Origin of the sequence: Bacteroides sp. OF04-15BH (assembly GCF_003477995.1) — a bacterium.
In the GTDB taxonomy this organism is placed as follows: domain Bacteria; phylum Bacteroidota; class Bacteroidia; order Bacteroidales; family Bacteroidaceae; genus Paraprevotella.
The window spans coordinates 115,343-164,583 of sequence record NZ_QUEM01000004.1; the positions used below are offsets into that span (position 1 = coordinate 115,343).

Annotated in this window: 40 protein-coding genes, 1 tRNA gene and 1 pseudogene (1 of these 42 cut by a window edge); 24 read left to right on the forward strand and 18 right to left on the reverse strand. The window is 46.9% G+C overall.

The window, feature by feature from the left end; translation table 11 throughout:
* On the forward strand, positions 1-1,168 hold the 3' end of the coding sequence (locus DXA74_RS03085; RefSeq protein ID WP_118525359.1) for a discoidin domain-containing protein. 2,210 nt of this gene lie to the left of the window's left edge; only the last 1,168 of its 3,378 coding nucleotides appear in the window; the start codon falls outside the window, past its left edge; the stop codon is at positions 1,166-1,168.
* A 104-nt stretch (positions 1,169-1,272) separates the two neighbouring features.
* Here the strand turns inward: DXA74_RS03085 and DXA74_RS16530 are convergent, their stop codons facing one another.
* From DXA74_RS16530 to DXA74_RS03095, 3 genes are read right to left on the reverse strand one after another with little or no spacing between them, the layout of a single operon-like run.
* A complete protein-coding gene (locus DXA74_RS16530) occupies positions 1,273-1,461 on the reverse strand; it encodes a hypothetical protein (RefSeq protein ID WP_233550435.1) in 189 nt (62 codons plus the stop codon).
* Positions 1,437-1,976: a DUF3307 domain-containing protein gene (locus DXA74_RS03090; RefSeq protein ID WP_233550436.1), complete on the reverse strand. Its 540-nt coding sequence runs from the start codon at positions 1,974-1,976 to the stop codon at positions 1,437-1,439. Before DXA74_RS03090 ends, DXA74_RS16530 begins: the two co-directional genes overlap by 25 nt.
* Entirely contained in the window at positions 1,969-2,634 is a 666-nt protein-coding gene (locus DXA74_RS03095) for an RNA polymerase subunit sigma-70 (RefSeq protein WP_233550437.1), read from the reverse strand. The genes DXA74_RS03090 and DXA74_RS03095 overlap by 8 nt, the downstream gene beginning before the upstream one ends.
* Positions 2,635-2,853: 219 nt before the next feature.
* On the opposite strand from DXA74_RS03095, the gene DXA74_RS03100 reads away from it, so the two are divergent.
* The 12 genes and pseudogenes from DXA74_RS03100 to DXA74_RS03160 all read left to right on the forward strand — a co-directional run bounded on the left by DXA74_RS03100 (position 2,854) and on the right by DXA74_RS03160 (position 16,349).
* Complete coding sequence (locus DXA74_RS03100; RefSeq protein WP_147401012.1) at positions 2,854-3,234, forward strand: hypothetical protein; 381 nt, start codon at positions 2,854-2,856, stop codon at positions 3,232-3,234.
* 2 nt (positions 3,235-3,236) lie between these two features.
* A pseudogene (gene bioA, locus DXA74_RS16905) lies at positions 3,237-5,578 on the forward strand (adenosylmethionine--8-amino-7-oxononanoate transaminase).
* Positions 5,579-5,758: 180 nt separating this feature from the next.
* The gene (locus tag DXA74_RS03115) at positions 5,759-6,910 is read left to right on the forward strand and encodes an 8-amino-7-oxononanoate synthase (RefSeq protein WP_233550442.1); all 1,152 of its coding nucleotides are present in this window, start codon (positions 5,759-5,761) and stop codon (positions 6,908-6,910) included.
* A 44-nt stretch (positions 6,911-6,954) separates the two neighbouring features.
* Entirely contained in the window at positions 6,955-7,629 is a 675-nt protein-coding gene (locus DXA74_RS03120; protein WP_118525365.1) for a DUF452 family protein, read from the forward strand.
* Positions 7,614-8,372, forward strand: a complete 759-nt coding sequence (gene bioC, locus DXA74_RS03125) for a malonyl-ACP O-methyltransferase BioC (RefSeq protein ID WP_118525366.1) — start codon at positions 7,614-7,616, stop codon at positions 8,370-8,372. Before DXA74_RS03120 ends, bioC begins: the two co-directional genes overlap by 16 nt.
* A gap of 23 nt (positions 8,373-8,395) precedes the next feature.
* Complete coding sequence (bioD, locus tag DXA74_RS03130) at positions 8,396-9,064, forward strand: dethiobiotin synthase (protein ID WP_118525367.1); 669 nt, start codon at positions 8,396-8,398, stop codon at positions 9,062-9,064.
* A gap of 92 nt (positions 9,065-9,156) precedes the next feature.
* Positions 9,157-9,585, forward strand: coding sequence for a hypothetical protein (locus DXA74_RS03135; protein WP_118525368.1), 429 nt, complete (start codon positions 9,157-9,159; stop codon positions 9,583-9,585).
* A gap of 56 nt (positions 9,586-9,641) precedes the next feature.
* Entirely contained in the window at positions 9,642-10,373 is a 732-nt protein-coding gene (locus DXA74_RS03140) for a hypothetical protein (RefSeq protein ID WP_118525369.1), read from the forward strand.
* A gap of 6 nt (positions 10,374-10,379) precedes the next feature.
* A complete protein-coding gene (locus DXA74_RS03145; RefSeq protein ID WP_118525370.1) occupies positions 10,380-11,312 on the forward strand; it encodes a YafY family protein in 933 nt (310 codons plus the stop codon).
* Positions 11,313-11,988: 676 nt separating this feature from the next.
* The gene (locus tag DXA74_RS03150; protein ID WP_118525371.1) at positions 11,989-12,714 is read left to right on the forward strand and encodes a hypothetical protein; all 726 of its coding nucleotides are present in this window, start codon (positions 11,989-11,991) and stop codon (positions 12,712-12,714) included.
* A gap of 71 nt (positions 12,715-12,785) precedes the next feature.
* A complete protein-coding gene (locus tag DXA74_RS03155; protein WP_118525372.1) occupies positions 12,786-15,683 on the forward strand; it encodes an RNA-directed DNA polymerase in 2,898 nt (965 codons plus the stop codon).
* A 27-nt stretch (positions 15,684-15,710) separates the two neighbouring features.
* On the forward strand, positions 15,711-16,349 hold the full coding sequence (locus DXA74_RS03160) for a hypothetical protein (protein WP_118525373.1): 639 nt from the start codon (positions 15,711-15,713) through the stop codon (positions 16,347-16,349).
* Positions 16,350-16,589: 240 nt separating this feature from the next.
* On the opposite strand, the gene DXA74_RS03165 is transcribed toward DXA74_RS03160, so the two are convergent.
* The 4 genes from DXA74_RS03165 to DXA74_RS03180 form a co-directional block, all read right to left on the reverse strand.
* Positions 16,590-17,453, reverse strand: coding sequence for an HIT family protein (locus tag DXA74_RS03165; protein WP_118525374.1), 864 nt, complete (start codon positions 17,451-17,453; stop codon positions 16,590-16,592).
* 4 nt (positions 17,454-17,457) lie between these two features.
* On the reverse strand, positions 17,458-18,528 hold the full coding sequence (locus DXA74_RS03170) for an HNH endonuclease domain-containing protein (protein ID WP_118525375.1): 1,071 nt from the start codon (positions 18,526-18,528) through the stop codon (positions 17,458-17,460).
* 2 nt (positions 18,529-18,530) lie between these two features.
* Complete coding sequence (locus DXA74_RS03175) at positions 18,531-20,498, reverse strand: hypothetical protein (RefSeq protein WP_118525376.1); 1,968 nt, start codon at positions 20,496-20,498, stop codon at positions 18,531-18,533.
* A gap of 141 nt (positions 20,499-20,639) precedes the next feature.
* Entirely contained in the window at positions 20,640-21,941 is a 1,302-nt protein-coding gene (locus tag DXA74_RS03180) for an ammonium transporter (RefSeq protein ID WP_118525377.1), read from the reverse strand.
* 322 nt (positions 21,942-22,263) lie between these two features.
* On the opposite strand from DXA74_RS03180, the gene DXA74_RS03185 reads away from it, so the two are divergent.
* Positions 22,264-23,076: an alpha/beta hydrolase gene (locus tag DXA74_RS03185; protein ID WP_370448481.1), complete on the forward strand. Its 813-nt coding sequence runs from the start codon at positions 22,264-22,266 to the stop codon at positions 23,074-23,076.
* Here the strand turns inward: DXA74_RS03185 and bla are convergent.
* A complete protein-coding gene (gene bla, locus DXA74_RS03190; RefSeq protein WP_118525408.1) occupies positions 23,049-23,936 on the reverse strand; it encodes a class A beta-lactamase, subclass A2 in 888 nt (295 codons plus the stop codon). The two genes, DXA74_RS03185 and bla, sit on opposite strands and share 28 nt — an antisense overlap.
* 137 nt (positions 23,937-24,073) lie before the next feature.
* Between bla and DXA74_RS03195 the strand changes: the two genes are divergently transcribed.
* The 4 genes from DXA74_RS03195 to DXA74_RS03210 all read left to right on the forward strand — a co-directional run bounded on the left by DXA74_RS03195 (position 24,074) and on the right by DXA74_RS03210 (position 32,169).
* A complete protein-coding gene (locus DXA74_RS03195; RefSeq protein ID WP_147401013.1) occupies positions 24,074-26,350 on the forward strand; it encodes an alpha-galactosidase in 2,277 nt (758 codons plus the stop codon).
* A gap of 22 nt (positions 26,351-26,372) precedes the next feature.
* Entirely contained in the window at positions 26,373-28,589 is a 2,217-nt protein-coding gene (locus DXA74_RS03200; RefSeq protein ID WP_118525409.1) for an alpha-L-fucosidase, read from the forward strand.
* A 24-nt stretch (positions 28,590-28,613) separates the two neighbouring features.
* On the forward strand, positions 28,614-29,546 hold the full coding sequence (locus DXA74_RS03205; RefSeq protein WP_233550438.1) for a hypothetical protein: 933 nt from the start codon (positions 28,614-28,616) through the stop codon (positions 29,544-29,546).
* Positions 29,547-29,832: 286 nt separating this feature from the next.
* The gene (locus tag DXA74_RS03210; protein WP_118525380.1) at positions 29,833-32,169 is read left to right on the forward strand and encodes a TonB-dependent receptor; all 2,337 of its coding nucleotides are present in this window, start codon (positions 29,833-29,835) and stop codon (positions 32,167-32,169) included.
* 439 nt (positions 32,170-32,608) lie between these two features.
* Here DXA74_RS03210 and DXA74_RS03220 read toward each other — a convergent pair whose 3' ends face one another.
* Genes DXA74_RS03220 through DXA74_RS03230 form a run of 3 tightly spaced genes read right to left on the reverse strand, consistent with a single transcriptional unit; the run spans position 32,609 to position 35,682 of the window.
* Entirely contained in the window at positions 32,609-33,985 is a 1,377-nt protein-coding gene (locus DXA74_RS03220; protein WP_118525382.1) for a cytochrome c peroxidase, read from the reverse strand.
* A gap of 31 nt (positions 33,986-34,016) precedes the next feature.
* The gene (gene ccsA / locus DXA74_RS03225; protein ID WP_118525383.1) at positions 34,017-34,799 is read right to left on the reverse strand and encodes a cytochrome c biogenesis protein CcsA; all 783 of its coding nucleotides are present in this window, start codon (positions 34,797-34,799) and stop codon (positions 34,017-34,019) included.
* The gene (locus tag DXA74_RS03230) at positions 34,783-35,682 is read right to left on the reverse strand and encodes a cytochrome c biogenesis protein ResB (protein ID WP_118525384.1); all 900 of its coding nucleotides are present in this window, start codon (positions 35,680-35,682) and stop codon (positions 34,783-34,785) included. Before DXA74_RS03230 ends, ccsA begins: the two co-directional genes overlap by 17 nt.
* Before the next feature lie 251 nt (positions 35,683-35,933).
* Here DXA74_RS03230 and DXA74_RS16545 point away from each other — a divergent pair, with 251 nt between their 5' ends.
* From DXA74_RS16545 to DXA74_RS03245, 3 genes are all read left to right on the forward strand, one after another.
* The gene (locus DXA74_RS16545; protein ID WP_233550439.1) at positions 35,934-36,320 is read left to right on the forward strand and encodes a type II toxin-antitoxin system HicB family antitoxin; all 387 of its coding nucleotides are present in this window, start codon (positions 35,934-35,936) and stop codon (positions 36,318-36,320) included.
* A gap of 119 nt (positions 36,321-36,439) precedes the next feature.
* A complete protein-coding gene (locus DXA74_RS03240) occupies positions 36,440-36,652 on the forward strand; it encodes a hypothetical protein (protein WP_118525385.1) in 213 nt (70 codons plus the stop codon).
* Between the two features lie 227 nt (positions 36,653-36,879).
* The gene (locus tag DXA74_RS03245; protein ID WP_118525386.1) at positions 36,880-38,367 is read left to right on the forward strand and encodes a TlpA disulfide reductase family protein; all 1,488 of its coding nucleotides are present in this window, start codon (positions 36,880-36,882) and stop codon (positions 38,365-38,367) included.
* Positions 38,368-38,529: 162 nt separating this feature from the next.
* On the opposite strand, the gene DXA74_RS03250 is transcribed toward DXA74_RS03245, so the two are convergent.
* Complete coding sequence (locus DXA74_RS03250) at positions 38,530-39,204, reverse strand: phage integrase SAM-like domain-containing protein (RefSeq protein ID WP_158576008.1); 675 nt, start codon at positions 39,202-39,204, stop codon at positions 38,530-38,532.
* A gap of 149 nt (positions 39,205-39,353) precedes the next feature.
* Positions 39,354-39,429, reverse strand: a tRNA-Thr gene (locus DXA74_RS03255).
* A gap of 392 nt (positions 39,430-39,821) precedes the next feature.
* On the opposite strand from DXA74_RS03255, the gene DXA74_RS16910 reads away from it, so the two are divergent.
* Both DXA74_RS16910 and DXA74_RS03265 read left to right on the forward strand, forming a co-directional pair.
* Positions 39,822-40,874 carry a DNA translocase FtsK gene (locus DXA74_RS16910; protein WP_118525388.1) on the forward strand — a complete coding sequence of 351 codons (1,053 nt, stop codon included), beginning with the start codon at positions 39,822-39,824 and terminating at the stop codon, positions 40,872-40,874.
* A 97-nt stretch (positions 40,875-40,971) separates the two neighbouring features.
* On the forward strand, positions 40,972-41,850 hold the full coding sequence (locus tag DXA74_RS03265) for an alpha/beta hydrolase (protein ID WP_118525389.1): 879 nt from the start codon (positions 40,972-40,974) through the stop codon (positions 41,848-41,850).
* Positions 41,851-41,967: 117 nt separating this feature from the next.
* On the opposite strand, the gene DXA74_RS03270 is transcribed toward DXA74_RS03265, so the two are convergent.
* The 4 genes from DXA74_RS03270 to dnaB all read right to left on the reverse strand — a co-directional run bounded on the left by DXA74_RS03270 (position 41,968) and on the right by dnaB (position 47,182).
* Positions 41,968-42,210 carry a TIGR03905 family TSCPD domain-containing protein gene (locus DXA74_RS03270; RefSeq protein WP_118525390.1) on the reverse strand — a complete coding sequence of 81 codons (243 nt, stop codon included), beginning with the start codon at positions 42,208-42,210 and terminating at the stop codon, positions 41,968-41,970.
* Between the two features lie 12 nt (positions 42,211-42,222).
* Positions 42,223-42,954, reverse strand: coding sequence for a YebC/PmpR family DNA-binding transcriptional regulator (locus DXA74_RS03275; protein WP_118525391.1), 732 nt, complete (start codon positions 42,952-42,954; stop codon positions 42,223-42,225).
* An 81-nt stretch (positions 42,955-43,035) separates the two neighbouring features.
* Positions 43,036-45,543: a phenylalanine--tRNA ligase subunit beta gene (gene pheT, locus DXA74_RS03280; RefSeq protein WP_118525392.1), complete on the reverse strand. Its 2,508-nt coding sequence runs from the start codon at positions 45,541-45,543 to the stop codon at positions 43,036-43,038.
* Between the two features lie 103 nt (positions 45,544-45,646).
* On the reverse strand, positions 45,647-47,182 hold the full coding sequence (dnaB, locus tag DXA74_RS03285) for a replicative DNA helicase (protein ID WP_118525411.1): 1,536 nt from the start codon (positions 47,180-47,182) through the stop codon (positions 45,647-45,649).
* Positions 47,183-47,265: 83 nt separating this feature from the next.
* Between dnaB and ispE the strand changes: the two genes are divergently transcribed.
* Positions 47,266-48,102, forward strand: coding sequence for a 4-(cytidine 5'-diphospho)-2-C-methyl-D-erythritol kinase (gene ispE, locus DXA74_RS03290; protein WP_118525412.1), 837 nt, complete (start codon positions 47,266-47,268; stop codon positions 48,100-48,102).
* A gap of 432 nt (positions 48,103-48,534) precedes the next feature.
* On the opposite strand, the gene DXA74_RS03295 is transcribed toward ispE, so the two are convergent.
* A complete protein-coding gene (locus DXA74_RS03295; protein ID WP_118525393.1) occupies positions 48,535-49,074 on the reverse strand; it encodes a carbonic anhydrase in 540 nt (179 codons plus the stop codon).
* Positions 49,075-49,241: the final 167 nt, after the last annotated feature.

Here is a 49,241-nt window from a genome sequence, read left to right on the forward strand (position 1 = left end):
CACCTATCTGTATATGATGGCCACCCGTGGTGCTGCCTTCTGGGAACTGCTCTACAGCTACAACATGATGGACGAGGGCAACAAGTGGATGATCAATGCCGAAGCCCTGCGCTTCCTGGAGAACAACTACGACATCCTGCGCCATGCCAAACTGATCGGCGAGACTCCGGCCAACGGAAACTGCTACGGTTACTCTTGCTGGAACAACAAGGAAGGTATCATCTCCGTGCGCAACCCGAAGAGCGAACCGCAGACCTTCACCATCAAGCTGAACCGTACCATCGGTGTGCCGGAGCAGGCCAAAGACCTGTGGCGCACGCTGGTTATCAACCATAACAGCAAGAGCGAGGACGACAACAGCAAGCCATTCCAGTATAACGACGAGATCAGCGTCACCCTGCAGGGCGGCGAGGTACGCATCTGGAAATTCTCACCGGACAAGGATACCACTCCTGCCGAACTGGTTTGCCTCAAGGCCAGCGACGACACCATCCGCGCCGAGTTCAACGAACCGGTCAAGGTTACTGCTGCCAACTTCAGTCTCTCCGACGGCACACAGGCTGTCAGCGCCGAGACGTTGCCGGACAACCGCACCGTGCTGCTCACCTTCGGTAAGGAGCTGAAAGAAGGAAAGGCCTACAAGCTCAATCTGAACAACATTGCCGACTGGAACGGCAACAACACTCTGGGCGAGTCACCGGAATTCTACGCCTACGACGACCAGAGCATTCTGGAGTTGGACGATGAGCGCCAGCTGAAGAGCAAGAAAACCGTCAAGGCCAAGATGAGCGTGAGCGGTACTGCCGACTTCAACGTAAGCTGTGCCGTAAACACCACGACCATTGAAGGAAACCTCATCAGTCAGGAAGGTGCCTTCAGTGTGGCTCTCGAAGACGGTAAGGTGAAATTCACCGTAGGTCAGCTGTCCGTCACTTCCAACACCGATGTTGCCGACGGCAAGTGGAACACCATCTCCTGCTGCCGCGAGAAGAACGGTATGCTGAAAATCTACATCAACGGTGTGCTCGACAAGTCTGTCTACAATGCCGACATTCTGAACGAGAACCTGTCTTTCGCCCCGATAACCATCGGTCAGAAAGGACTTACAGGAAGCATCAAGGATGTAGAACTGGAGAACAAGGCCCGCACCTTTGCTGAAGTAGACTAATCCCCGAATCCCTTTCGGGACCTAATATTAAATGGTTTTTAAAACGCCTCGAAAAGCGTTTTAAAAACCATTTAATCATTTATACGACCATTAACCCAAAAGGATCAGGACATCACAAAATATTTAACGGCCAGTCCACAAGCAACCGCTATACCAAAGCTCAAGAAGGTACCTGCCAACACATATTCTGTTTTTGCCGTATCTGTATCTTTAAAACGAAGCAAAGATTTTGCAGCCACAATAAAACCGATAGCTTCAAACTGTCCGATCAGAACAAACAACAAAGTAAGCATACGTTCTGATTCCCGATTAAGCCTCCTGCATTCTTTATATCCTGACAGGAACTGGCTTCACCTATTTGATAACGCTCCAGAATAAGCTTAATCATAATATTGGTCGGTTTCATACAGAATAAGACGGCCAGAAGTAATCCGGGTAAGAAAATGTCAGGCAATATGTCCAAATACTGTAACGGCATAGCCTTCTGAGGAAGAAAGTTTGCCGCAACCAAAAACAAAATCACAAAATGAAGAAGCTGATCCAAAAGAAAAGTCCACAGTTTTGGACTCAGATATGCCTTTCCGACATCAATCAGCCAGTGGCTTCCTACAATCAACAACGCATATTTCCAAAAATCAAGTTCGGGAATCGCCACCCAGGATACAGCACCAATAACAAGGGCGTGCAAATACATAAAAGGACTTTTTACCTTCCGTTCCGCTTTTTCCCGACAAAATTTGTCTTCTTGAAAATAAAAGTCAGCAATGATATGCGCCAGACACAAGCTCAATAACACCCAACTATTCATGACCGGAAAAATTTAATTGTTCCCAAAAGTTCAAAGTTTCCTCAATACAATACCACTTGGCAGAGGTCGAATGCTGATTCACTCCAGACTGGTTAATCCCCAGTATATTCGCAATTTCCTGTTCACTTTTTGCCAGCAGTTTATAATACAGCACCTCACACTGACGGCTGGTCGCATTGTTTAGAAGCGCATCTATCAATATCCCCACTGTGCGCAAGGCAGATTCCTGCTGCTTGTTTGTCGCACCAATCAATAAGGTAATCTGCTTATTCGAAACCGGCATTGCATTCAGTGTCCGTCCCGACAGATAAATGGCTTCTCCATCCATAATCCCCTGTTCCCGATCTACAAGGCGCATCTCCCCCAATCCCAGGGCCATACGCACCCCATAAGTCAGAAACAGTTTTTTTCCTTTTGTATCATGCACCGGAAAAGATTTGATACGGGTTTTAAGAAGCAAACCAACCCGCAAAGCATCCTTTGCCGACGGCAACAGGCACTCAATATAATCCCCTTTAATCAAACGCCCCCAAAAACCGGGATACCTTCCTTCAAGAAACAGAAACAAATCTTCTATTCTTTGCTTGAGAACTATTGTCTCGTCAATGCTCAATGTCGTAGAAGAAACAATATCGGCAGAAATAGCAGCATACATCATTCACATTTTTATTAAACATTCCCTTGCAAAGATATTAAAAAAACTTTCCCACGCAAGCATTATTAGCCAAATAACTTATAATCGCTAAATATAAGCGATAAAGCTTATAATTTGATAGAATCAGCAATAAAACTGATTAACTTCAGGGTCAGAAGCAAAACCCCTCCTCAAAAGACAGATAATTCCCCTGAATTTTGTATCTTTGCTCCGATGAACCGAATGACACGACATATCCGCCCCGTAATCCGTTTCCGCCAGTGGAGCCGGAAAGCCTATGCTGCCTTTGCCAGCCTGGGCCGTGAGGTCGTCATCAGTCGTGTGGGAAAGAGTATTACCGAAGCTTCGCTCTGCAAGGTAGCCAAATACACCGTGCGCGAAATGCGTCACTATATTCCCGGCTACGAGGCAACCGAGGCCGAGCCCGCTCCCCCCGACATCGGAACTCCCGAACTGGAACTGATGCTGCTTGTTGAACCGACGATCCCGGCGGTTCCGGCTGCTTCGTACCTTATTAATAATAACATCGCAGTGCGTCCTGCGCTTCAGCCCTTAACAGGCCGGAGCGCAGGACGCATTGTTTTTATCTATAAAACCAATTGACTATGGAATTACCAGAAGTATTAGAGAAACTGAAAGAGAGTATATTGCAAGGCGGAGAAGCCAGTCAGGAAGAAATCCTGGCTTTGGCCGCCGAACTAAGTGACGCCCAGGGCACCGAAGCCCTGTGTCAGGCCGCACATGAGATCACCGTGGCCTGTGCCAGCCGCCACTTTGATATGTGTTCCATCATCAACGCCAAGTCCGGCCGCTGCAGCGAGAACTGCAAGTGGTGCGCCCAGTCGGCCCATTACGGCACGAACGCCGAAATCTACGGACTGGTATCCGAGGATACCATCATCGAGCACGGACTGCACAACGAGTCTAAGGGCGTGGAACGCTTCTCGCTCGTCACCAGCGGTAAGAAACCTTCCAACCGTGAGGTGGATGAAATCTGCAGCCGGGTACGTGCCCTGAAAGCCAAGAGCCGCATCCGGGTGTGCGCTTCGCTCGGTCTGGCCACCGAAGAACAGCTCGTCCGTCTGCGTGAGGCCGGTGTGGAGCGTTACCACTGCAATCTGGAGACCGCTCCCTCCTACTTCGACTCCCTGTGCACCACCCACAGCCAGGCCGACAAGATCGAAACCCTGCACGCCGCTCAGCGCGCCGGCATGGAAATCTGTTGCGGCGGCATCGTGGGTATGGGCGAAAGCGAGGAGCAACGCATCGAGCTGGCCTTCAAGCTGCGCGAGCTCGACACCCGCTCCATCCCCATCAACATCCTGCACCCCATCCCCGGTACTCCACTGGGCAACACTCCGCTGCTCAGCGACGAAGAGATCCTGCGCACCGTGGCCCTCTACCGCCTGATCCATCCCAAGGCCTATCTGCGCCTGGCCGGCGGTCGTGCCCGTCTGAGCGAGGACACCATGCAACGCGTGCTCCACGCCGGAATCAATGCCGCCATTGTGGGCGACCTGCTCACCACCCTCGGCTCCGGCATCGACGAAGACAAGAAGCGTTTCACGGAAGCCGGTTATCAGCTCTAAACAAGCTTCCGACAGTACTTTATTTAAAGAACAATCAAACAAGAAAAAACATGCTTACTCATTCCAATTCTATCCTGTTCGATACCTTCGACCGCGACCACCTGTGGCATCCCTATACCTCCACCACCAACCCGCTGCCCACGTATAAGGTGCGCAGCGCCGAGGGCTGCACCATTACCCTTGAAGACGGCACGCAGCTCATCGAGGGCATGTCCTCCTGGTGGTGCGCCGTGCACGGCTACAATCATCCCGTTCTGAACCATGCCATCGAAGAGCAGCTCCAGAAGATGGCCCATGTGATGTTCGGCGGACTGACCCACGAACCCGCCATCGAACTGGGACGCCTCCTGCTGCGTCTCGTTCCGGACAATATGCAGAAGATTTTCTATGCCGACAGCGGTTCCGTGGCCGTGGAAGTAGCCCTCAAGATGGCCGTACAGTATCAGTATGCCTGCGGTCGTCCGGAGAAGAACAACTTCGTGACCATCCGTTCGGGCTATCACGGCGACACGTGGAATGCCATGTCCGTGTGCGACCCCGTGACCGGCATGCACAGTCTTTTCGGCAGCGCTCTGCCCGTGCGCCACTTTGTGCCCGCTCCGCAGAGCCGTTTCGACGGAGCATGGGACGAGCACGACATCGAGCCGTTGCGCCAGACCATCGAAGCCCATCACCAGCACCTGGCCGCCCTCACTCTGGAGCCGATCGTGCAGGGAGCCGGAGGCATGCGCTTCTATCATCCCAACTATCTGCGTGAGGCCGAGAAGCTCTGCCGCCAATACGGTCTGCTGCTTATTTTCGACGAAATCGCCACGGGATTCGGTCGCACGGGCAAACTCTTTGCCTGGGAACATGCCGGCGTGAAGCCCGACATCATGTGCATCGGCAAGGCACTGACCGGCGGTTACATGACCTTCTCGGCCGTGCTCACCACCGATCAGGTAGCCGATACTATCTCCACCCATGAGCCCCACGCCTTCATGCACGGCCCTACGTTTATGGGCAACCCCATGGCCTGTGCCGTGGCCAAAGCCTCCATCGAACTGCTCCTGTCCTACGGATGGCAAGAGAAGGTGGCCCGCATCGAGGAACAGATGCGCCGCGAACTCGCTCCCGCCCGTGCTCTGCCTCAGGTGGCCGACGTGCGCGTACTGGGCGCCATCGGTGTACTCGAAACCCACCGTCCGGTCAACATGGCCCGCATGCAGCGCCGCTTTGTGGAAGAAGGCATCTGGGTGCGCCCCTTCGGTCGCCTGGTCTACATCATGCCTCCCTTCATTATCCGTCCGGAAGAACTGAGCCATCTGACCAAAGGTCTGCTCAAAATCGTGGCCGAACTCGAGAACTATTCGGAGTAACGCGCCAAAAAGAACAAGAGGCAATATCCGAACGCCCAAAAACAGAATGATTCCAAACAAGAAAAGAAAGACCAAGACCACAAGAACCGCGTCATGAAACCAATTACAGATAAAGAGAAACAACGAAGCGTATGCGAACATGAAACCGATGCGCAAGGCGTACGCAAATTCCAAACAGAGCTGCAACCGGCGAGCGATTACGAAAAAGAACTGCAACGGCTCGCCGACAGTGGCAATCTGCGCGACCTGCCGCATCTGCATCCCGACGGTTGCCGGATGCACACCTCCGAAGGATGCCTATTGAATCTCTCGTCGAACGATTATCTGGGACTGGGCAACCGCACCGACTGGCACACGGAGTTTCTCCAGAGCCTGAAGCCCGAAGAATGCCTGTTCTCCTCCACCTCATCCCGCCTGCTCACGGGCAACTATCCCATCTACGACGAGGTGGAACAGCTGCTGGCCAACCTCTATGAGCGCGAAGCCGCCCTGTTCTTCAGCAGCGGCTATCACATGAACACCGGCATCCTGCCCGCACTGACCGACAGCCGTTCGCTCATTCTGGCCGACAAACTGGTGCATGCCAGCATCATCGACGGCATACGCCTTTCGTCAGCCCGCTGCATCCGTTACCGCCATCAGGACTATCGGCAACTGGAGCAACTGCTCGAAAAGCATCAGCACGACTACGACCGCATCTTCATCGTGACGGAGAGCATCTTCAGCATGGACGGCGACATCGCCCCCCTGCCCCTGCTGGTGGACCTGAAAAAACGCTATCCCAATGTGCTGCTCTATGTGGACGAAGCTCATGCCGTGGGCGCACGCGGTACCCGTGGACTGGGCATTGCCGAGGAACAGGGCTGCCTGGCCGACATCGATCTGCTCTGCGGCACGATGGGCAAGGCACTGGCCTCGATGGGAGCCTTTGTGGTGTGCAGCCACACGCTGCGCCGTTACCTCATCAACAAGATGCGCACCCTGATTTTCACCACCGCCCTGCCCCCCATCCAGATGGCATGGACCCGCTTTGTGCTGCTCCGTCTGGCCGAACTCGACGACCGTCGCCGGCATCTGCTCCGCATGAGCCGCACCGTGCAGCAGGCCCTCACGGCCCGGGGTTATACCTCGCCGTCGGAGAGCCACATCCTGCCCGTGATCATCGGCGACAGCCACGAAGCCATCCTCAAGGCTGAGGATATGCGCCGCAAGGGCTTCTATGTGCTGCCCGTGCGCCCGCCCACCGTGCCCGAAGGCACCTCCCGCCTGCGTCTGTCACTCACCGCCTCGCTCACCGAGGCCGATGTGGAACGGCTCATCCAGGCCCTCTGACCGTTGTTCCCAAAACATAATCCTCTTAAAAAACGAAATCCCGTATGAAGCAGATATTTCTTCACCGCACCGGACAGCCCCGCCTGTTGCTCCTCTTCGCCGGCTGGGGCGCCGACGAACATCTCTTTCCCTATACCCCGCCGGCAGGCTACGACCTCCTGCTTTGCTACGACTATACCGACGAAGCGTTCGACTACAGTCTGCTGGAGCCATACACCGAAATCCGTCTTCTGGCGTGGTCGCTCGGCGTGTGGACAGCCGCCCGCACCCTGTCCGGCCATACCGACCGGCTGACACAGTGCCTGGCGCTGAACGGCACCCAGCATCCCATCGACGACACACGCGGCATCCCGTCCGCCATCTTCGAAGGCACGCTGATCCGCTTCACCAAACAGAATCTGTATAAATTCCGACGACGCATGTGCGGCACGGCCGAGGGGCTGACCACCTTCATGGACCACTGTCCGCAACGCACGCCCGAGAGCCTCCGTGCCGAGCTGGCCGCCCTGCATCATCGCATTCTGTCGCATCCCGAGCCGCTGTCCTTCCCCTGGGACCGTGCCCTGATCGGAGCGCAAGATCTGATCTTTCCCACCGCCAACCAGCAGAACGCCTGGAGCGATGTGCCCCAGCTTGTGCTGCCCGGAGTGGCCCACTACGACGAACGCCTGTTTGCCGGCCTCATCGAAGGAAAGGAGGAGCTATGGACAAATCGCTGATCCGCAGCCGATTTGCCCGTGCCGCCGCCACCTATTCGGACGAAGCCGTGGTGCAGGCCCGCATAGCCCGCCGCATGACCGACATCATGCTCCGCACGGACTTTCCCCGCAGCGGGGCACAAGTGCTGGAGTTCGGTTGCGGTTCCGGCGGCTTCACCGCCCTCTGGACCCCTGCCTTCCGTCCCGCACAGCTGTGGCTCAATGACCTCTGCCCCGAGGTGCGCCCCGCAGCCCTGCAAAGTGTGGCACCCGGAATACCCGTCCGCTTTCTCGAAGGCGACATCGAACAGTTACCGTTGCCCGAAGCGCTCGATGCCGTGGTGTCCTGCTCCGCCCTGCAATGGCTGGAGCATCCCGAAGCCTTTCTCCACCGTTGCGCCGCCAGTCTGCGTCCCGGCGGTTATCTGGCCTTCTCCACCTTCGGCCCGCAGAATGTGCACGAAGTGACGCAACTCACCGGTGCCACGCTGCCCTACCGCTCCGCATCCGCCTGGGCCGCCCTGCTGGAAACGGACTTCGAGGTGGTTCATCAGTCCGAAGAACTGCACCGCCTGACGTTTCCCGATCCCGTGAGCGTGCTGCACCACCTCAAAGCCACCGGAGTGACCGGCATCCGCAAGGAGCGGTGGAACAAGACCACGCTGCGCACCTTTGCCGAGAGCTACCGCAACCGCTTCGCCCCGACACCGGACGGCGTGCAGCTCACCTATCATCCGGTCTATCTTGTAGCCCGAAAAAAATAATCAACGCATAAACATACAGAACAATGAAAAAGAACGTATATTTTGTCAGCGGCATGGACACCGGCATCGGCAAGAGCTATGCCACCGGTTTCTTGGCCCGCGAGTGGAACGCCCGCGGCATCCGCACCATCACCCAGAAGTTTATCCAGACCGGCAACACCGAACTGTCGGAAGACATTGAGCTGCACCGCCGCCTGATGGGCACCGGTCTGCTGCCCGAGGACCACGAACGGCTCACCATGCCCGAAATCTTCACCTATCCCTGTTCGCCGCATCTGGCTGCCGAGATCGACGGCCGTGACATCGACTTCGACAAGATCGAGCGCGCCATGGACACCCTGAGCGAACGCTACGACGCGGTGCTGCTTGAAGGAGCCGGTGGCCTGATGGTGCCGCTCACCCGCCGCTATCTCACCATCGACTATATTGCCGACCGCCAGCTGCCTCTCATCTTTGTAGCATCGGGCCGCCTGGGCAGCATCAACCACATCCTGCTCAGCCTGGAAGCCATCGAGCGCCGCGGCATCCGTCTGCACACCTTTGCCTACAATCTGTATGAGGACCGCGACGGCGACGACCTGATCCGCAAGGACACCCGCGCCTATGTGCAGCAGTATATCAGCGAACACTTCCCCGAAGCGGAGTTTGTGGAAATTCCACGGCTGACGGATGTGCCGCCATTAAGTGAATAGAATCAAAAAATTATTCAACCTGTAACGCGAAATGAGACATCTTGCCCCCAACTTTGCTCCAAACTTTTATGTCTAACTAAAACAATACAACTATGGGTATCAAGAACGTAAAAATCAGCATGCTTAAGTATGGAGCTACTTCTCTTAAAAATCCCAAGAGAAAAGTCATGTATTTACCAGTGGCAGAAATCACCTATCTTGAAAAGAAAAAAGCAAAGAAATCCATCAATTTATCCGGGTTGACAGAAAACAAGCAGTATCATAAAGGACTGATTATCGGAATGAATTATTTCGTCATTCATGTGAATGAGGAATACCATATCTACAATGAAGACGGAACACAAACAAAAATTCTGAAAGCATCCGCAGTCGGCGCTCCGATCTATATCGCAGCAGACTTCTTTATTTGTAGGCAAGAAAACAAATACAGCTATATCAATGCCGAGGGCGAGATTGTGATGGAAAAGGAAATGACCGAAGAAGAGTGGCAGGCCCAGTTTGAAAAACCGGAAGTTTTTTAATCAAACTGAATAAAAAATATTACTTTTGGACTTTACAGAATCAATCATACCAAAACATGAAAACGACACTTGCAGATCTGACCAGACAGCTGGAAACAAAACTGAAACCTTTATACGGCTCTCTTATCCAAAATGTGCAGCATCTCAAAGGTGCCAAGTCCTTCTTCTGTGTGCAATGGGGCAAGAACTTCCCCATCGAAGAACAGAAAGGAATACTCTTTGTCGGAAGGGCAACAAACGGATGGGTCACAGACTCCGAAGAGCTTGAAGAACTTTTCGGCAACAATGAAAAGACGGCAATCTTTAATCGTAAGGACCAGATGCAATGGGCTGAAGAACGCAAAGGCTATAACACCCAAAAGTCAGCCTTCTGGAGAGTCATCAGGCAGGTTGCCGTATCATGCTATTTCGATAATTGGTCTTCTTTCATAGCCTGGAGCAATCTGTATAAAGTGTCCCCTTATCAGGGAGGAAATCCCGACAATTCGCTTAAGGCAGCTCAGGAAAAAGTGTGCTGTGAAATTCTGAAAAAGGAAATAGAAATACTTTCACCCGAATTCGTCATCTTCCTTACCGGAAAATCATGGGCAGAAAATTTTATCCTGTATCTGAATGAGCACCAACCGACAAAAAGCATTGCTCGCGAGGAATGGGACAAATATGTGTGCAAGCTCTACCGGATCAATAATACCTATTATATCCTGTCTGAGCATCCGGAACGGAAAAAAGAGGAAGAACACGTAAAAAGTATTCTATCTCTCCTAAAACAGGCTCATCAACAAAAATAATATCTTATGTCCATAAGCTACAAACATATCTGGGTCACAAAGACTTTATATCAGGCCGGCGAAAGAGGGCTCTCCCTTCAGGAAATCAATCAGAAATGGCTGAAAACGGATTTCAGTGGTGGCGAGCCCATTTCCCGCCAGTCATTCGACAGATGGAAAGGGCAAATCCTTGATCTGCTGGGAGTCATTATTGATTGCCGCAGAAAGGGAGGATACCGATATTATATCAGCAATCCGGAAGTTCTGCAAAGAGGCCACCTTAACCGATGGCTTCTCGACACTTACAGCACCTTAAACACCCTTTCGCAGAATATAGCGCTGAAAGATCGAATTCTTACCGAAGAAATACCTTCAAGCAGATATTTCCTTCAGGACATACTGGAAGCCATGCAGGAATCCAGAATCATAGAAATTACCTACAAGAACTTTCACTACAGGCACAGCTACACATTTCCTGTTGCACCCTATTGCATCAAGATGTTTCAAAAACGCTGGTATATGCTGGCACTCAGCATCAAAGACAATATCCTGCGCATCTACAGTCTGGACAGAATCACCGACCTGGAATTTACAGACCAAAATTTCACTTTGCCGGATGATTTCCACGCACAGTCCTATTTCTCTTCGTATTTTGGTATCGTTCACGATGAAAAAGTCCAGATTCAACGAATTGTCATACGCGCCGACAAGAATCATCAGCACTATCTGCGCACCCTGCCCCTCCATGATTCGCAAAAAGAAATCTTCACCTGTGAGGAATATGCCGATTTTGAATTGTATCTTCGCCCCACTTATGATTTCTGCATGGAACTTTTACGCCCCGGTGCCATGATTCGTGTTCTGGAACCCGAATCCCTACGGCAGAGGATGAAAACTTTGGCTCAGGAAATTTTGGATCTGTATCATGAGAGCCCGAAAAACACGGTAAAGAATCCCTAATCTGAAAGGAAATATTATGGGATGAGGCTTGACGCATTGTCAGCCTCATCCCATTTTCATATTATATGATAGATTTTCTAGAACTGTTTTTTAATGTATTCTGCTTCATCTGGAAAAGTTTTTGCATATATACCGAAAATATACAGCTTCCGGCTATGGTTTCTTAAGCTAAATACCACCGTAAACTTGAAAAGTTATCAGCATATCTCTCAGAAACGGACGGAAACCCTACTTTTTTCACTAGATGGAGTTTCTGCATTTTTAATTATCTTTCTGAATGATAATGGATCATACTATCTTTGCTTGCTGAGATTTCTGTTTTTCGGCCTGTGGGACGAGATAAACGTAATTTGGGGAGTCTTGAGAAGAGATTTTAGAAAAATGACAGAAATCTAATCATAAAGTATAATACAAATTTCTTATTAAATGAATTATTGTAACTTTTCTTTATCAAATGATTCAATTATTTTTGATAAAGATATAAATAAAAATTATTGTTTTACAACAAAATTCTTTATATTTGTAAAATACAAAGAAACACAAAACCGATACTCAATTAATGAACAAAAAATATCAGGTAAAGATAATATAATCTGTAAATTAACAAAACAAGTTTTATATACACAAATTATATATGGAAATACAAAAGGATTGAAACTAAAATCTAATTTAATATATGACTTTTGATTTATATACTATTGATTGGACCGCAATAGGTTCAATAATAACATTTTTTGCCATGATTATAGCTTATTGGACTATTCATTTATCCAACAAGCAAAACAAAAGCAATCAACAATTTCAAATATTGCTGATAAAACGTGAGATAGAACAAAAAAGATTGGATGAGTTAGTTGAAAGTATCATAGCTATCAACGATTCAATACAACCAACTGATATTCTGAACTACTCAGTAAAACTAATTCATGGTTATTATACAAAAGAAGATCAAAGTTTTATTAATCTATTGGCAGCAAAAGATGAATCCAATAATAATAAACTAAGCATCCAGCTAATGAAGTATAATAAAAACCTACCTGCAAGAGAAGTATTAATTACATTAAGCCGGATGCGTCATATATATGGAGAATGTATCAGAAATATATCTATTCTAAACCTATATAAAACAAATTCTATGGTCTCTCCTTCCGAATTAAAGAAGATGATCAAAAACATGGTAAAAATATCAAAAGAAGTTTCTCCTGAATTAGAGAAAAATATTCATGACATACTAAAAACAAAAAGTAATGATTTAGACAAAGCAGTAAATTTATTGAACATATTTTGCTATGCAATTTCTAATGATTTACTCAGAAACAAAAAAATGTTCGAAAAACATTTATGCGCTTTTGTCCAAAAAGAACAAGAAAGAATTGACAAAATAATCTATAAGGATTCATGAAACCTTCTCCAATTATAACAAACAAACGAAAGCTATTTACGAAACACATTAATTAACACATAAACGATATTATGAAACATAAGTTTTGTCTTAAAGACATTCATACAGCCTATAAAAAATTTAAATCATATATCTATTATGATAATTTTAATCTTCATCTTAGATATAAAATTTCTGAATTTGAATCAGCAAATCTTGATGAAAAACTAGAAGATCTATGTAATAATTTAAACAAATTCTGTAAAAACGAAGCTACTGATTTCTTTGATAATTATATAAAAGAAAGTGGATATATAATACTACCGAAAACATTTAAATCAAGTGATGATATTAATAAAAAACAAGGAGAAACAGATGCATATTTATTGACAAACAAAAACAGTTCCTCATTTGATGTTTCTAAAATCACAATATTATATGATGCTCCAATAGAATTGTTTATCATCGCAACGATTTGGACAATTAAAATAAGTAAATATCTAAACATCTCACCCGATAATTATGGATACGTTGTTCCTTCTGCTCAAAATTCAAAGTTACTGTTTGAACCATATTTCAAGAAATACCAAGAATGGAGAGATAAAGGTATCAGCGCAGCAAAACAACAAATTGAAAGAGGGAATAATGTATTAATTATTACATTAGACATCAAAAATTATTTTCATTCTGTTCAGGTTGATTTTAATTCTCTTAGAAACAATATACCTGAGGAAGATACAATCACCACTAGATTAACAAATATAATAGAATCTATTTGTTGGGATCACACCATTAAAATTTACAAAAACAGTAAGACTAAACCTATTTTACCAATAGGATTACCATCATCAGGCATTATTGCAAACTGGATTCTGTCTAAATTTGACAAAGACATTAAGAACTCAACTGCACCTGTCTATTATGGCAGATATGTTGATGACATGTTTCTAGTCTTAGCCAACATAGAACCAGATCCAAATTATACAAGTGTTACAGAATGGCTCTGCGAACGTTTCTTCAACAATAAGAAAGTTTTAGAAAAAAAACAGAATGTTTTAATTTTAAAATCCGAAAGATGCGAAAACTTAGAAATTCAAACGGAAAAACTCCGCTTGTTTTACTTCGACGCACATTGGTCATTAGCGGTACTTAATAAATTTCAGTCAACCATTCAGGAAAACAGCAGTGCCTTTTGGTTTTTACCAAACGAAGAAAACTTAAAGACCAGTCTAGATGATACATACGATCTACAATACGAAGATACTATAAATAAATTCAGGAGCGTATCTTCATGTAAGATTAACAAATACGAAGCTTCAGTATTTCTTGCCAAGAGATTGAAGTTAGCAATCCTTTCTCCTGGTAAATATGATAAGAACTTAAGTGAAGACATTTTCCGTTTTTTCAATGGAACATCTATTGTTTCCATGTATAGTATGTGGGAAAAAGTATTTACTTATTTTTCTATTACTCATGATTTTAAATCTATTTGCCGACTACAGAATCTGATTAATAATGGAATAGAAGAAATCAAAACAGACAAGATTGAAGAGAACACAATAGACAATGTAAATCAAAAACTACAAAAACATCTAAAAGAACATTTGCTTAAATGCCTGATGTTAGCAAAAGTTTTTGTTAAAGATAATATCGGAACAAAAGAAAGCCAACAAGAAATAAGAAAAGGAGCTACAATATTCAAAAAGGCATTAATGACAAGACATTTTTATCTTCCATTACCTATATACGCTTTAACTGAAGAATTTATAAACCAAGATATAAATATTTCCGATTTCAACATTTCATTTATCGAATCAAAAAATGACATTCCAGAATCAATTTTGGAAAAGAGCTGGCTAATTCCCAGAAACATTCCACTTCATGAAATATGTACACTGAAGATTCCTCACTTATTAAGTGGGAAAGATGCTGCTTTTTACACTAAAAGCAATAAGAATAATGTTAAAAATTTATTTATAACTCAATGTCTTTGGATTCTTAACAAACTAAACAATGAGAATCTACATAAATTGATCCGGAATAAAAAACATAAAAGATATATTGAAACAATTAATAATAGCAAAAAGCTAAGAATTTATTCAGAAATTATACATGTAAATACGAATTCGATCAAAAACAAAATTAAAATAGGTGTATCTAATGTAAATACAGATCTGAATGATATTGAAAATGCAATATTACATCGTTCCTCTTTAAATACTGAGAAACGAAAGCGCCATATAGATATATTAAACCAAGCTGAAAAGATCCAAACTGATATTCTTCTATTGCCAGAAGTTTTCGTGCCATTCGATTGGCTTTGTGCTTATGCAGATGAATCAAGAAGAAAGCAAAGAGCCATGATTTTTGGATTAGAACATTTCTCACTAAATAACATATGTTACAATCTTGCAATAACACTATTGCCTTTTGAGTATCATAACAGAAAGGAAGTCCTAATTATACCCAGAAATAAAAATCACTATTCACCCAGTGAAATAATGACAATCGAGGGGAATCGAAAAAGCATTCCTGAAAATAAAATCTCTACATATCATTTATTTCAATGGAATGGAATACAATTCTCTGTTTATAATTGCTTTGAACTAACAGATATAGTTGACAGAAGCATATTCCGCTCTGAACTTGACATTCTATTTGCTATAGAATATAATAAAGATATTAATTATTTCAGCAATATTTCTGAGAGTGTAAGCAGAGATTTACATTGCTACTATATACAAGCCAATACATCAGACTATGGCGACTCTAGAATTGTAGAACCAAAGAAAAGGGATTATCAGAATCCGGTAAGAGTCAAAGGTGGAAATAACGATGTAATATTAAATTATGAACTAGACATTGCTGCATTAAGAAAGTTTCAAAATCAAACCTATACGTTGCAAAACACCCATGAAAAATTTAAAAAGACTCCTCCTAATTTTCAGCATGAAAAAGTGAACAAAAGAGGCAATTTTGATAATCAATAAATTACAGAATTTTAATTGATCAATAAGATGAACTACAGACTACAAGATTTTATCAAGTACATTATACCTGGATTGTATATTGTGTTTTTCGCTTTTATATGGAATATCACATCACCCAAAAGCCATATAAATACGAAAGCATTAAAAGACTATACCAGTATCATCATTCTATTAATTCCATTTGTAGGCTTTGTTATTGGCTACTTTATTGAATGCCTCATGGCATGTATAGAGCATATTTTCTACTTTTCAGGTGGTAGAAGACCATCGTATACAATCCTTAACAAAAGGTGCCATTTGTATATTATTGCAGAAGATGACAGAAATAAAATTTTTCGACAACATAAAATCTCTGATTCTTCTATTGACAATAAATCATCAGGAAAAATTTTACAAATAGCAAAACAAAAGATTAATAGAGAAAATGTAGAAAATTTCAGGATTAATTCAATTTTATCAAGGAACATTTTTGGCAGTCAGACAGTATTAACCATTATATATATACTTATTGATCAGCAATTCTATATAAACAAATTATGGTATGTATCTTTAATATTTTCCGCAATTTTCTTAATATATTGGATTCATCACAATCATGTATATGTAAAATATGTTCTTGCAGAATATGCAAAAAATATAAATACAAATGACTTTATCTTTTACTAATAAGTAATTTTAACTGTGTTTATATTAGACAAACTATGTCAAGAGGTAGTTTTTACACCAATTCAACAGTCGGGGAGTGCCTGTATGCAAGAAGCGGAACTCCCCGACTCGACGAAAGCAAAATACATCAATCAGGATTTCTCTTGACATTATATAGACAAAAAAACACCACAAGATTCGCCTTCAGGCATATCGTCAAAATAAACCATTTTTATATAATAGTTCACTTTTCATAATAAATTAATATTTCTGCTTCCCTGGAATAACCCCGCGAACTCCCCCTTTCGGATTAGGAACATCGCCTTTATAGCGCGGTATCAGGTGCATGTGCACATGAAAGACCGACTGACCGGCAGCTTCGTTCACATTCACACCGATATTGTAACCATCGGGATGAAAGCGTTCATTGAGTATTCTGCGGACAAACTGAAGCATCACATTCATGGCCTCACGCTCGCGGTGCGTCAGATCAAAATATGACGCCACATGCCGTTTGGGAATGATCAGAGCATGACCGGGCGATACTGGGTAACCGTCATAAAAGGCAACACAGGTGGCCGATTCACAAATAATCTCCACACGACGCGACAAACGGCAGAACGGACAGGTCTCACCTTCCTTACGGGGCAAACGGTTGAAATGCTGATACTGATACAGTTCAAAACCGGAATTGCACTCCAGACTTTCGAAAGGCAAACGGACATGACACTGATAGGTGTACTGGCGGTAAATGGCATGCAAGCGGAAACCTTCTTCCTTCAAATCACGACGCACGGCAAAATAGGCTTTCCCACCCGGAGAAAGCAAATGGGTGACTTGCATCAGAGCCTCAGCCTGTGCATACGGTTCGAGCACATTGAGCACATAGATGCACAGAATAGTGTCGAACTTACCTTCGGGCAGTTCGGTGCGATAGTAGTTGTCATAACCGGTGATGTCATAGCCCATACGGCGCAGTTCGTCGGTATCATAGCCAAAACCGCAACCAAAGTCCAGAATGCGCCCTTGCAACAGATGATGCTGCAACAGATAGCGTGCCGGAGCGGAAAGGGCAGTTCGCTTGATGGCGGTCAGATGGGGATGGTTTATTTTTTCAGGTTCCATAGAATCAGTATTTCCAGGTTTCAAAGCCCATATTCAAAGCAATCTGTGTCATCGGGGTAAAGGTCTGAGAAAAACAGTCCAACAGATGTTCCCGATCCATATCGGCAATTTCCTGCGGAGTATGTCCCAAAGAAAGATAGTCTTCCAGAATCTTGTCTTTCCGAGGTTCGCCAAGGCTGACCTTTATGGCTTTCTGATGTGCTTCTGCCAGCCGGGGAAGATACAGATTCAGGTCGGGCAGCTTGTTGCTCTTCGAACTGTTTATGCTGGAATCAGCCGGCATGAGGTTCCAAAGCAGATCATGCGAAACAAAGCTCCAGGGAATGAAGTGGTCCAAATCATAATGGCCGGGCACTAACAACTGGTTGGTATAAAGGCAATGCACCTCTACCCCACGGTTCATGGCCGTGTTCCAGAACTTCCGCTGTGCAGTTAGCGGACTTCTCTCTTCCTGTCGGATCAGCTTACCGGAAATGTTGGGCACATTCGGATTGCGGTTCTGCAAAAAGTTCGTCAGTCCCCAATAGGCAAAGGAAGTCAGAATGTCGTAGTTTTCTTGCAGATAAGTCAACCATACGGGATTCAATTCTACCCACAAGGTACCGTCCACACGCTCCAACCGATACAGGCAACCGTTCTCATAGGTCTGCGAACGGAGTACCGTCTCATGGTTATCAGAAGTTTTAATCCACGGGCGCAAAAAGCGATAAGGAACATACTGTTGCAGAAAATCCAGTTGTTTTCGAATTTTCGGATGCTGAACCAACTGTTCCAACAAAGTGATCAGGTCGGGAATACGCATGTTTATCGGTATCTGATTCTCCCGCTGTAAGGTCAGAATAGCCCGATAGAGCGATTCGGAATTTCCGAAAGAAAGACGGAAATAGTTCACGGGATACCAGGCATGGGCCACCATGTGAATCATGATGTCCCATACATTCATCCGCGATTTTCCTTGTTTCACAAACAGGTCCAGTATGCTCAGAAACCAATAATATTTATAGGTGGCCACCGTATTGTCAAACACGCGGTTCAGGTATCTGGTTGTCAGTTGTTCGGATTGTGGTATTAACATTTTCAAAAACTATGCTCTATATAATCCAGTTCTCTCTGTGCAAACTCCCTGCAATCCGGATCATCCAACAGGCTTCGGAAATACGTTCTGGCCTCATCCAACTCATGGAACTCGATAAGCAGATAACCGAAGCGTCTTTTCAGGAAATTGAGATATTCCTTTTCTTCAGGATTTTCATTTGCCTTCATCTGCTCCAGCTCCTGCGCAACAAAGGAATAGGCTCTGATATCCTTGGAATTGACCAAAGCATTGATATATTCAATCTTCCATCTGGAATCGTTCGTCCGGCTCAATGCCTCCAAATAATGAAGGGCATAGGCATATTGCTCCAGTTCGGTGTAAATGTAGCCGAGCATATAGGAAAGTTCGCCAAACAAATCTCTTTCTGCTTCGTCAAAATCCATCCGGTTCCAGCAATCCGTCAACGAACGGTAGGCCCGGGTCAGAAAAACAAGCGCATCACCAAACACATGATGATTGAAGGCAATGCTTCCCATGATAAAGTCCTTGCGCACTTCGGGGAAACGTCCCATGGAATAATACTCGTAATAAGTGAGTTCCTCTCCTTGATCCTGCTTGCTCTCTGCGGTGGCACGCAACTGATGGAACTGCTCTGTCGGCCACTCGTCATACAAGGAAAACTCCAGAGAAACGGTCTTGGCCACATTACAGAAGTTGTTGTCGAAAAGCGGACCGGGAGGCACTACGGCCGAGAGACGGACAATTTCTTCCTGACGGGTGAGCTGGATCAAGATGCTCATATTGGAGTTGAGAATCGAACGGTCTTCGATAGGTGCTCCCGAAGCCTCATCGGCTGTCTGTTCAAACAGTCGTTTGCCTCTCTGGTTGTAGGACAGATAGAGAGAAGCATGATGGTGCTGCTTCATAAAGGCGATTAAATCGAAATTCCAGATTTCGGACTGCCGGCTGATCAAATCACAATCCAAGGTGTCGTTGTCCACCCAAAGCATATCGGACAGTTCACCGGGAATCACTTGCAGGATGTCGGCAAACAGGCGTTCCAGAAGCAGGGAAGACGAAGGCCGGTTGAGCTGGTTATAACACGCTTCCAAACAGGCTTGTCTTTCAGGATTCTCCACCTGGTCGTATTCCGAGAAATCCAGATAGCTCTTGGCCAGTTCGTACTGTCCCCGGCGGTAATGGCAAAAACCGATCTGACTGGCTACCAGAAACAGACGCTCGGCCAGTTCCTTATGAAAGTCTTCATGCGCCGACTGATTACAGATGTCGTAAACCTGATTCAGCTGCAGCAGAGCGTCGCGCCAACGGTTCCGCTCCATCTTGCTCTTGGCAGAAGCCCAATAATAGTCCATCGAACGGGAAACATTGAGACTGAGTTCTTCCTTTTCGGTAAGTTCCTGCTCGGAACGCAGCTTCTCCAGCGCCGTCTTCTGGCATTGTGCAAATTCCTCGGCAACACGCAGAGAGGTGTCTTCGTCGAACACAAGAAGGCACCGGCTCAACCGCGAATCACTGCCCTCGACCGCCGTATAGACGGACACGTTGGCCATCACGGTGGCGTAGGTATCACGATGCCCCCAGGGCTGGAAATGCACCAGCGTAAAGGCTTGCTGACCATGAAGCTCATAGCCGATATAGAGAATCACGGTGCGCGACTCGCGATTCGTGTCAAACGGCTTACCGGAAACCACGAAAGGAAAATCCTCAAAAATCCGGTAATTCCGGATGTCGGTAATGGCATGCATCTCTTTTTGCCCGGCAGTCTCTACCACGGAATAGCACCGGGTAACCGTAGCCTGCGACAGGTCTGCACCCGTTTTCCGCAACAGCTGGATCAGGGGAAAGTCGGAAATTCCCTGAAGTCTCAAGACCACACTTTGGGTATCATCAGAAGCGGATGATGCTTCGTACTCGAAAATATAGCGTGCTTTCTGCCAGACATCCTTATTCTCAAAAAGGGACATGGCATTTTTTAAAAAGTCTTCCATAACAATTTTCTGGTTTATGTTTCTAGGTTCCTGACTTGAGGTTTGTTTCCTACAAAAATAAGCAAACTTTACAACTAGAAAAAAGAAAAAGACGGTTTTTATCAAACCGCCTTTACATACTCCGCAATAAATCGGGAAATATCATCCGTTTCCATAGCACTCGTCATGCTGGCTCTTGTCCAGACCGGCAGCCTCGCTTTCCGGAGAAACACGCATCGGAATCATCTTGTTGGTAAGCCAATACAGGATGTAGCTCACCACAAAGGTATAACCGCAGACAATCACCACGGCCAGCAGATGAATCAGGAACATGTGTATGTTTCCGTCGAGCAGTCCGTGCACAAACACACCGGTGAGAATGGTTCCGAAAATACCGCCCACACCGTGAGTCGGGAACACATCGAGGGCATCGTCCACATGGGTCTTGTTTTTCCAGTACACGGCAATATTGCACACAAGGGTAGTCAAAAACGCTATCATAATGCTCTCGCCCACCGTGACATATCCGGCCGAAGGGGTAATGGCCACCAGACCGACCACCGCTCCTACCGCTGCTCCCATAGCGGACGGCTTACGGCCACGCAGGCAGTCGAAGAAAAGCCAGGTCATCATGGCCGTGGCCGAGGCGGTGTTGGTGTTCAGAAAGGCCTTCACCGCAATTCCGTCGGCCGCCAGAGAAGAACCGGCATTGAAACCGAACCAGCCTAACCAGAGCATGGCAGCACCTAATACCACAAAAGGTATGTTGGCCGGAACATGGGGCGTGGCGGCATTCTTACGCCGGCCCAAGAACAGCGCTCCGGTCAGGGCTGCCACTCCCGAAGAAGCATGCACCACGATTCCGCCGGCAAAATCGAGTACCCCCATCTGACGCAGAAAACCGTCGGGATGCCAGGTCCAGTGGGCCAAAGGACAGTAAACAAAAATGGAAAAGAGCGCCAGAAACACCAGATAACCCGAGAAATGAACCCGCTCGGCAAAAGAACCGGTAATCAGAGAGGGGGTGATAATGGCAAACTTCATCTGAAACAGGGCATACAGCGCCAAAGGGATGGTCGGAGCCAGAAACAGATCCGTTTTGGCTCCCACATGCGTAAACATGGGAAAAGTCAGCGGATTGCCGATAAAATGGCCCAAATCGTCTCCAAAAGCCAGACTGAATCCGACCGCAACCCAAATCACACTGATCACACCCATGGCGATAAAGCTCTGCAAAATGGTGGAAATGATATTCTTCCGGCCCACCATACCGCCATAGAAAAAGGAAAGGCCGGGAGTCATCATCAAAACAAAGATTGTGGCCGTAATCATCCAGGCAACATTGGCCGCATCGAAATACTGATCGGGCATCCAGAGTTCCGGACTCTCCGGTGTTAGAACACCCCAAATACTGAGGAGCACCATAAGGCTCATCATCACAATCCATCTTTTCTTTCTTTTCATAACATTTCAATTTAAATTCGCCATATATTTTGTCTTTGTGTTTTCTATACAGCAAAATTACTTTCTTTATGAAAGAAAAGACAAGGTTTTAATTCCATTTTGCAGAATTAAAATACAAGAATTACAATATCTCCTGATTTATGGACGGATTAATTTCAAACTAACAGAAATAAACAGAAAATAATAACAGAATAAAACAACAGGAATTATTTATGAAGAACAAAAGTCTGAATTCAGGAATTTCTGTATACTTTTGCACGAGAACCCTTGAAACAGCAACAAAACAGCAAACCCTATAAAAAACCTACCTAAGATGAATACACTGAAAAAACTGTTCTTTACGCTCTGCGCCGGTATCCTTGCCGCAAACAGCATGGAAGCGGCCATAGTAGACACTCTGCTCATCAAAAGCAACAAGATGAACCGGTATATCGAAACGGTGGTCATTATCCCGGATCAGGCCGCCCAAACGCCCTGCCCTACGCTTTATCTGCTGCACGGGCACGGCGGAAATGCGAAAAGCTGGATCACCATCAAACCGGAACTGCCGGAAATGGCCGACCGTGACGGCATGATCGTGGTGTGCCCCGACGGGGAACAGAGCTGGTATTGGGACAGTCCTATACGCAAAGAGAGCCAGTTTGAAACCTTCGTGTCTCAGGAACTGGTGCAGTATATCGACAAGAAATATAATACGGTGAAGTCGCGCCGGGGAAGGGCCATTACCGGACTGAGCATGGGCGGACACGGCGGACTGTGGCTTTCCATACGGCATAAAGATACGTTCGGTGCCGGAGGAAGCACCAGCGGAGGCGTGGATATCCGTCCCTTTCCGAACAACTGGGACATGAAAAAGCAGCTCGGTGAAATGAAGGAGAATCCGAAAGTGTGGGACAGCCATACGGTCATCACCCAGCTGGACAGCCTGAAAAACGGCGATCTGGCTCTGATTGTGGACTGCGGTACGGAGGATTTCTTCTTTGAAGTGAACAGGCAGCTGCACGAGGAGTTATTGAAGCGTGGCATCGCACACGACTATATTGTGCGCCCGGGAGCGCACAATCTGAAGTACTGGAACAACTCCATCGAATATCAGTGGCTCTTCTTTCACCGATTCTTTGAGAAAGAGGAATAGACCAGCCGGGAGATGTCGGCAATGATGCGTGCGGTATTCTCGGCCGACTCGCGGGAGTGTTTCACAAATACGGCAATGGTATAATAACGGCCGTCGGGCAGCAGCACAAAGCCCATGTCGTTGATGGCGGTCCAGCGTCCGGAAGCGTCCTGGTCGCTGGTACCGGTCTTATGCCCGATGCGGGCACCGGTGCCGGCCAACGGAGCCGGAAGACGGTCGGTGCCGATCTCGCACTCCATAAGCGTGGTTTTCAGGAATTCCTGAATCGGCTGGGCGAACAGCGGCTTTTTGAGAAAGATCTCCAGCAGGCGGACGGCCTCAAGCGGTGTGGACCAGTTGTCATAGCAGGTCTGTGTATCGCGGTGCATGTCGTCTTCGGTGACCTGAACGGCAAAATCGGTCAGGCCCAGCGAACGGATATAGCGGTCGGTGGCCTGCGGACCGCCATACAGGCGGAACAGCAGGTCGCAGGCGTTGTTGTCGCTCTGCTGCAGCGTATATTCCAACAGAGTGCGCAAAGGAAGGGTGACATTGCCCTGGGGATAGCGGTCGCGCATCGGGCTATAGGTGTTGGGCTTGAGATCCTCGGGGGTAACCAGCACCTTATGGTCCACGGTTTCGGAAAGCGCCGTAAGGGTATCGGCCACAGCCAGCGCCTGATGGAATTTCACCACACTCATCAGCGGATAGCGGTTGTCGTTATTGACGGTCAGCGTGTCTGTACCGTTAAAGATCACGGCCACACCCACTTCGGCCTGTTTGTCGGTCAGATAGTGCAGAATGGACTGCTTCAGATCCTGCGCACACAGGCCAAGACCTCCTAAAAAATTCAGAAGAAAGAAGAAAAAATATCGTTTCATCAGGTTCATTTGATTGGATTGTTCTTAACTCACGGCAAAATTAGATGTTTTTCGCATAAATCTAACGGCAAGAATAAAAATTATATGTAATTTTGTTTTGCAGTTAGATTTATGTGTCACACCAACCTTAAAATACCATGAATACAAAAACATTCAGCGCCTTGCTGCTTTGCGTTTCGCTCCACACATACGGAGCAGAAATTGCAGCACCACAACAGGCTGCATCAGCCAACACAGAGACAGAAACAGAAATGGATCATACCACCCGGCAACGGCTCTCCCAAAAAATAAATGCGCTGCCGGTGTACCGCCAACTGCATTCGGAAAAACCGGATTACGACTGGCTGATTGCTCCGCAAAAAGTCAAGGCGGGCATATACCGCACAGAGGACGGAAAAGGAATCGTGATTGCCAACGGACTGCTGGCACGGGAGTTCCGCATCTTCCCGAATCTGGCCACAACGGACCTGATCAACCACATGACGGGTGAAAGCATGCTGCGGGCCGTAAGCAGCGAGGGTACCGTCACCATCAACGGAAAGGTATGGAATCTGGGCGGGCTGGACGGACAGTCCGAACGCGGCTATCTGAAAACGGAATGGCTGGAGCAGATGACTCCGCTACCCGCTTCTTTCTGGATAGAGGATTTTGAAACCGCTCCCCTGGAGCCTGCCATGCCCTGGAAAAGAAGCAGGTGGGCGCTCAACACGAAGGATGCCACAGGGCGCGAAATCGTGTTCACCCTGAAAGGATGCGGCGAAACGGAAGGAATACGCATCCGGTTGCATTATACCGTCTATGATGAGATTCCCGCCATCCGAAAATACATGACTCTGGACAACGAGACCGGCAAGACCGTTAACATAGACCGCTTCCAGCTGGAATATCTGGCTTTTGCCGAAGGGGAATCGCCCAGCGGCGGTGACCCGACCACCTTCAGGCTGCCGAACATTCATATTGAAAGCGACATGCACTGCAAGGGAAGCTTCACGGAACTGGAAACGGAAATTACGGAAAAGTGGCTGCCGGACCCGAAATATACTTCACAACGCAACTATCTGCTGCAAACACCGTGCATCCTGGAAGTGGCTCCGCCAATCGGACCGGACCAGAGCATTGACCCGGGAAAGACATTCACCAGCTTCATGGTGTATGAAATGCCTTTCGACAGTGACGACCTCGAGAGAAAAGGGCTGTTTCAGAAACGCCTGCAACGGACCATCGCTCCCTGGACCACGGAAAACCCGATCTTCATGCATCTCACAAGCAGCAACCCGGAGACCGTGCGCACCGCCATCGACCAGTGTGCCGAAACGGGATATGAAATGATTATTCTCAGCTTCGGTTCGGGAGCGGATGCGGAAAACATCAGCGAAGAGAACCTGAAGAAATTCCGCGAACTGGTGGAATATGGAAAGAGCAAGGGCATCGAACTGGGATGCTACTCGTTGCTGGCCAGCCGGTGGATCAGCGACGAGGTGGATGTGATCAACCCGAAAACCGGAAAGCGGGGCGGCATGACCTTCGGCAGCTCGCCCTGTCTGTGCTCCCAGTGGGGCGAAGAATATTTCCGGAAGATAAAGACCTTTATGGAAAAAACGGGAATGCGCTGTCTGGAACACGACGGCTCTTATCCGGGCGATGTGTGTGCCTCTACAGCGCATGCCTATCACAAGGGACTGAACGACTCGCAGTGGAACCAGTTCCGGAGAATCACCGAGCTGTATCGCTGGATACGCAGCGAGGACATTTATCTGAACGTGCCCGACTATTATTTCCTGAAAGGCTCGAACAAGACGAGCATCGGATATCGGGAGGTGAACTGGTCCCTGCCGAGAGAACAGCAGCTGATGCACACCCGACAGCTGAACTACGACTGTACGTGGGAAAGAATCCCTTCGTCACTGTGGAGCTTTGTGCCGCTCGTGGAATATCACGGCGGAGGGGCGGCGGCCACGCTGGAACCGCTGCACGAGCATCTGAAGGAATACAAGACCCTGATGTTCCAGAACTACGGCTGCGGCATCCAGGCCTGCTACCGGGGCCCTCGTCTCTACGACACGGAGGAAACACGCGAGGCCGTGACGGAAATCATCCGATGGTATAAAAAATACAGAACCATCCTGAACAGTGACCTCATACACCTGAGACGCCCCGACGCCAAAGACTGGGACGGACTGATGCACGTGAATCCGCAGGGAAAGGAAAAGGGACTGGCGCTCTTCTTCAACCCGCTGGACCACGAAATAACACGCACCATAAAAATTCCGCTGTACTACACCGGAATCAAGGGAAAGGCCCTTGTCCGGGAGCAGGAAGGCAAGAAACGCCGGTACAGGACAGACGAAAACGACTGTATTACCCTGGAGGTGACCCTACCGGCAAACGGACATACCTGGTATGTCTTTGAGTAAGAACATTCAACCCATTCATTATATGAAAAAAATTCTATTTTCTTGTATCTTGACCGGCATCATGCAAACTGCATATGCGCAAAACTACTCGTTAGACAACACCATCAAGGTGAACGAATCGGACTCCAAGGAGGTGATCATCCAGAAAGCGGCCCACGTGGTTCCGACAGACAACCAGCTGCGTGCCCTGGAAAAGGAGTTTATCGCCTTTATCCACTTCGGACCGAACACATTCACCCGCATGGAATGGGGAACCGGTATGGAGGACCCGTCGATCTTTGACCTGAAAACGCTGGATACCGACCAATGGTGCAAGGCTATCAAGGCTGCCGGCATGAAGTTGGTGATGCTCACCGTGAAGCACCACGACGGTTTCTGTCTGTGGCAGACGCGATATACGAAACATGGCATCATGTCTACCGGATTCCAGGACGGCAAGGGGGATATCCTGAGAGACCTCTCCAAGTCGTGCAAGAAGTATGGCCTGAAGCTGGGTGTCTATCTGTCGCCGGCCGACCTGTACCAGATTGAGAATCCGGAAGGCTTGTACGGAAACGGAAGCAAAAAGACCCTGCGCACCATACCGCGCGAGGTGGAGGGACGCCCTTTTGCCAACAAGACGAAATTCCAGTTCGTGGTGGACGACTATAACGAGTACTTCATGAACCAGCTGTTCGAAATCCTCACCGAATACGGAGAGGTGGATGAAGTATGGTTCGACGGAGCACACCCGAAACAGAAAGGCGGACAGACCTATAACTATAAGGCCTGGCAGCAGGTGATCCGCACACTGGCACCGCATGCGGCCATCTTCGGAAAAGAAGACATCCGCTGGTGCGGTAACGAGGCGGGAAGAACACGCCGTACGGAGTGGAACGTAATCGGCTATCAGGAGAATCCGGACACCATGAACATGTTCCCGGACATGGTGGCCGAGGACTTGGGCAGCCGCGAGGCATTGCAGAAAGCCAAGTATCTGCACTATCAGCAGGCAGAAATCAACACTTCCATCCGCGAGGGCTGGTTCTACCGCGATGATACGGAGCAGAAGGTGCGCAATGCGGACGATGTGTTCGACATCTACGAGCGTGCCGTGGGCGGTAACTCTACCTTCCTGCTGAACATCCCGCCAAACCGTGAGGGCCTGTTGCCACAGAAGGATGTGGAGGTACTGGAAGAAGTGGGACGACGCATCCGCGAAACTTACGGCACGGACCTGCTGAAGAAAGCCAAAGGTCCGAAAGAGGTGCTGGACAAGGACAGAAAAACCTATACGCTGATTGACGAGAAGGATCCGGTGATCACCATCACAACCCGCAAACCGATTACACTGAACCGTCTGACCATTCAGGAGGCTATCGAGCAGACCGGCGAGCGTGTGGAAGAGCATTATGTGGAGGCCTGGATTGACGGCGCATGGAAAAAGATTGCCGAGAGCACGAATATCGGTTACAAGCGCATCCTGCGCTTCCCGCAGATCACGACAGACCGCATCCGCATCCACTTCCCGAAGATGAGAATGCAGGCGGGCATCTGCAAGGTATCGGCGCACTATTATCCGGCAGTGCCGCCACAGCTTACCGCCAAACGCAGTCTGGACGGTCAGGTAACCATCCAGGTGAAGGAAAGTGACTTCGGCTGGAAGCGCCACGGCGAGAACAGTGCAGGCAACCTGAATGCCGGATACAGCATTCACTACACCACAGACGGAACGGCTCCGACCAAGAATTCGGAAAGCTATCAGGGTGCATTCACAGCCGACAATCAGGAAGTGCAGGCCGTATCGGTGCTGAACGGAAAGACCGGACCGGTGCTTCAGGAGCGTTTCGGATATATCAAGAAGGACTGGAAGGCGGAAGCCAGCAGCGAGGCCGAACAGCATGGAGCAGCCCTGGCTGCAGACGAGAACCCGAACACCTTCTGGCTGAGCGGCAACGGAGATCAGGACCGCACGCTGACCATTGACCTGGGCGCAGTGAAGACCATCCGCGGATTTGCCTATACACCGCAGAACCGCAATGCCGAGGGTATGATCGAACGGGGTACCGTCTGGGTGAGCCAGGACAAACAGAACTGGGAGAAGGTGGAGGACTTTATGTTCGGTAACCTGATCAATGACCCGACCAAGCGCTCTTGTACCTTCAAGAAGGCCACTGAGGCACGCTACTTCAAGATTCAGATGACCGAAGGAGCAAACCGAAGCGAGAAGGCAGCGGTGGCCGAAGTGGATATTTTCTAAAAAAATATCATAGTTATAAAGGGTATGTTATTCAAGAATATTCTAATCGCATCTTGTTTTACCCTGTTCGGAGGAATGCCGTCCGGAGTTTCTGCACAGGAAGCTCTGGACAGCATTCCTTTTGAATTAGGGGGCGACAGCAGAGTCTACATCCGCTGCCGGGTGAATGAGAGTGACACGCTGCGCTTTCTGTTCGACAGCGGAGCCACGGACATGGTGGTCAACACGCAATCGGAGAAGGTAGTGCGCCACCTGAACTTCAACGAGAAGGGATTCAACTACGGGGCCAGCGGCGGCAATGCCGTACCCGTGAGCACGGGCAACTCTTTCTGTGCCGGAGGAATCCGGACGGACGACCTGAAATTTATCGGTGTGCCCTACCCGCCCGAATTCTGGGATGGCGTTGTAGGCCTGTCTTTCATGAAGAACTTTACGGTGCGGCTCGACTATGACCGGAGGATGATTTACCTTTATCGCCCGGGTACCTACAAGCCGGACCGGCGAGCCGTGTGTCTGCAAATAGGTTATGAAATGGGAGTACCGGTCGTGCCGGTAAAGGTATGTGTCAACGGTACGTACTACGACTTGAGACTGGAAGTGGATCTGGGTTCCGACCGTGTGCTGGATCTGAACACGCCTTTCGTAAGGAAGCAGAAACTGCTGGGCAGCCAACAGCCTTTTGCCATCTCGCGCATCAGCAGCTCGGATGCCAATACGGGCGAGTTGCAGAATGTGTATTTTGACGAGATCGTGATGGGCAGCCTGCGTCTGCCCCGGATTCCGGGGGCATTCTCCACGGTGACCGAAGGCGTGCAGGCCAGCGACAAGATGGACGGCGTGATGGGCAACAATCTGTTGCAGCGCTTCCACCTGACTTTTGACTTTGCAAACGGTTGCCTTTATCTGGAACCGAACAACCTTCTTTACAAACCGTTCTATTCCTTTTTAATATTTTAAGGAACCGGATAACCGTTTCAGAACCGTCTTGGAAACGGTTTTTCATCTACAGAGTTCCTCTGGCTGCAAGGGCGGGAGGAGCTCTGCCTTTTTTCGGGCTTTCAGGAGCGTTTTTTCCGCCAAACGACTGAAACATTTGTTGCAATCGCACGCACATTTGTTTCATGAAACATTTATAATCGGGTATGAAACAATCGTGATATTCTGATTCTCAGAACTTTCATACATTTACGGCATCAAACAAACTAATAAATTTTTTCTAACTGATATTTAAAATTAGGATGCTATGAAGGCGGAGAAAAAAATGAGACAAAAGTCAGCTCAGTGTCATGCGGCTGTACTATTGCTGGGAATGGCTTGTTCCATTTCGTATGCTCAGGCGCAGGATAAAAAGGAAAGTAATGAAGAAGGCAACAGAAATGTCATGCTGAACGCTGCCAGTGCCAACGGACCGAGAGAGATTCAGATCGGTCTGCCCTCGGCCGATGTCAATGTGCTGGAAAACGGGATTCCGGTTACTTATGCCACCAACCCGCACACCGTGAACTCTCTGTGGCGAGGCGATGTCAGCCTGAGCCACATGGGACTGCTCAAGATTTCCGAGACGGCCGTAACGACCGGAAACATCGGTTATGCGGTAAACTCTTTCACCCAACTGGGACAAAAAGGATTCCACGGAGCCTTGAACTACAAGAGCAACCACTTCGGAATGCAGGAAGTGGCCCTGAACCTGAACGGCAGTCTGGGCAAGGGATGGTTCTATAGCGCCAACATGTATCAGGACTTTGACCCGGGAACCTTCGACATCAAGTCTACCCCATTCCAGGACCGTACGCAGATCTACAAGTTTGCCCTGACCAAAAGATACAACGACAACCGGGGTGAATTTACAGCCTTATATAATTTCAGCAACAGCCATCCGGTATATAACTATGCCACCCAGTCGGCTCCTTTCATCTATGTAGGCGACGGTAGCGTGAAACAATTCGGCGACTTCAAGCTGGGTACCACCTCTTACCTTCCGGTGGACAATGACATGGTGTATCGCGACATGCGTACCGGTGAGGTCAAGAAGACCAACCTTTATGATGCTTCCGAGAACAAGGGGAACATGATCACCCTGATGAACGACTATAAATGGGACAACGGACTGAACTGGAAAGCCATTATGAAATATGACAAGTCCACTGGTTCGCTGGTTTACCAGACTCCGATGTCGCTCGACAAGAACGAGGCGGGCATCAACTATCTGTATGAAAGTGCCGACGGAAGCATGAAACCGTATGCCGGAGAGTATGTGCAGAGCCGTATGACCTGTCTGAACCGCGGTTTCATCAACTCGTTCATGTTTACTTCGGAACTGAGCAGAAACACCGACCACGGTCTGTGGCGACTGGGCCTCAACGAGTGGTACTACGACATTGACTACACTTCTTCGACCACCATGTACGACCAGTCGGTACCTTCTGACGGCAGCTATCCGGTGCGCCTGTATAATGCCGACTATGCCACTTCGCAGAACCGCAAATACAGCAACGGCTATTTCTACGACTTCAACAAGAACGCTTCTGAATATTACAACGGATTCGACAACAAACTGGCACTCTACTTCACACACGACTGGGATGTGACCGACAAGTTCAACGTGTACTATGGTGCCCGCTTGGAGTATCAGGCTCTGAGAGGAGAAAATGCGGCCGTGAAGGATGCCAACGGAAACTATATCGGACGATTTGCGGACTATTATCTGGGAGCGGAAAAGGACGGCGTCAAGATCGAACCGACTCCGATGGAACACGACTGGCTGAACTATGCGCTCACAGCAGCCCTGACCTATAAGATCAACAATCAGTTCGGTCTGACCGGTGACTTCACCTACATCACCCAGCATCCGAAGATCGAGAGCTTTGCTCCGGCCACTTATCCGAACACGGGAACCATCTCCGTACCTCTGGGACGTGCCGGTATCTATTACAACAACAAATGGCTCAGCCTGACTTCGCTGGTGTCATACATCTCAAAGACCAACAACAACGCCACGCTGAACCTGCAGCACAAAACGGCTGACGGACAGAACCAGATTATGGCCGCTCCGCTTACCTTCGACATCCAGACCATCGGATGGACCACCGACGTGGTAGCGCATCCGTGCAAGGGATTTGACCTGCACTTCCTGTTCACATACCAGAAGCCGACCTACAAGAAGTATGAGACTTCCATCACCTTCTCCGACGGTTATGTGGGCAAGATCGACGCTACCGGAAACATTGTAGCCGAGATTCCTCAGGTCATTGTGGAAATCGACCCGAGCTATATGATTACGGATTATCTGAAGATCTGGACCAGCTTCCGTTACTTCAGCAAGACGTATGCCAACATCAATGATGCTTATTACTTCAACGGCAGATGGGAAACCTTCGGCGGCATCAACTGGCAGGTGAACAAGAAACTGTCGCTGGGCTGCACCGTGGTGAACTTCCTGAACCAGACCGGTGCGAAGGGCAGCATCGCCGGTGCGGAACTCGTAGACAAGGATGAAGCAGCCGCCTATGCGGGATATGTGATGGCCGGAAGCTATATCCGTCCGTTCACCGTAGAGTTCAACGCCAACATCAAATTCTAAACGGTCTTCTAACATTATATCATTAACAAAAGGAGCTGTGACCCGGACAACCGGATACAGCTCCTTTTTCCATGCCGGGCTGCCGGTGTTCTCCGTGCAGCACCACAGTGCAAAAAAATGATTGGGATCATTTGATAAAATCATTGAGAAGATTTTGCAAAAACATCAGGAACATTTTTCTACCCTTAAAATATCTCTCCCAAAGAATAAAACAGATTACTTAAGAATCTGCTTTCATAAGGACAAATTTTATTCAAAGCTGAATATTCTAAAGAAAAATAGACTATGTCAGAATTCATTTTTTGAAAAGATAAACTTTATGTCCTTAAAAGACTAAAGAAAGGGCCGCATCATCACTCCATATAGAGTTTGATGCGGCCCTTTAAAAGAGTATCGTTACAATCTCCAACTTTAGAGAATTGTCGTTTCAGTTAAAAATTTATTTCATATTGTCATTAGTCAGAGTCTTTCCCTTATACTCTCCGGTGAGGGTCTTGAGGAAAGAAACCAACTGGGCAGTTTCCTGATCGGTCAGTTCTACACCAACCTCATACTTGGCCATATCGCGTACCGCCTCTTCCAGAGTCTTCTTGGTACCGTCATGGAAATAAGGAGCGGTCAGAGCGATGTTACGCAATCCAGGAACCTTGAAGCGGTGGATATCACGCTCGGTCTTGGTTTCCTTGTTGCGACCGTGGTCTTCGAGAGTGATCTCGGTATTGCGGTCAGCGAAATAGTCGCCCTGCAAGCCCATCAGCTCGTAAGACTGACCTCCGAGGTTCTCACCCACGTGGCAGGTAGCACAGTTGTACTGCTTGAACAGCTCATAACCGGTAATCTCTTCCTGAGTCAAGGCAGCCTTGTCGCCCTTGAGGTATTTGTCGAAGCGGCTGTTCGGAGTGATCAGCGTGCGCTCGAACTCCTGGATGGCATTGGTGATGTTTGCCTGAGTCCAGCCATCAGGATAAACTTCCTTGAAAGCCTTGGTAAAGGCAGCGTCTTCAGCCAGACGGGCGCAGATATCGTCGAAGGACTTGTGACCCATCTCTACCGGGTTCAACGGAGGACCGCCGGCCTGATCGGCCAGAGTCTTGGCACGTCCGTCCCAGAACTGAACAAAGTTATAATGAGCATTGAATACGGTCGGTGCATTGACACCACCCTTCAGTCCCTGAATACCCTCAGAGAACTGCTTGTTGTCCACACCACCGGTGTTCAGACCGTGACAAGTGGCACAAGACACGGTGTTGTCCACCGACAAACGGGTATCGTGATAAAGCATCTCTCCCAGAATCACCTTGCGCACGTCTACCGGAATAGAATCGGCAATCGGACGCACCGGCTCATTGGCAAACTCGGCAGCAGCCAACGGGTTCGGGTAATTGGCAGCACGCTGGTCGCGAATCCAGTTCAGGGCAATGGTCTTCTCGGAATCCAAGATAGAAGATCCCCAGTGAACCAGATAATACTTGACCATAGGCATGGTACCGTCCTGAATGACTTTCTCTACCTTTGCCAGATCCACTTCGCTGACCGGTGTTCCGGCCTTAATAGCCTCCATCATCGGAGCGATGTCGAAGGCACGGTAACCCAGACGGGCATCTTCCTTCACCAAATCGCCGGCCAGCGGGAAAGAAGCGTAGAACGGTAACTTGGGCTCGGCTACGTGACAAGCCATACAGCCGGCATCTGCCAGCAACTGATACATCTGCTCGTTGGCCGGAAGATCAGACGATGGCGGCTGATTGACCAGACGATAGGTGGCCGCTCCTGCTGCAAGGAGCACAACGGGCACTAACACATACTTTTTCTTCATTTTTCTCTCTTTTATTAGTTTAGGTAATTGTTTATGTCTGACTGTATACATGAACACTGCCCTCGGCCGAAGGCAGATAGTTCACGCCGTACCAGCAAATCTGAAGGGTCAGGAAACTCAGTATCAAAATCAAATAAAGCTTGCGCGGAGACACGCCCGACATGAGGCGCAGATGCACATAGAGCAGATAACCGAACCAGGTGATCGCCGCCCAGGTTTCCTTGGGGTCCCAGCTCCAATAGTTGCCCCAGGCATCCTTGGCCCACACGGCGCCCGAAAGCATTCCCAGCGTGAGGAAGGCCAGACCGACATAGACCAGCTGATCGAGCGTATCGAGATATTCGGGTTTGTGGCGGTAGAGTCCGATGCAGGAAAGAATAAAGGAACAGCCCAGCACGGAATAGGAAAACATATACACCGTGACGTGGGGGATGAACCACGGACTCTGCAAGGCCGGCATCAGCGACTGGTCGTGTATCTCGGGCTTCAGAATATTGATCATGCAGAACACGAGCGCCAGAAGCGTGGCGAAGGGCAATACCCAACGATAGCGCCAGCGCCAGTAGGTGATCAGTCCGGAGATACTCAGAAAGAAGGAGTACCACAAACGGGTCTCTCCCATCGTGCGCAACGGCGGACGAGAAAGCGTGGTCCACAAACCGGCAATGAAAACGGCAAAAATCAGGGTACCGGCCAAAGTGGCCCACAAGGCCGCACGGCTACGGGTGGCCTGACGCGCCGAAAGCACGGCTCCCGCAATCCAGCACAGAGCCGCAGGAGCTACAAAATATTCAAAATTATCCCAACTGATCATCTTTTCCTCTCTTTATCGGTCCTTTAATAAACAAAGCTACAGCCGAAAGCAACATCATGATGATTCCGGTGAGCTGCACATATTTCCAGGGTTGCTTCACCACCTGAAGCACGCAGTAACGAATCTCGTCTCCGGCATGCATGTCATATCCCGTGAGATAGAGGTCCTCACCAAAACGGATGCTGTGCGGTTCGTTGACTTTCAGAATGACTTCCTGCCCGTCTACCGCCACATCGGCCTGATAGGTACGCGGCATTCCGTTGTCGTAGTAATCCACTTCAAAGCGGCGCAGCTCCAATTCGTAATCCAGATAATGCACGCGTCCGTCGGCTGCATAAGCCATTCGTCCGGGCTGCTCCTTATATACCGGTACCCGGTACATCTGCGTATCGGCACTGCCCCAGAAACCGCCCAGCAAAGCCAGCCACAATCCTAAATGACTGGTCAGGAAGCGCCAGCGGATGCCTTTCCGGTTTCGGATACCGCGGAAGGTGATCATGGCCAGATGCGACTGGAGCAATAATAATATAAAAAGGAAAGGCCAGGAGGTGGTCATCTCATGGATTCCCAGACGCTCCCAAAAGGTTCCTCCCTCTCCCACCGGCATCATGGCCGAATGCTGAGGCACCAGACCAATGATCAGGCAAAGCAGAATGAACATCACAAAGGTGATGACCGTGGTGCGCAAGGAAAGCAGGAAACGGCAAAAGCGCGTCTGGCGATAGTCCTTGTAGAGCACCCACAGGGCCAGCAGCCACAGCACAACCAAAATAATGTTCAACGGGAAAGAAAAGAAGGTTACCGGAAAGCCTCCGGCAACATATTGCACCGCAAAGAGCAGGAAAACACCTGCCACAATACTGATTATATCCAAATGCTTCATGATGATGTGATCATTGTTTGCACGCGCAAAGATAATACATTTCTTTTCATCAAAAAAGCATCTGATATAATTTTTGTAATTAATACAAATATTATGACATTACGATTTGAAGACAGTCTGTCGGGCATCGCCTCTTATACCAAAAACTCCGTCTTTGCTTCCAAAGATTTGCAAATAACAAAGAAAAGTCTTATTTTCAGATCCTGTTATTCTGCTTAAACCGGATCGGCGGTACCGATTAAATGAATGCCATGACAAGAATTACACGAAAGGAACAATATGAGTGGGCAGTAAAGAAGGTGGAAGGATTACTGAATCGGGTCACAGACACGACTCCCCCTGAAGATCCTGATAGAATAGAGCTGGAGTTGCTTTCCAACCTGGTTGCCGACTATTCCGAAGAACACTTTGCACAACATACTGTAGAAGTAATTATTGAAAACGCAGGGACCAATCTCTGTGCATATATCAAAGACGCTCCTGTTTGCACGGTGGGCGATAACCTGAAAGAGATTATCGAAAACATAAAAGAAGCCATTAGTCTGTATCTGGAAGAGAATCCCAATCCTTGCGATGCCCTCAACGGGGACTTCACTCTGGAATTCAAAATTGATGCGGAAACGTTTCTCAACCATTAGGCATGGCTGTTGCATCAGATATTGGCTTAGTATTAGCACTATTTTATGTGAATTACGTCTGTGAGAAAGGTGCAGGCATTGCACATATTTCATGAAAAAAATTTTCATCGAAAAGAATTATGGAGCATCTGGAATATAAAGGTTACAAAGGTTCTATAGAATATAGCAAAGAAGACAACTGCTTTTGCGGTAAAGTTCAAGGGATGGGCAACGAAGCTTTGATTCTTTATGAAGGCAGCACCATCAATGAACTTCAAAAGGATTTCAAAGAAGGAATTGACAGCTATCTTGAAGGTTGCAAAAAAATAGAACCAAACCAATCATACCATTAACAGAAAAATAAAGACTTTTGTCGCTATATTTCTAATTATCAGTAATATATATTATATTGAACTCACGATAATTTATGTATATATAAAAACAAATAATCATTTATGAAAACGTTATGTAGAACTTTTGTTTTTTGCTTTGTATTTTTGTATGTACATTGCAACTTTCTGCAGATGATGGATATCAGTTTCGTGGAGGAGTTTGCTTACTTCGCGGGCAGATAAAAAATATGCCTGGACAGGAAATACCGAAAATGTTTACCATTCATCTCAAAAATCTATTTCTGGATAAAGACGCTAATTATTTGGTTCACGTAAATTCCGATGGCACTTTTCGTGAAAATGTTGCTTTACCCCATAGCCAGTTTGCTTTTTGGAGTAATTTTAAAGCAAATGTTTTTTTAATGGCAGGTGATACGGTAGATGTAGTTTATGATGCCGGAAAAGGATTGGAATTTTCAGGTAACAATGTAACAGCTCAGGTTAATCGTTATTATCCTATGTTACGGAAAAAGTATTTGTCAGAATATAGAAAATATCCTGAAGTGAGAGCGTCCAATCAAGTGTATGAGGATTTTATAGATTTCAATTTTCTGGTTTTTAAGAAAATAAAGAAAGATATAGATAAATCCCTACCTGCCGATTGTATGCCACTAACTCGCAACATTCTCAAGGCTTCATTATTGAGCGCCCCTTTAGTTAACGTTTTTGAGGCGCGCAAGAATCATAAACTGACACAATTTATTATGAAATCAGATAGAGAATGGATAACCAATGAGAATTATCGTCCGTTAGACAATAAGAAATTATTCCTATTCCTGTTAAAAAACAATGATTGCTTTATAGATAATCCATATTTGATTATGGGAGCCGACTCCTGGTTGCCTTATAATCGTATGGATTATGATATATTTAAAATTATTGATGATGTTTCGGACTACCGTTTGGAGCAACAGGATTATTTTTCAGAGAATTTAGCCTGGTATGCCAACGATTTCTTTTTACCGAAAGATTATGAACCGGAATTTTTAAAACAGGCAAAAGTATTGCGCAATGATTTACTTTTTACTTATAGTGACTTTATAGAAAAGCAGTTCCAAGAATATAATAAAAATACGAAGTTGGGTAATAATTTTGCATTTCAGATTGCCCTTTGTCATGGTTTCAAAAAAAGCTCTAATTCAAACAGATTTCATGGAGACCATCTGACTGAGCGTCTTATTGCTATAATACCTTACCTTACTTATCCTCAGGTCCGTTTTCATTTGTTACAATACTATAGGAATTGTATTCGTGAGCAAGAAGGAGCTTCTGAGAGCCGATTATTGGAGAAAGACAGTGTATTCCAGCGTATCATTAATCCTTATGCGGGTAATGTACTTTATGTCGACTTTTGGGGAATGAGTTGTGGTCCTTGTCGTGCCGGCATGTTAGAACAACGTGAAATGGTTGAGAAACTTAAAAATAAGCCGGTGAAGTTTTTATATATATGTAATGTAGCGGATTCTCCTCGTGAGTCGGCAGAAGCCTGGATGAAAGAGAATAATATTCAAGGGGAACATATTTATATAAGTCCTGATGACTGGGCTTATCTTCAAGCTCATTTTCAGTTTTCCGGTATTCCTTTTGCATTAATACTGAACAAAGAAGGAAGGTTGTTGGATAACCAGGATTGTAATCTTACAGTAGAATTCTTTGAGGATTTGATAAATGAATAGGTTTGTTATAAGATAAACAGACATTCTGTTTGAAACTTATTCCTGATCAACGAACTGGACATATACAGACAACTGTCTGATACTTGTGAAAAGTCTGTGAGCTACAGAAATGGATACGGGACAGCATCTCGGAGTTAACAGAATCCAGATATAAGAACAAACTTACAGCTGAATTCTGTTTCCATTTACACAAAATTTTGGACAGTGTCCTTCCCGGATAGGAGCAGAAGCTATTTTACAGGCTATGAACGGATGCACGTCATATCTCACCAGTCTTTGTTTAATGGCTCGGTTAATGATCACCTTTGTTCTGGCCAACATGATATTAATTGATGTATCGCTGACAGTTCCCTTCCGTCTGAGATATTTTATATACCCGTCGATTAATTCCGGGGTAACTCCTTGAATGGGGATATCTCCTTTGCAGAAGTCTAAAAACGTCCGACTATTGTGTTCAATCATCTTCGCGTAGCTACCCCTACCCTCTTCTATAAGTTGGTGGAGAAATTCATCAGAAATACTTTTAAAGGTTGCGGAATCTCTTTTGTCCGCATGCTGAATCATATCTTTGAGCTGCTTGCAGGAATATAATTCTGGATTGACAATCTCGTCCAGTCTGTTCTGGTAAGTATTAAGCAGATTACGCAGTTTCGTGTTTATGATTGCAGCATCCGGCCTCTTGATGACCTGACCGTTCTTGAACTGGGCCAAAGAAGACACCAAAAAGCGTGTCACGATATAACATGTTTCCCTTTTATGGTTTATGGCAAACCGAATTGCATATTCGCCACGAACATTTTTTTTGTTTGGAAGTATGGTTAAATAAACAGATGACATACGCATTTAATTTTAAGGACAATCAAAGGACAATCAAATTCGCTCAAAAGTGAGGTGAAAATCCTTTTTTTAAAATTAAATACTGAAGTCTTTCGTAAGAAGTATTTGGGGAAGTATCAGATAATCAAGTGATTATCTTTATCTGACTATGGAGCCGACAGCGGGACTCGAACCCGCGACCCTTTCATTACGAATGAAATGCTCTACCAACTGAGCCATGTCGGCTTTTGATAGAACAAAGGTACACCAAAAAAATTAAATAGCAAAGAGAAAGCTTAAAAAATATTTTTGATTTCTTTGTTCGGAACATATTCATAGCGTCCCAAATGCTACCACAACCCAGTCATTGTCTTCAGTTTCAGAAAACATTAATCCTGCAAATTCAAAACAGTTCAAACAACCTGAGCAACGTGCTTTCTGGATAATATATTGGAGAGTCTATCGGAAAATCATTTTACAAGTAAATAAACGGAATAAAATCTTTATTCCTCTTGAATATTTATCGTCACGCAAAATTTGATTATAACTCAATTAATCCGTATTTTTGGAAATAAAACCGCATGGTTATCCCCAAATAGCTTAATCATGAAACCAATATAATACCTTATAATAAGACAATGAAAAGACTTCCCGATACGGATTCAAATGCAGAAAATCCCAAAGATGCAGATTTTGAAGAAAAAAAGAAAAACAACGAAATTACTTACCGCAGACTCCTGCGGTTTGTTCTGTTGTTTTCGTGTTTATGGGCATCAGTTATGCTTCCTCTGGTGTTAGGCATCTCATGGAAATGGTCCTTGTTATTCCTCTTCATGGCAGCACTCTCTGCTCTCATCCCGACTCAGGAACGTGAGAAACATGCGGAAGAAACAGAGGTGGAAAAATCCCCCGAACTGGATCTTCTGATGGATAAAAAACAATATGTTCCCGATTACAGCCTTTCGGGACAATATAAGGAAATTCTAAACAAGGCGAATATTGACCCGCTTTTTGAAGAGGCTGCAAATTTGATAGTAAATACGCAATTGGGAAGTACCTCATTGCTCCAAAGAAAATTCTGTATAGGCTACAATAGAGCCCAAAGACTGATTTACTATCTGGAAAGGGCAGAAATTGTGGGTCCGAACCGAGGCACAGTCCCTAGAGAGGTTCTTTGTAAGGACGAAACGGAAATGATTGAAAAATTGCAACTCATCACCGAAGAAACCTTTCAGAATCCTGAAGACCTGAATTATATTGAGTACCAGGATATCTACCAGAAAAGCTTACGCCTGACAAAGTTGGGAGATGAACTGAAAAAAGAAGGATTGACTGATGAAGCTGTCAGTGTTTATGAAAAAGCAATACTTCTCGAACAACCAATAAGAATGCCTTTCGACCGACTTATTGTGCTGTACACAGAACGAAAAGACCAAGAAAATTTGATTCGGATAATCAAAACAGCTCTGGAACTTTTTATAAAGGTCAGAGCCAAACAAGCTAAACGGACAATGGACGAAGCCTCATCGGTCTATCAACATATCGTGCAATCACTTGAGGCAAACCAGTCCGTTTCTCTGGAAGGAGAAATGTCTCCCTATAAATTGGAGTATATCATAAGATACATAACTCTATTGGGTAACTCGCTATATGCCAAAGAAATGGATGGCTCCCATACAGAAAATGAATGATCTTTATGCAACCCATCTTGTACGAAAACGAAAATATACAAAACATATTACGATGCTTTTACATTCTTCTGATAACCAACTCTTAAAAGCAACAGACATGAAAAAAATTACACTACCAGAATACAGGAAATTCCTGATTACAGCTTTGGGCAGCTATATCTTTCTGTTGGCCACTTCTGTATGTGCCCAACAGAAAATTGAAATTCCCTTGTGGCCCGATGGTGCCCCAAACACAAATGAAATTACTGAAGCGGAGAAAGTCATCCAAAACGGAATTGTCGGAAACGTTACCCAGCCTTCACTCACGATATATCTTCCCGAAAAAAGCAACGGCAAGGCTGTTATTGCCTGCCCGGGCGGGGGATATGCTTATGTAGCGTTGAAGCACGAAGGGCACGATATGGCCTCCTGGTTTAACGAACAGGGAATTACTTTTGCTGTACTGAAATACCGAATGCCGAATGGACACAGCGACGTTCCTTTAAGTGATGCCCAGAAGGCAATCCGCATCATGCGCCAGCACGCCGACGAGTGGTATCTGAAAAAAATAGGCATCATGGGGGCTTCTGCCGGAGGGCATCTGGCCTCAACAGCAGCAACACATTATACCAAAGATTGCCGACCGGACTTTCAGCTACTCCTGTATCCGGTAATCAGCATGCGCCAGGAAATCACGCATCAGGGATCACGCCAGAATTTATTGGGAAAGAATCCTTCGGACGAACAGATCGAGTTCTTCAGCAATGAACTTCAGGTAAACGCACAAACTCCGCCGGCACTGCTGATTCACTGTAGCGACGACCGGGCTGTCGTACCGGAAAACAGCATCCGTTATTACCAGGCTCTTCTGGCTCACAAAGTACCGGCCACCCTACTCTGCTATCCAAAAGGAGGACACGGATGGGGATTCTCAAACAATTTCGCGTTCAAGAAAATATGGCTGGAGGAAGTCCGAAAATGGTTGGAAATGTTATAGTCCCCTCTCCGTTAGAGAAAGATCCTCTTGCATGAAAGCATAAACAAAAAACGGTGAACCGGAAGATTGAAAGCCAATCTTTAAGGTTCACCGTTTTATATGATTTAAAAAGAATTTTTATAAGGTTTCTTTCAGTGCCTGCGCCAACTGGTCCGGACAAGATGTCGGACGGGCACCGCAACGGATACCCTCCAGACGCTGGATTACTTCCGCAACAGGCATTCCTTTTACCAAAGAACAAATACCTTTCAGATTGCCGTTACAGCCGCCCTGAAAACGTACCTCTTCAATGATGCCCTGCTCCGTCTGAATCTCAATGAGCGAACTGCAAGTTCCTTTTGTCTTAAACTCCACTTTCATCTTGTGAAATCTTTATTCTTCTTCAGGCTTCATGTTCGTGTAAACAGTCTGCACATCGTCAAACTCTTCCAGACGCTCTACCATCTTGTTGATCGTTTCACGTACCTCAGGAGTAACTTCCTTCAAGTCGTTTGGAATGTAAGTGAACTCACCACCGACATCCTCAAAGCCCTGCTCCTCCAGATGCTTCTGGATTGCACCGTAGCTCTTCGGATCACCGTAGATGGTTACTGTTCCTTCTTCCTCATCCTCCTCATAATCCTCTTCTACTCCGTAGTCGATCAAATCAAGAATCAACTCGTCCATATCCAGATCTGAAGGCTTCTTGAAAGTAAATACGCACTTGTGATCGAACAGGTAAGCCAAAGAACCCATGTTACCCAAAGTTCCAGAGAACTTGTTGAAGATAGAACGTACATCGGCAACGGTACGGGTAGGATTGTCAGTCAAAGTATCAACAAATACAGCAATACCGTGAGGACCGTATCCTTCGTAAGTCATTCCCTTGTATTCGCTCTGGTCCTTACCCATAGCATTCTTGATGGCACGCTCGATGTTATCCTTCGGCATGTTCTCACGCTTACAGGTTGCGATGATAGAACGCAGGGTCGGGTTATTTTCCGGTTCAGGACCACCGGCTTTCACCGCAATAGCGATTTGTTTACCCAGTCTTGTAAACGTCTTGGCCATGTGACCCCATCTTTTCAATTTGGCAGCTTTTCTATATTCAAATGCTCTTCCCATTGTGTAATATTTAAATGTTTTGAATTTATAGTCTTTCTTTTTGAAATGCAGCTGCACCCTTTCGGATGCAGCTTTATGATATTAACGCAACTTGGCGTTGAGTTTGTTCTGCAAGTTCGTGATCAGTTTGTTCATGATGGCATCGATCTGCTTGTCATTCAGAGTCTTGGTTTCATCCTGCAACAGGAAGTTCACCGCATAGCTCTTCTTGCCAGCTTCCAGATTCTTACCTTCGTAAACGTCGAACAGACGAACGGCCTTCAGCAATTTCTTCTCTGTTGCGTATGCCACCTTCTCGATTTCCTCGAAAGTGATGTTCTTGTCAATCAGCAGAGCCAAATCACGGCTTACAGCCGGATACTTGCTGATTTCCTTGAAGCTTACCTTGTTGTTCTTGATGGCCTTCATCAGCAGAGTCCAGTTCAGATCGGCAAAATAAACGTCATTGTCGATATCGAACATGTGGGTCATCTTCTTCGCTACGATACCCAGAGTGGCCAATACCTTTCCGCCACGGTTCTGGATTTCGATGGCCTTAGCAAACAGATCGTTCTTTGACTCGGCAATCACCATGGCACCCATATTCACACCCAGACGGGCGAAGATGTTCAGCACGTAAGCCTTCAGTTCGTAGAAGCTGCTGTCCTCGTCGGCATGGCACCAAGAACCGCTCACACGCTTACCGGTAACCCACAGACCCAGGTGATAGTCTTCGCTGTAAGCATCCAGCACGTGCTTTCTGACTTCCAGATCACGTCCGTTGCTCACTCCCGGGATGATCACGTCTGACTTCTTGTTCTTATCGAAATAGTAACAGTTACCGAACTCAAAGAAACGCAAATCGGCATTCTTACGGTTGGCATTGTGAGCCACACACTCCAATCCACCGAACAGCAATGTCTGACGCATAGCGTTCAAATCAGAGCTCAACGGATTCAGAAGCATTACCAGATGCTCCGGAGTGTAAGTCTCCGAACCGTCGTAATAAGCTGCGCGGGTCAGTGAGTTGTTCAGAATCTCGTTGAATCCGCAACCTACCAGCTGCTCGCCAATCAGATTCTGCATCTTATAGCTCTTGTCCACGTCGCCCTTAATGGCCAAGCTGGACTTCACAGAAGTAGGAATCTCTACATTGTTATATCCATAGATACGGAGAATATCCTCAACCACATCGCACGGACGCTGCACATCCACACGATAAGCAGGAACTTCCAGTTTCAGACTGCTTTCAGTTTCCTCCAGAATCTTCATTTCCAGAGAAGTAACGATGCTCTTTACGGTTTCTGCCGGAATCTCCTTACCGATCAGTCCGTTGATATAATCGTAAGTAATGTCTACAATCGGGTTGGCAATCTTTGAAGACTGTACGTCCTTGATTTCCATAGCGATCTCTCCACCGGCCAATTCCTTGCACAGAATGGCAGCCTGCTTCAGGGCATACAGCTGTCCGTCGGGATCCACACCACGCTCAAAACGGAATGAAGCATCGGTATTCAAGCCATGATAACGGGCACTCTTTCTAATCCAGGTAGGATTGAAGTAAGCACTCTCCAGCAATACATTGGTGGTGTTCTCATAAGTACCGCTACCCTTACCACCGAACACACCGGCAATACACATAGGCTCCTCGGCATTGCAGATAGCCAGATCACGGTCGGTCAGCTCATGAGTCTCACCGTCGAGGGTTACGAAAGGAGTTCCCTTTGGCATGGTCTTCACAACAACCTTGTTACCCTTGATCATATCCACATCGAAGCAGTGCAACGGCTGTCCGTAAGCAAACATCACATAGTTGGTGATGTCCACAATATTATTAATAGGACGCAGACCGATAATCTTCAGCTTGTTCTGCAACCATTCCGGACTCTCCTTAACGGTACAGTTCTTTACGGTAACCGCACAGTATCTCGGACAAGCTTCGGTATTCTCTACACAAACCTCCACATCCAGATCGTGGTTATCCACAGCAAAAGCCTCTGTGCCCGGGCGATGGATAGAAGTTTTGTAACCGTTTTGTACCAACCAGGCATACAAGTCGCGAGCCACACCATAGTGTGAGCAGGCATCCGCACGGTTCGGAGTGATGTCCACTTCAATCAGATAATCGCTCTTGATGTTATAGTATTCTGCAGCTGGAGTACCCGGTACGGCAGAATCCGGCAATACAATGATACCATTGTGATCTGTTCCGATACCGATTTCGTCCTCGGCACAAATCATACCGTTACTCTCAATGCCTCTCAGCTTTGACTTCTTGATGGTGAAGCACTCATCTCCGTCATACAGTTTTGTACCCAGAGTAGCCACAATCACCTTCTGTCCGGCAGCCACGTTTGCCGCGCCGCACACAATCTGCTGAGGTTCGCCCTCACCCAGATTTACAGAACATACATGCATGTGGTCTGAATTCGGATGCGGTTCGCAAGTCAAAACCTCACCGACGACCAATCCCTGCAAGCCACCTTTTATAGCCTGCACCTCTTCTACTGATCCCACTTCCAGACCTTCGGAGGTCAGGGCATCAGCCACTTCTTGTGCTGTCAAGTCAAAGTCTACGTACTCTTTCAGCCAATTATAAGAAATATTCATATTATTTTTTTGTAGTTTTTATTCTTACTGAGACATGCAAAATTACGTCTTTTTCTGAAATATTCCAAAAAGTTTTCAGGAACACTGCCTATAAAATGCTTTTTTAAAAAGGAACAGGCCCATCCGGTGGTGGGGGCATCATATCCATATCGGGCATCGGAGCCGATTCCTGATTCATTTTGGAGCCGAATACCGCCGACTCTCCCGGCATCGGGATATACGCATCCTCGTCCGGGTCCTGGAAACGGGCAAACTCGCCGCGGAACTTGAGCAGCACATCGCCCACGGCACCGTTACGATGCTTGGCTATGATGATCTCCGCCATACCGCGCAGGTCGCGTCCCTTGTCGTCCTGATAGATTTTATAGTATTCCGGACGGTGGATGAAACACACCATATCGGCATCCTGCTCGATAGCTCCGGATTCACGCAAGTCGCTCAACTGCGGACGCTTTCCTTCTGCGCCTTCACGGTTTTCCACACCACGGTTCAACTGACTCAGGGCGATGATCGGAATGTTCAGCTCCTTGGCCAGTCCCTTGAGCGAACGCGAAATGGTACTTACCTCTTCCTGACGGCTACCGAACGACATACCGCTGGCATTCATCAGCTGCAAGTAGTCAATCATAATGATTTTCACTCCGTGCTCGCGCACCAGACGGCGCGCTTTGGTACGCAGCTCAAACACCGAAAGCGAAGGCGTATCGTCCACATAGAAAGGAGCATCATAGAGCTGGGTAATCTTACTGTCCAGCTGTCCCCACTCATAAGGTGCCAGCTGTCCGCTCTTGATCTTTTCTCCCGGAATCTCACACACATTCACAATCATACGGTTCACGAGCTGCACGTTACTCATCTCAAGCGAGAACATGGCGCAAGGTATCTTCATGTCTACAGCCATCTTCTTGGCCATGGAAAGCACAAATGCCGTTTTACCCATCGCCGGACGCGCAGCGATAATAATCAGGTCGGAATTCTGCCATCCGGAAGTCATTTTGTCCAGTTTTTCGAAACCACTGCTCAGACCGCTCAGACCGTCCGAACGCTTGGCCGCATTCTGCAACATCTCGTATGCCTCATGAATCACGGGATTAATCTGCGTGTAATCCTTCTTCATGTTCTGCTGCGAAATCTCAAACAGCTTTCCTTCAGCTTCCTGCATCAGGTCGTCCACATCCACCGTGCGGTCAAAGGCCTTGGTCTGCACCACACTGGTAAACGTGATCAGCTCACGGGCCAGAAATTTCTGGGCAATGATACGGGCATGATATTCTATATGCGCCGATGAAGCCACCTTTCCGCTCAGCTGAGTGATATAAAACGGTCCGCCGGCCTCCTCCAGATTTCCGGTTGAATTCAGATACTCCGTCACAGTAAGGATATCTACCGGTTTCTGCTGCAGGTTCAGCGAGCGTATTGCCTCAAAGATCAGCTGATGCCTGTGGTCATAAAAGCTCTCCGGCTTCAGGATTTCACTAATCTGCGAATACGCATCCTTTTCTATCATCAGGGCTCCGAGCACCGCCTCCTCAAACTCCAGGGCCTGAGGCTGCACATGTCCGTATGCATCTTCTGCGGGCACCTCTACCAGCTTGGTTTTCGGCGCGGTCCGCTTCGTCGTTCTTCTATTCTCTGCCATTTTCAATTTTCATTTGTATGCAAAGATAATATATATCGGATTTTTTTTATAATTTTGAAACAAGAAATAATAATTTGTATATGATGATTACATATCCCAACGCAAAAATCAATTTGGGCCTGAACGTGGTCAGCAAACGGCCCGACGGCTATCATAATCTGGAAACCGTCTTCTATCCCATCCCCCTGTGTGATACTCTTTCTCTGGAAGCGCTCGCACCGGAACAGCAGAACACTACGGACTACTTATTTAATATAGAAGGAACTCCCGTGGACTGTGTCCCGGAAAAAAATCTGGTCATTAAGGCTTTCCGCCTGCTTCAGTCCGAATATCCGCTTGCACCGGTCCAGATCCGCATGCGCAAAGACATTCCTTTTGGTGCCGGACTGGGAGGAGGTTCGTCCGACGCCGCCTTTATGCTGAAAATGCTGAATGACCATTTTTCTCTGGGACTTTCGGTCGGAAAGCTGGAGGAACTGGCTGCCCGCCTGGGAGCCGACTGCGCCTTCTTCATTCAGAACCGCCCCACTCTGGCCGAAGGCATCGGCAACATCTTCACGCCGATCTCTCTGTCGCTGAAAGGCTATACTCTGGTCTTGATAAAGCCGGAAATCCATATTTCCACTCAGGAAGCCTATGCCAAGGTGCGCCCCCACATGCCGGAGCATCGGGTTCAGGATGCCATCTGCCGTCCGATTGAAGAATGGAAAGACATTATCGTCAACGATTTTGAGGAAAGCGTCTTCCCCAATCATCCCGAACTGAACCGCATCAAGCAGGAACTTTACCGTCAGGGAGCCATATATGCTTCCATGAGCGGTTCCGGATCGTCCATCTATGGGATTTTCCCTACCGAGCCGAAAAATATGGCAGAATTGTTTCACCCGCACTTCTATTGGCAAACCAAGCTAGAAATCTAATATTCAACAACTTAATAAGCAGAAGGGGTTTATAGGAATACGAAATAGGGAAATCCCCACCCCAATTTAGGGAAAATCCCTCTTCCATTAAATTCTTTTTTCTGATCTTTGCAATGTCAAAAGAAAACAGAAACACAGAAACACGAACAACAGAGACTAAATCTTAACGAATCAGATATAAGAAACAAAGAAACTAAACCGTAACTATTGAAAGAAAAAGAAGAAGAAAAAGTAAGAAACTAAACCGTAACTAAAGAACAGAGGAACTAAACCGTAACTATTGAACAGAACTAAACTTAACTTTGGAGAAATCTAAATTATACTAAACCACTATTTTACATACTAACAAAAACAAGACACTCTCTCTTTCAATCTATGTGAATAGCTTGCCAGAAGAGTGTCTTACCTTTTATCTTTCAGGAAAAGGAAGAACTAAAGTTCCTCCAACTCTCCGGTAGTAGAATCCATAATGAATCCCTTTACTTTCACATCTGCCGGAATCAGCGGATGATGACTGATCAGATCAACGGTCTCGAGCACCGCAGATTTGGTATCATCGAAACCATGCAGCCACTGCTCTAGGTCAATACCGCAATAACGCATCATGCCGATTTTCTCGTCGGTGATTCCGCGTTCCGTCATGTGCTGTATCATGCGCTTGCTGTCCATACCTTGCACCCCGCAGTTGGTATGACCGATCACCATGATCCATTCCACTCCCAGCTCATAAATAGCCACCAGAAGGCTGCGCATGGTGCTGTCAAACGGATTGGTAATGGTTCCGCCGGCATTCTTAATGATCTTAATATCGCCGTTCTTAAAGCCGAGGGCTGCGGGGAGAAGCTCCACCAGACGGGTGTCCATACAACTCACAATGGCAATCTTACGGTCGGGATATTTACTGGTTATGAATTGCTCATATCTACGTTCTTCTACAAACTGCTTGTTGAATTTCAAAATTTTGTTATCCATAACTCTATTCTATTTTTGCGGGTGCAAAGTTACAAATTATTCTCGGAAAAACGGACAAAAAGAATAGTTAAAGAAGAAAAACAGACGGAAACAAAAATCCCTCCGAGCAATGCTCGAAGGGAACTCTGTACGCCCTCAGGGATTCGAACCCTGGACCCATTGATTAA

What these genes read in the sequence shown, in the direction of transcription:
- DXA74_RS03230 (WP_118525384.1), bottom strand. Translation starts at nt 35,682, where the DNA reads ATGAAGCATTTGGATATAATCAGTATTGTGGCAGGTGTTTTCCTGCTC.
- DXA74_RS03275 (WP_118525391.1), bottom strand. Translation starts at nt 42,954, where the DNA reads ATGGGAAGAGCATTTGAATATAGAAAAGCTGCCAAATTGAAAAGATGG.
- DXA74_RS03150 (WP_118525371.1), top strand. Translation starts at nt 11,989, where the DNA reads ATGACTTTTGATTTATATACTATTGATTGGACCGCAATAGGTTCAATA.
- DXA74_RS03120 (WP_118525365.1), top strand. Translation starts at nt 6,955, where the DNA reads ATGAAGCAGATATTTCTTCACCGCACCGGACAGCCCCGCCTGTTGCTC.
- DXA74_RS03220 (WP_118525382.1), bottom strand. Translation starts at nt 33,985, where the DNA reads ATGAAGAAAAAGTATGTGTTAGTGCCCGTTGTGCTCCTTGCAGCAGGA.
- DXA74_RS03240 (WP_118525385.1), top strand. Translation starts at nt 36,440, where the DNA reads ATGGAGCATCTGGAATATAAAGGTTACAAAGGTTCTATAGAATATAGC.
- bla (WP_118525408.1), bottom strand. Translation starts at nt 23,936, where the DNA reads ATGAAACGATATTTTTTCTTCTTTCTTCTGAATTTTTTAGGAGGTCTT.
- ccsA (WP_118525383.1), bottom strand. Translation starts at nt 34,799, where the DNA reads ATGATCAGTTGGGATAATTTTGAATATTTTGTAGCTCCTGCGGCTCTG.
- DXA74_RS16530 (WP_233550435.1), bottom strand. Translation starts at nt 1,461, where the DNA reads ATGCTTACTTTGTTGTTTGTTCTGATCGGACAGTTTGAAGCTATCGGT.
- ispE (WP_118525412.1), top strand. Translation starts at nt 47,266, where the DNA reads ATGATTACATATCCCAACGCAAAAATCAATTTGGGCCTGAACGTGGTC.
- DXA74_RS03245 (WP_118525386.1), top strand. Translation starts at nt 36,880, where the DNA reads ATGCCTGGACAGGAAATACCGAAAATGTTTACCATTCATCTCAAAAAT.
- DXA74_RS03250 (WP_158576008.1), bottom strand. Translation starts at nt 39,204, where the DNA reads ATGTCATCTGTTTATTTAACCATACTTCCAAACAAAAAAAATGTTCGT.
- DXA74_RS03155 (WP_118525372.1), top strand. Translation starts at nt 12,786, where the DNA reads ATGAAACATAAGTTTTGTCTTAAAGACATTCATACAGCCTATAAAAAA.
- DXA74_RS03090 (WP_233550436.1), bottom strand. Translation starts at nt 1,976, where the DNA reads ATGAATAGTTGGGTGTTATTGAGCTTGTGTCTGGCGCATATCATTGCT.
- DXA74_RS03170 (WP_118525375.1), bottom strand. Translation starts at nt 18,528, where the DNA reads ATGTTAATACCACAATCCGAACAACTGACAACCAGATACCTGAACCGC.
- DXA74_RS03145 (WP_118525370.1), top strand. Translation starts at nt 10,380, where the DNA reads ATGTCCATAAGCTACAAACATATCTGGGTCACAAAGACTTTATATCAG.
- DXA74_RS03175 (WP_118525376.1), bottom strand. Translation starts at nt 20,498, where the DNA reads ATGGAAGACTTTTTAAAAAATGCCATGTCCCTTTTTGAGAATAAGGAT.
- bioC (WP_118525366.1), top strand. Translation starts at nt 7,614, where the DNA reads ATGGACAAATCGCTGATCCGCAGCCGATTTGCCCGTGCCGCCGCCACC.
- DXA74_RS03200 (WP_118525409.1), top strand. Translation starts at nt 26,373, where the DNA reads ATGAAAAAAATTCTATTTTCTTGTATCTTGACCGGCATCATGCAAACT.
- DXA74_RS03295 (WP_118525393.1), bottom strand. Translation starts at nt 49,074, where the DNA reads ATGGATAACAAAATTTTGAAATTCAACAAGCAGTTTGTAGAAGAACGT.
- DXA74_RS16910 (WP_118525388.1), top strand. Translation starts at nt 39,822, where the DNA reads ATGAAAAGACTTCCCGATACGGATTCAAATGCAGAAAATCCCAAAGAT.
- bioD (WP_118525367.1), top strand. Translation starts at nt 8,396, where the DNA reads ATGAAAAAGAACGTATATTTTGTCAGCGGCATGGACACCGGCATCGGC.
- DXA74_RS03265 (WP_118525389.1), top strand. Translation starts at nt 40,972, where the DNA reads ATGAAAAAAATTACACTACCAGAATACAGGAAATTCCTGATTACAGCT.
- DXA74_RS03160 (WP_118525373.1), top strand. Translation starts at nt 15,711, where the DNA reads ATGAACTACAGACTACAAGATTTTATCAAGTACATTATACCTGGATTG.
- DXA74_RS03095 (WP_233550437.1), bottom strand. Translation starts at nt 2,634, where the DNA reads ATGATGTATGCTGCTATTTCTGCCGATATTGTTTCTTCTACGACATTG.
- dnaB (WP_118525411.1), bottom strand. Translation starts at nt 47,182, where the DNA reads ATGGCAGAGAATAGAAGAACGACGAAGCGGACCGCGCCGAAAACCAAG.
- DXA74_RS03270 (WP_118525390.1), bottom strand. Translation starts at nt 42,210, where the DNA reads ATGAAAGTGGAGTTTAAGACAAAAGGAACTTGCAGTTCGCTCATTGAG.
- DXA74_RS16545 (WP_233550439.1), top strand. Translation starts at nt 35,934, where the DNA reads ATGACAAGAATTACACGAAAGGAACAATATGAGTGGGCAGTAAAGAAG.
- DXA74_RS03165 (WP_118525374.1), bottom strand. Translation starts at nt 17,453, where the DNA reads ATGGAACCTGAAAAAATAAACCATCCCCATCTGACCGCCATCAAGCGA.
- pheT (WP_118525392.1), bottom strand. Translation starts at nt 45,543, where the DNA reads ATGAATATTTCTTATAATTGGCTGAAAGAGTACGTAGACTTTGACTTG.
- DXA74_RS03140 (WP_118525369.1), top strand. Translation starts at nt 9,642, where the DNA reads ATGAAAACGACACTTGCAGATCTGACCAGACAGCTGGAAACAAAACTG.
- DXA74_RS03210 (WP_118525380.1), top strand. Translation starts at nt 29,833, where the DNA reads ATGAAGGCGGAGAAAAAAATGAGACAAAAGTCAGCTCAGTGTCATGCG.
- DXA74_RS03135 (WP_118525368.1), top strand. Translation starts at nt 9,157, where the DNA reads ATGGGTATCAAGAACGTAAAAATCAGCATGCTTAAGTATGGAGCTACT.
- DXA74_RS03100 (WP_147401012.1), top strand. Translation starts at nt 2,854, where the DNA reads ATGACACGACATATCCGCCCCGTAATCCGTTTCCGCCAGTGGAGCCGG.
- DXA74_RS03195 (WP_147401013.1), top strand. Translation starts at nt 24,074, where the DNA reads ATGAATACAAAAACATTCAGCGCCTTGCTGCTTTGCGTTTCGCTCCAC.
- DXA74_RS03205 (WP_233550438.1), top strand. Translation starts at nt 28,614, where the DNA reads ATGTTATTCAAGAATATTCTAATCGCATCTTGTTTTACCCTGTTCGGA.
- DXA74_RS03180 (WP_118525377.1), bottom strand. Translation starts at nt 21,941, where the DNA reads ATGAAAAGAAAGAAAAGATGGATTGTGATGATGAGCCTTATGGTGCTC.